The organism is Collinsella sp. CLA-JM-H32B (assembly GCF_040098065.1).
Taxonomy (GTDB): Bacteria; Actinomycetota; Coriobacteriia; order Coriobacteriales; family Coriobacteriaceae; genus Collinsella.
Genome location: NZ_JBBNNA010000001.1, coordinates 403,700 through 461,370, shown reverse-complemented (window position 1 = coordinate 461,370; position 57,671 = coordinate 403,700). Strand labels below are relative to the sequence as shown.

Sequence of the window (57,671 nt, the reverse complement as noted above, 5' to 3'; positions counted from 1 at the left end):
CCTACGGCGAGGACTACCGCCCCGACGCCCAGCAGCTGCTCGCCGCGTTTGACGCCGTCGAGGCGCTCACCGCTACCGGCGACGCCCTGGCTGTCTCCACGCCCGGCTACGGCTGCGGCGCCGAGAGCCTCTTTAAGATGTGTGTCGGCAACCAGATCGGTATCGAGCTTGCCGAGGATGTGGACGTGGAGAGCCTCTTCACCCCGCTCTACGGCAGCTTTATCGTTGAGCTCGCCGAGGACGCCGAGCTGCCCGAGGTCGCCGATGGCGTTGTCGTCGAGCCCCTGGGCACCACCGTCGAGGGCTATGTCATCGACACCGGCTCCGAGGTCATCGAGCTCGCTGAGCTCCAAGAGGCCTGGGAGGGCGGCATCGAGGGCGTCTTCGCCTACCGCAGCGCCGGCGAGACCCCCGAGGTCGAGACCATCGACTTCCGCGCCAAGGACATCCACGTGTACGGCGGCGCCAAGATCGCCCGCCCGCGTGTGATCATCCCCGTGTTCCCCGGCAACAACTGCGAGTACGACAGCGCCCGCGCCTTCCGTGCCGCCGGTGCCGAGGCCGACACCTTCGTGATCAACAACCTCACGCCCGAGGCCGTCGCCGAGAGCACCCACGAGCTTGCCCGCCGCATCCGTGCAAGCCAGATCGTCATGATCCCCGGCGGCTTCTCGGGCGGCGACGAGCCCGACGGCTCCGCCAAGTTCATCACGGCGTTCTTCCGCGCTCCCGAGGTCACCGAGGCAGTCCGCGACCTGCTCCAGGCCCGCGACGGCCTGATGCTGGGCATCTGCAACGGCTTCCAGGCCCTGGTCAAGCTCGGCCTGGTGCCCTACGGCGACATCGTCGACGCCACGCCCGATGCGCCCACGCTGACGTTCAACACCATCGGTCGCCATCAGAGCCGCCTGGTGCGCACCCGCATCTCGTCCAACCTGTCCCCGTGGCTGTCGCAGTGCAGTCTGGACGACCCTTACACCGTCGCCATCAGCCACGGCGAGGGCCGCTTTGTCGCCAACGACGAGGTACTCGCCCAGCTGATTGCCAACGGCCAGGTCGCCACGCAGTACGTGGGCGAGGACGGCAAGCCGAGCATGGACCTTTCCGTCAACCCCAACGGCTCCGCACTCGCCATCGAGGGCATCACGAGCCCCGACGGCCGCGTCCTGGGCAAGATGGGCCATGCCGAGCGTCGCGGCGACAACCTGTACCGCAACGTGCCCGAGCATGTCCCCGGCGACAAGTTCATGCCGATCTTTGAGAGCGGCGTAGCCTACTTCGCTTAATACGTTCCCATCGGGTACAATCCCCTCGGGTAACAACACCCGCCACCGGCACGCCCGGTGGCGGGTTCTTTTTTGCTTCGCGCGTATAGGAGAAGAACATCATGGAAAGCCGCAAGCCGTATCTCGCCACCCTGCCCGGACTCATCCTGGGCTGCCTCGTTTGCTGCGCGCTCTGGGGCTCCGCCTTCCCCTGCATCAAGATCGGCTACGGCCTCTTTGGCATTCCCGCGCACGACAGCGCCTCGCAGCTGCTCTTCGCGGGTTTGCGCTTTACGCTTGCCGGCATGCTGGTCATTGTTGGCATGAGCGTGGCCCAGCGCCGACCGCTCGTTCCGCAAGCGCGTGATATCAAGCCCATCTGCATCTTGTCGCTCTTCCAGACCATCGGCCAGTACTTCTTTTTCTACCTTGGTCTCTCCCGTGCAAGCGCTATGTCGAGCTCCATCATCGAGGCCAGCGCTAACTTCCTAGCCATCCTCTTTGCCGCCCTGGCGTTTCGCACCGAAAAGCTCGATGCGGCCAAGGTGCTCGGCTGCGTACTGGGCTTTGCCGGCGTCGCACTCGTCAACCTTTCGAGCGCGGACGGCACCTTTGGCTTTACGCTCGACGGCGAGGGCTTTATCCTGGCCTCCACCGTCGCGGGTGCCCTTTCGACCTGCCTGATCGGCATCTTCTCGCGCGAGCACGACGGCGTCTTGCTTGCCGGGTGGCAGTTCTTGGTCGGCGGCCTGGTCCTCACCGCCATCGGCTTTATGATGGGCGGCGCGCTCTCCCCCACGGCGATTGCCCCCGCCATCGCGCTCATCATCTACATGGCGCTTATCTCCGCGGTCGCCTACTCGCTGTGGTCGCGCCTGCTTGCCGTCAACCCCGTCAGCCGCGTCTCGGTCTTTGGGTTTATGAACCCCGTCTTTGGTGTGCTGCTGAGCGCGCTGCTGCTCGGCGAGGGCGCTGGCACGAGCCCCGTTACCGTCATCGTTGCCCTGCTGTTGGTCTGCAGCGGCATCATCATCGTCAACAAACCCAAAAAAGCCTAGCGAGCTCACCTTTTTAGAGAGGGCGTTCGCACACTTCAGCTTAATGGAGTGCACTGGTTCTCGTTGATTTCGTACCGAGCCGCGGCGGCAGACGCTCGTCTTGCCGCACCGCGCCTGGGCGTTATGGCCGGTGGCCCCCGCAAACGCAAAAAAAGCGCACGACCATCGCAACGGTCGTGCGCTTTTTTCTAGCGTATCTGGACGCCGGCTTTCTTTTTCTCGGCCTTGACGCGGTAGAGCTCCGCATCGGCAGCGCGAAGTAAGTCTTGCCAGGTATCAACACTATCGCCGACCCGCGCGTAACCGATGGACATCCGCAATGCATACGGCACCTCGGCACGAGCGAGCTCGTCGTTAATCGCCGAACACAGGTCTATGATGTCCTGTTCCGCCGCTGCCTTCTGGAGCACCACGAACTCATCGCCGCCATAACGTGCGATAAAACCACCAGACACCGAGCAGACCTCTTTGAGCGTAGCAGATATGACCTGGAGAGCATGGTCGCCCTCCACATGTCCATACCGGTCGTTAATCTGCTTAAAGCCGTCGGCGTCCATCATAAGCAGATACACATCTTCGGCCTGATCCACATTTGAGAAGAGCGACAGCATATAGGTCTCAAAACGGTTGCGATTGTTAAGTCCAGTCAACGGGTCGGTCGAGATCAGCTGCTCCTGGTAGATGATGTAGAGCAGCAGGATGCTCAGCGTTATACCGACACAAAGGCCCGGTACCGAAAACAAAACCTGGAAGGTACCGCCCACCAGAGCGGGAACCACAAAAAAGGCGAGGGTGCGATAAATGGCCTTCGTTTGCAGGCTTTCGACTTTTCGAGCCTGAATAAAGGCATGCAAGGACGTATATATGATGTAGCAGTAGCTAACGATAGGTTGAATCATATAAAGCGCTCCGCGACGATATACGCCCTGCGCATCGATATAGAACATAGTGTGCGTCCAGTAGCTGGTAAATGCCAGCACGACCACCAATACGGTTGGCAACGTCACGATCGCAACCCTATAGCGCGCGGTCAAAAGACGAGAGCCCTGCACTGTCTCGGAATAGAAAAACCAAATGAGGCACGCGATGGCGAACAGCGAAAACGAGACCGCGTTGGAAATCCAGTTGGCCGTGATGCCTACAGGAGTGCTCACGCCGTCCGAGAGCGTCCAAATCATATCGAAGAAAATGTAGGCAGCAGACGTGTAGCCCAGCATGCTAAACAAAAGCTGCTGGGTGCTCGAGAACAGGGAGCGGCGGCTTCGTGCGGCAAGCCCGATAAGAACAATCATGCATAGCAGGAATATCTCAATCTTGAGTGCCTTAACCACTAGACGCCCTCCCTTCAATATCCAAGTGGTCAGAATCGCCCGATTCGTGTCTGGGCAATAAACGCCCCTTACTCCGCAGGGGTAAAGGGAATAATAGCAGAGCACCCGAACGTCACCGCAAGACAGCTTTCGTTCGGGCGCTCAAACGGCGCGAATTGCACGCCGGAATCTATTATCGGTAACGGTCGTTACTCACCGTCGATATCGGTCGCGACGGCCTCCTCGATAGCCTCGATGCCTTCGACCGACAGATCCTCTTTGCCCTGGCAAAACTTCTTGTCGACCCAGCCGGTCAGAATCGGAGCCATGATTGCCGTGATGATGACGGCGGTGGCGATCTGGGCGTACGCGGTGGGCGCAAGTTCGGCATAGCGCGGAGCGACCTCGGCGAGGGCGACCGGCGTGGTCATGGCAGTGCCGGCGATAGTGGAGCAGGCAACGGCCGCCTTGCCGTTACCACCGCACAGGCGCTCGAAGGCAAAGGTAATGGGACCGACGACAAACAGCGTGACAAGGCCCAGCAAGATACCGGAAATACCGCCGGTGATAAAGCTCGAAAGACTCATGGACGCACCGAGCTGAAAACCGATGACAGCGATCGCGGGATTGGCGCCGGGGACCAGCAGGTTCTTGATAAACGGGAAGAGGTTGCCCAGAACCATGCCGATAACAAGCGGCAGGATGGATCCGATAATGGTACCGACGGGAATGTTGGCAAGACCCGAAACACCGAGGATGATCATCGTGACGGCGGGGCCGGCCGTAAAGAACAGGATACCGACGGCGCCTTGCTCGGACTCATCGCCGAACTCGCCCATGATGCCCGTGTAGAGCGCCATGTTGCAAAACGTAATGCCGCCGATGATGGAGACCGAGCTCAGACCCAAAAAGTTATCGTTAAAGAAGTACGCGACGCCCAGGCCCAACGCGGCTGCCACCACAAGCTTAGGGATCAGCACGACGATACCGGTCTTGATGGCGCCCGGCGTGGACTTAAAGCTGATGCCGGCACCCACGAAGAGCAGAATCGCAGCGACGATGGTATTGGAGCCGCCGCGGCAGGCGGCGGTAAAGAAGCCGCCGATCTCAAAGACCTGTGGGCAGAAAGTGTTGAGCAAAAGGCCAACGATCATGGGATAGATCATGATGTCACCCGGGATACGCGGGACTTTGAATTTCTTTTGCTCGTTGGCGGTCGCTTCCTGTGCCATGAAACCCCCATTTCCGCTGACGCGGAACAAAAGCCCACGTCACACTTTGCTACAGTAAAGTTTGACCATAGTACCAGAAGAAGCAGACCGGCTCGGTGAGAAATTCGATTCGTTGGGTCAGGCAACGACATGGCAGAATCATCGCCCGGCAGCAACCGAGTTCACCTACAATTGCCACCGGATCGAAAGACACAGAAAGACACAACTTTTTTTAGGAAGTCATTATGACAGCTATCGATCGGGGCCGGGCGACCGCGGCCTTCAAACGCTATACCGATGCTTACGATGCCGCCAATCCGCGCATCGCACTCAAAATCGAGCATACGTACCACGTTGCCGAGGCATGCGATGCCGCGGCACGCGAACAGGGCTGGTCACCGCAGGACATTGACCTGGCATGGCTTTGCGGCCTGCTGCACGATATGGGCCGCTTTGAGCAGCTGCGACGCTGGGACACGTTTAAGGATGCCGAGAGCATGAGCCATGCGGCGTTGGGCGTCGAGGTTCTCTTTGGCGAAAACCCTGCAGACGCGCCCGCGACAACAAGCATCCGAGATTTTATCGAGGCCGACGAGCACGACGAGCTCATCCGCGCGAGCATCGCCTATCACAGCGACTTTCGTCTGCCGGCACAACTCGACGAGCGCACACGGTGCTTCTGCGACATCGTACGCGATGGCGACAAGATCGACATTATGCGCACCATCGCCGATAGCACCGTCGATACCATCCTCAAAGTGAATGAGGATACGTTTCTTGCCAGCCACTTCTCGGCGACGACACTTGCCGCCTTTGACGAGCATCGCTGCGTCGCACGCGATGAACGCGACGAGCCCGCAGACTACCTGGTGGGACTCATCTGCTTTATGTTTGAGCTCGTCTATCCAGCGAGCCGCGCGCTGGCGCGCGAACAGGGCGATATCTACCGTCTGCTCGACGCGCCCTTTGGCATTACGCGCCCCTTTGCCGATCCCGCCACGCAAGCGACCTGGGAGCGCCTAAAGGACGAGATGCGCGACTGGCTGGCGCGCGCCTAGCGCTCAAGCTGGGCCAGCAGCTCCTCGACGACCTCGACGGCATCACCGACAACCTTGTACTGGGCAGCACCAAAGATGGGGGCATCCGGGTCCTCGTTGATGGCGATAATGCACTCCGCCCCACCGATGCCGGCAAGATGCTGAATGGCGCCCGAAACACCGATACTCACGAGAAGCTTGGGCGAAACCGATACGCCCGTCTGGCCAATCTGATGGCGATACTCCAGCCAGCCGGCCTCCACGACAGGTCGCGTGCAGCCAAGCTCGGCTCCCAGAGCCTCGGCGAGCCTTCGCATCAGCGGCAGGTTTTTCTTAGAACCAATGCCGCGACCCACCACGACCAGGCGCTCGGCATCGGCAATTGATGCCTGCTGCCCCCACTCCTCGGCGGGAATCGAGATCTCGACACGAGCCTTAGCATCATCCGCAAGCGATATCTGGGTGATCGTGCCGGAGCGGCCGTAGTCAAAGTCGGGCGCCTTAAAGATGCCGGGACGCACCGTTGCCATCTGAGGACGATGATTGGGGCAGACGATGGTGGCCATCAGGTTGCCGCCAAACGCCGGACGCGTCTGTTGCAGCAGCCCCGTCTCCGCATCCATCGAAAGCACCGTGCAGTCAGCCGTAAGGCCCGTCTGCAAACGCACGGCAACGCCGGGTGCCAGTTCGCGGCCAAAGGCGGTCGCACCGTACAGAATGGCCTCGGGCTTGCGCTCTGCCACCAAATCGCAGATCAGCCGGGCGTAAACCTCCGCATCGTTCTGGCGCAGACGCTCGTCGCGACAGACCAGGACCTCGTCCGCGCCGGCACAAACCAGGAGTTCGAGGTCCCCAAGCGAGCCCTCGGGGCTCATGCCGACCAGTGCCACCAGACGGCAGCCGCGAGCATGGGCAAGCTCGCGGCCCTTGCCCATGAGCTCATAGGCAACGGGAGTCACCGTATCGTGCTCGTCGGTCTGCACGAATACCCAAATGTCTCGATATGCATCAAGGTCCACCGCGCCAGCGGCCTCGTCACGCTCGATCGAGATGGCGTTGACGGGGCAGGCGTCGACGCACCCACCGCATAGGATGCAGCCGTCGGTTACGCGGGCGCCACGGTTGGGCCGCTCGCCTTCCACTACAATGCCGCCCGAGGCACAGGCGCGAACGCAGCGACCGCAGCCGATACAGGCTTCGCTATCGATAATCAGTCCGCTCATCTATGCCATCCCCTCGATGATCTTGGCAAGTTTCGCCGCCTGCTCGGACGCCGTTCCGTCAACGGCCTCGCACGTTTGGTCGCGGTCGGGCACAAACGATCGCACGACCTGTGTCGGCGAGCCGGCAAGGCCGCAGCGCGCGGGGTCGGCATGCACGTCGGCAGCGTTGACCACACGCACGTCCGCCTCCTCGGCCGCACGAATACCGGCAATGCTCGGCATGCGCAGTTGGCCAATCTCCTTGGCGGTCGTCATCGCGCACGGCATCTCAAGATAGACCGTCTCCTCGCCGGCATCGCAGCCGTGAACAAGAGCCAGCGAGCCGCAAGTCGTAAAGCCCGCGCTCTGCACGCAGCTCACGTCGGTCACGCAGGGAATCTCAAAGGCACCGGCAAGCTCGGGACCAATCTGGGCTGTATCGCCGTCCACCGCCATCTTGCCGCAAATGAGCAGGTCGAAGTCCTCGTCGAGCGCCTCGATGCCGCACTTGAGGGCATAGGTGGTTGCCAGGGTATCGGCACCTGCAAAGGCGCGGTCGGTCAGCAGCAGTGCGTCATCGGCGCCTCGGGCGATGCAGTCGCGCAATAGCGATTCGGTCGCGGGGATGCCCATCGACACCACCGTTACGCGCACGTCCATGCCAAAGCCGATAAAGTCATCCTTCAGCGCCAGCGCGCATTCCAAAGCGCTCGCATCGAACGGGTTAATGACCGCCTGCTTGCCATCGCGCACGATGGTATTGGTCTTGGGGTCCATCTTGACCTCGGTGCTGCCCGGCACTGCCTTGACGCACACCACCATATGGAAATCGCTCATCTTCACGCGCCCCCTTTCTGGACGAGCTCATCCAAGAGCTTCTCCGAAAACAGGTTACCGCGACCCAGCTGCCCGGCAGGATCGAGCTGGAGCTTGAGCCGCGCCGACTCGACCATGGCCTCGTGACCGTACATCGTCTCCAAGAAGCCCGCCTTGATCTTGCCGACACCGTGTTCGGCGGAGACGGCGCCGCCCATGGCCGTGACCTCGGAAGCCCACTGGGCAAAGAGTTCTCCGCCGCGGCGGTAATCCTGCGCATCGCGCGGCAGAATGTTCACATGCAGATGGTTGTTACCGATGTGCCCCCAGGCGGCAGATTCAAGCCCGCTTTCGGCCAACGTGCGGCGATAAAGGGCGATGACATCGGCCAAGCGTGCGTTGGGCACCGACATGTCCGAGCCCAGTTTGGTGATGGTGGGATCCGTGCGGCGACGCTCGTCGATGAGCATGTTGACGCTCTCGGGCACCGCATGGCGGAAGAATCGCTGACACTCGCGATCGACCTCGGTGCGCGCGACCCATGTCGCATCGTCGCTTCCGCCCGCAAGCTCCAGTACCCACCCCAAGTGATACAGCTCCTCAGTCGCCTGGGCTTCGTCGTCGCAGTCGAGCTCCACGTAGACACAGACCTTGGCGTCTTTGTCGAGCGCCGGCAGCGAGGCGAACGCGGTCGACTGCTCACGCTGACGACGCAGGATATCCAGAGCGCCCGCATCGAAATATTCGATGGCAGCCGCGTGGGACAGGACGGGACGCACAGAATCGGTGAAGGACACGGCCTTGTCTTCGCTATCAAAGAAGCAGCTCACGCCCCAAACGACCGCAGGCGCCGCCTGCAGGGCAATCTCGAGCTCGGTGATGACGCCGAGTGTGCCGCACGCACCGATAAACAGATCGATGGCATCCATATCGTCAGCAACGAAATAGCCCGAAGCATTTTTGGTCTTGGGCATGGTGTAGTCGGGAAGGTCGAGCTCGAGCGTGCGACCCTGCACCGTGACGAGCGAAAGGCGACGACCCTGTGCAAAAACCTCGCCACGGTGAAGCTCGAGCAGGTCGCCATCGATCAGCGCGACATGAAGGCCCGTGACGTGAGGGCGCATGGGGCCGTAAGCGTAGCTACGGGCGCCGGAAGCGTTGCATGCCGCCATACCGCCCAGGCAGGCAGATGCCTCGGTGGGATCGGTAGGAAAGAATTGTTCGGGGGCTTCCTGGAACTCCTCGTAGGCCTCAAGCGATGCCTGGTCCCAGCCGGCAGTCGGCAGCACTTTCTTGCCCAGTTGCTTGCGCAGCTCAGACAACACGACGCCGGGCGCCACACGCAAAAGAAAGCGGCGCTGCTCATCGCGGCGAAGGCCTAGGTAGCGATTCATGCGGGAAGTATTGAGAATGTGACCGCCATGGGGCACGGCTCCGGCGGCAAGACCGGTCCGGGCGCCCTGAACCGTTACCGGGACACGCTCGGCATGGAGCTTTTTCAAAATGGCGCGGACCTCGTCCTCCGTTGTCGGAAACGAGATGCTCGAGGCCTCGCCCGATGTGCGAGACTCATCGCGACCATACTCTTCGAACTCGTCGGTGAAGGGTTTGATGGTTGCAGACACGCGAACTCCCCCTTTAGCTAACTACAGTGTTTGCAGGGAGATGTTACCGCATCGTTTCGTCGACGTGTTCGAAACCGTCTCCATAATTGGCGATTTTTACGTTCGTGCAATTCGGCGAGCGGCAAGGTTTCCTCGGCAGACGATGCTTTTGACACATGTCGCTTTACCGCCAGCGACCACGCAATTGTCGCTCGAAAAAAGTTGAAGTTATTTTTGCCATCTTTTACCTGCGGAGATGTCAATCCGTCAAGCATTTGGTCAGAAATTGGTCAAGTAGCGACTGATACGGTCGGCATCGACAGCCAAAACCAATGGTAGTTTTGGCCCCAGAAGCAGGGAGGTTCCCATGGCATATTACTGGCCCCAGTACGGCGTCGCCATCGAGGTCGACGACGATCCCTATCTCCTGCCTTTCGACGAAGAGGCGTTCCCCGATACGGCGGTCTACCACGTCACCACCGATGTTATCTGCGACCCCGAGTCGTTCTCGGCGCTCGCCCACCACATCGCGCGTATCCACAACATCGAGCTCCCTCATGACTTCGACGAGCTCATCTATTCGCGCCGCCTGATGCTTCACATGCTCTTTGGAGCGGACCCGTCCACGTTCGCACGCGTCTACACCACCAAGGACGCCGCATGAGCGCGAAGAAGCCGCCCCGCCTTGCAGGACTGGGGCGTCGCAAGAAACTCGTCGTTGTCTGCCTGGCTATCGTCTGCGCCCTCATCGCCGTAGGGCTATACGCCTGGCAGTCGCAGCCCGTGCCCGAAGCGGGCGCCTCAGTCACGACGGCAGAAGGTAAATCGCGCCAAGAAATCCAGGATGAGCTCGACGCCATCGTCCGCGACAACATGATGACGATCTCGGTCGCGCCGGTCGCACAGTTGCAGGAAGGCGGCAAGTTGCGCGTCAACGTGCAAAACGTCCAAGACAACAAGTTTCCCCAGCGCTTCCGCGTGATTCAAAACGACGAGACCATCTATGAGTCCGGTGTGGTCGAAGCCGGCAAGACGGTTGAGACCTGCCCCGCCGGCGATATCCAAGAAGGCGAGGCATATATCGAGATTCAGGCACTCGATGCCAAGACCTACGACACCCACGGCAATCCGACGCGCGTCAAAGTGCGGGTGGCCCAGGCAGACGGCTAGTGGCCGACGCGCTCGCAGGGGCAGCACCCTGTCCCCATTCGTCCAACCATCACGGAAACAATCCGTGACGAGCAGAAAGGATCGATTATGAACACACCCATGAACCTGAGCGGAGCCAGGGCACTCGCCGTGGGCGCAGGGCTTACGCTCGCACTTGCGATGGGCGCCGCGCCAACGGCGGCCATCGCAGAGGTGCGCGTTGGAACCACCGATGTGACGGTGAAGGCCGACATAAGCAATGTTTCGTTTAAGGCGCCAACGGTCATCCCCTTTGCCGCCAAAGCCGACGGAACGCTTGTAGGACCTTCCGACAAGACGATTACCATCGACAACCTCTCGGCATACGGCATCCACGTCACCAACATGAAGGTCACGGCCAAGAATGACTGGACAATCGTTGCAGACGCAAAGACGGGCTCGGCCCAGAACTCCATCGATTTTAAGGTTGGCCCCGATAAGGCAGAAAAGGCTGCCAGCTCGGCGACTCAGACTACGGGCCTCGATCTTTCCAAGGACGCAAACTTCGACATGAAGTACCAGGGCATTGCCGATGGAACGGACAAGATCAAGCTCAGTGTGAGTGGACACGTCGCGCGCGTTACGCGTGACATCTACCACGCCACCGGTACGGGAGATCAAGTGGCAAGCATCACCTGGACGGTCGAGCCCGGTGCGCACGCCACGTCCTAAGGCGATCGCACTGGCCGCCATCGTCGGCATCTTGGCGTCCGCGCCTGCCATGGCCTTTGCTCAACAAGAGCAAGCGCAGGCGGCCACAGAAGTGACCGTCGACCTTTCGGGCCTTAATCGCGGCGGCCGTCACGAGCCGCTCGCTCAGACGAGCGACACCCGGCAACTCATTGCGACAGGCGCCGCCACGGTGGGAGCAGGACTGACGTGCCTTGGCCTGCACATCAAACGCAACCAATAGCCAAGCACGACCGGAGTACGCGAAATAGATAGGAGAACCATGGCACCCAAAAACCTTTTGCCCGTCGCCGCGCTCTGCAGCGCACTGGTAGGCGGTACGCCTCTCGCCGCTTGGGCGACGCCCGCCACGGCAAACTCCTTACCGCAAGCTCTGAACCCCGTGGCGAATTCGTCGGGTATCGTCGCCTGCCAACGTTTTTCGCTCGCGCACGCCACGATCCGAACCTCGGGATGCCTTCGCCGCAATACGGTCGGCTCGATAGTCGTGGATATCAAGCGACCGGACAAGGAGAACGGCCCCCAGACAGGTTATGCCATCTGCACATGGAAATCGGCTGCAGTCGACGCCGATGGCGACCCATGCGACCTAGAGCTGCGCATCGATATTGACTCGGTCGATGACTCGGCGAACGGGGCGAAGGTCGTCTTCGACAGCGCGGCCTATGAAGAAGGAGGGGGTGTATGCCTGGGCTGCGTTCCCTCGAATGTCGATGGCGCGCAGCCCATCATCTCCTTTACGGCATCGCTGCGACTGACCAAGGCGAACACCGAAGCCATCGCAACGGGAGATGCGCCTTTGCTGTTCTACGCTGGCGACGCGGATGACCAAGAAGCTCAAAGCACCAGACAGAAGGGCTCGCTTAACCTCACGCGCGGATCAGAACCCGCCCCCATCAATATCGATACCCAGGAGCCGGGCGTGCATCGCATTCTCGCCGATCCGGCGCTGCTCCAAATGACATGGCACGGAGTGGGGTCCGTCGGGATTGCTGCTCCTATATCGAGCGATAATGACAAACCCCCCAAAGACGAGATCGCAGACGCACCGGTGCATGTTGACGATGCAGACGATGCATCATCAGAAGGCAACGCTGCGGCCCCTCTCGAGAAGCCAGGCGGCACCGCCACCGAACCAGGCAATCCCCAACCGAAAGACGGCCTGGAATTTGCCGCTCCCCCAGATGTCGACGAAGGCAACTGTTGCATGATGGTCGCGCTCGACCACACGGAAACCGTCGATGCCGCAAGCATTGAGCCAGTCGCTGCCAATGCGCCCCGCCGCAAAAATATCCTCATCGCGTTCCCCAATACCGTCGAGCTCGTCTTTTTGCCTTCGGGTGAAGTCGTCGCGCCTACGGCACTTACAGCAGTGGGAGCAAGGAGCGCATCGAACGACATCCAAGCTATCTCGGCACTTGATGCCACAACGACCGCCAAGTTGCACCTTTATTCCGTTGCAGCAGACGGAACGCGAACCGAAGAATTCGACGGAACCAAGCTTTTGGTTCCTCGTCGCATCGGTATCCAAGAAGACTTCCCCTATCAAATGGAACTCGAAGGGTTCGATCGCGCACGAGATGCCGACATCATTGCCGCGGCCATCGAGTCCCCACAGCACCTCATGACGCTGCGCTTCGACTTTAGCCCCGTCCTATCCTAGACCGCTAACCGCCGCTTGGCTCGGACACTGAGCGCTCCCCTCCCCGTTCTGTTACGATTGCCGCGTTGGCATCAATTACAGGAGGGTTCATGCCGGGTTTAGGAACGATCATCAACGTCGCGCTTTTGATCGCGGGCGGTCTGCTGGGCCTCATGGGCGGGCGCTTCATTACGCCCCGCATCCAAGACACGCTCATGAAGGCGTCGGGGCTGTGCGTTCTGTTTATCGGCCTGGGCGGCACCATGCAAAATATGCTCGTTATCGATGGAGAGGCGTTGGCGACCACCGGCACCACCATGCTTATCGTCTCATTTGCCCTCGGTTCGCTCATCGGCGAGGCCATCAACCTGGAGGCCGCCATCGAGAACCTCGGCGAATGGCTCAAGCGCAAAACCGGCAGTGAGGGCGACAACGAGTTCACCAACGCCTTTGTCTCGGCATCACTCACCGTGTGTATCGGCGCCATGGCCATCGTAGGATCGATTCAGGACGGTCTGCTCGGCGACTGGTCCACGCTTGCCCTGAAGGGCGCGCTGGACTGCATCATCGTCTGCACCATGACGGCCTCGCTTGGCCGCGGCTGCATCTTCTCGGCCCTGCCCGTTGCCGTATTCCAGGGCACGATTACGCTTTTTGCCGGCGCACTCTCCCCTATCATGACCACCGCAGCCCTCAACAGCCTTTCGCTTGTGGGCTCCATGCTCATCTTCTGTGTTGGCGTTAACCTTATTCGGCCTCAGACCTTCCGCACGGCCAACATGCTCCCCTCCGTCGTCGTGGCGGTCATCTACGCCCTCCTGTTCTAAACTATCTGCATAGTGCTATCTCGAACACCTGTTTGATGCTGTGCTATGATATGAGGTCACCGACACCATATAGGGAGAGGAGAGGGCGGTGGCCGACCAGGACGTCAAGATGCTCATCGAGCGCATTATGGCCGAGGCCCGGACCCATCAGTCCGCCCGCTTCTCAAACGAAATCTATGCTGACGAGCCGATTCTCAAGACCGGTCGTCAGATGCAGAACTTCCTCCCCGACCAGTACCGCAAGATGCGCGAGATATCACGCTGGCAAGATGACCCCAAGGGCGGCGCGGGCCGCTGGCTATCGGAGGCGGAGCTCTTTTACCGCCAAGGCCTGCTGATGGCCGACTTCGAGGATGATTACCCCTATAGCGGCACCTTTAAGTCGTACTTTCCCACCTACAATGCCATGAGCGATCGACAGTTGCGCGGCTACTTTACCTGGCGTGCCCAAGTGCGCCGCGGAACCGTCGAGGAAACGTCTACGTCCTTTGCCTTTCTGTATCTCTATGAGCTGATTTGCGGCATTGGCGTAGATAATCCGCTCGATGGCTTTAGCAAGATCAAGGCATTTTGGGATGCCTATCGCGCCTTTGAACCCGGCATCGACCGGTTCGCACGCGTGTGGCTGCAGGACTACGCCGTGTTCCATGAGCTCGACCCCAAGCTGCTTCGCGACTCTAAAACCGTCGCATTCGACAACGCCCTCATCGAGCTGCGCCGTGCGGCGCGAGACCTTGTACCCGCGCCGGCGCCGTCGGACCTGCCGCCTGCGCGTCGTAAGACTTCCGAGCCCACGCTTCCCCTTCCGCCCGATGAGGCGCATGAGGAGCGGCTCATGGCTGCCATCGACGCACTCTCGACGTACAACCTGAATAACTCACGGCTCGACCGTTCCCACCATCGCGACCTGCGCCACGTGGCATGCGCCGTGTATGTCCGTATGGCGCGCTACTATGACACGCACCGAAAGACTGGCATCGTAGCGAGCTTGTTTGGGGAGGAGACGGCCATGCCCTACACCATGTTTGCCTCGGCCGTGTTCTTTGCGCCCGAGCGCCACGAGGACTGCGAATATCGCCTAGACCCCATTCACATCTACCGCTGCCAGAATGGCTTTTGGGAATGCATGCGGATTCACGGCAGCAGGCAAAAGAGCAGCAAGCTCGGCGAGATGATGCGCGCTTGTGATCAGCGCCTGCGCTTGGCACTGGATCCCGGCCATCCCCTTAAGGAAGAGAAGGTTCCCAAATATCTGGCTAAGATTATCGACGACGAGATCACGGCATGGCTTTCATGGGATGCCGCGCATCAGCCCGTCAAGATCGATATCGACCTGAGCCAGCTGGGGCACATTCGGAGCGCCGCCGCACAAACGCGCGAGGCGCTTTTGATCGACGAGGAGCGCGAGGACGGCACGCTTGCGGATGTCGAGGCGGCAGTTGCCGAACGACGGGAAGCCGAGCCCGTGGCCGACACGATCGCCGAGCCAGTCGCGACGACCATGCAGCAGGACGAGGCTAGCGAGCCGACCATCTCCACCGAGCAGTTTGGCGTCGTAGCCCCGCTCCTCGCACCAGCGCCCACGCCCGCCGACACTGCGTCCGCACTCAATCCTGCAGCAAACGCCTATCTTCGAGCACTACTCGAGCAAAACGCAGCGCAGACGGCATCGGCGGTGGCAAAGTCGGGCAAGAGTGAAGACATGCTCGTCGACAGCATCAACGAAGCGCTCTTTGACCTGGTGGGTGACACCGTAATTGAATTTGGCGCGGCAGGACCGCGCATTATCGAGGACTACGAAGCAGACGTGAGAGGATACTTAGACCATGAGTGATACCGCATCCGCAGCACCCCGCGTGCCCAAGCGCGTCGCCGCCGTCATTCTCAACTCGCTCAAGGGCGGCGTTGTCCCGCGCATCGGCCTTCCCTATATCACCGTGGGGCGAGAGGTCGAGATTCGCGCTCTGCTCACCGACCTGAGCCTCATCGCCGATGGCGGCGCAAGCTTCCGTTTCCTAGTCGGTCGCTACGGCGCCGGCAAGAGCTTTTTGCTCCAGACGATCCGCACGCACGCCATGGGCGAGGGATTCGTCGTGGCCGATGCCGACCTATCCCCTGAGCGCCGTCTGCAGGGCGGCCAGGGACAGGGCCTTGCCACCTACCGTGAGCTCATCCGCAACATATCGACCAAGACGCGCCCTGAGGGCGGTGCGCTCAACCTTATTCTGGATCGCTGGGTCGCCTCGTGTGCCGACGTCGACGAGTCGGCCGTCAATGCCCAACTGGCCCCGCTCGAGGAAATGGTCCACGGCTTCGACTTCACCCGCATGCTCCGCCGCTACCGCGCGGCCGTATCCGAGGACGACGAAGAAGCTATGAGCCGCGTGACCAAATGGATCCGCGGCGAATACCGCACCAAGAGCGAGGCTCGCGCCGAGCTGGGCTCCTCGACCATCATCAGCGATGACGACTGGTACGACTACGTTAAGCTCATTGCGCGCTTTTTGGTCTGCAGCGGCTACAAGGGCATGCTGGTGCTCATCGACGAGCTCGTGAATCTGTATAAGATTCCCAACGCCATCACACGCCAATACAACTACGAGAAGATCCTGACCATGTACAACGACACGCTCCAGGGCAAGGCGCAGTACCTGGGCATGATCATGGGCGGCACGCCAACCTCCATCGAAGACCGCCGCCGTGGCGTGTTCTCCTACGAGGCCCTGCGCAGCCGACTCGCTCAAGGCCGCTTTGCACGCGAGGATCTTAAGGACATGCTCGCGCCCATCATCCGCCTGCAGCCACTCACCTACGAGGAGTTGCTGGTGCTGATCGAAAAACTCATGCAGATCCATGCCGGCTACTTTGGCTGGACGCCCACGCTTACCGAGAACGACTTGGTGGACTTCCTCAAGATCGAGTTCGGCCGCGTGGGAGCTGACACGCATCTGACGCCGCGTGAGGTCATTCGCGACTTTATCGAGCTGCTCGACATCCTATGCCAAAACCCCGACGCCAACGTGGCCGAGTTGCTGCAAAGCGTCGGTGGCGACGCGCTGGCGCCGACAGCCGCAACAGACGACACCGGCACCGCAGGCGACGACCGCAACTTCGCCGAGTTCACCATCTAACCTGCCAAAAAGGTCAGGTTTATTTTGGCAGGTTTTATCTTGGCAAACGCCGATGTTGCAAAATATCGAGCCGTTGCCCGTTGCGTTGATCAGCCCGTTGATGAGAGGAGGTCCCATGAACGCTTTTGACCGATATGCCCCGTTTATCCAGGATTTCATTTACTCCCACGATTGGGAGAGTCTGCGCTCCATCCAGGTTGCGGCGGCAGATGCCATCTTCAACACGCAAGACAATGTGCTCCTGACGGCATCCACGGCATCTGGCAAAACCGAGGCAGCCTTCTTTCCCATCCTGACCGAGTTTTGGGAGAACCCGCCCGCGAGCGTGGGCGCCCTTTACATTGGCCCCCTCAAGGCGCTCATCAACGACCAGTTCGTTCGCCTCAACGATCTGTGCGAAGAGGCCGACATCCCCGTCTGGCACTGGCACGGCGATGTCTCGCAGTCGCACAAGGCAAAGCTCATCAAAAAGCCGAGCGGCATCCTACAGATTACGCCCGAATCACTCGAGGCGCTCCTGATCCACAAGCACATGGCAATTCCGCGTATGTTCTGCGACCTGCGCTATGTGGTCATCGACGAGGTCCACTCGCTCATGCGCGGTGACCGCGGCGGGCAGACGCTCTGCCTTATCGAGCGTCTTTCGCGCATGGCGGGCGTGCGGCCCAGGCGCATCGGCCTTTCCGCTACCATCGGCGACCCCGAGCGCACGGGCGCTTTTCTCTCACAGGGAACGGGACGCGACTGCGTTATCCCCCGTTTTGAGGAGCCGCGCCGCGTGTGGCGTATCTCCATGGAGCACTTCTACAACTCGGGTCCCCAGGCTCAGCAGCGAGGATTCACGAGCACAGGTCCGCAGGAAGCTGAGGTGCTCGCATGCGAGCGCATTGAGGCGGCACCAACCGCGGCACTGCCCGTCAGCACCCAAGACATGCGCCACAGCGGACAGCTCACACAGGAGGAGCGCCGTCAACGTCGCGAGCAGGCACGGGGCAAGGCTGCCCCCAAGGACCGTCGCACTTCCTCAGCCCCCGAGGGCGATGTCGACATCCCGCAGGCAGCCGAACAGGCACTGCTCAGCCCCACCGACACCGCACCCGACAACGCCGACCCCGGCATGGGCTACATCTTTGAACATACCCGCGGCCGCAAGTGCCTGGTCTTTGCCAACTCGCGCGAGGAGGCAGAGGCCGTGTGCTCCATGTTGCGCAGCTACTGTGAAAGCCGGCACGAGCCCGACCGTTTCCTCATCCATCACGGTAATCTTTCGGCATCGTTGCGCGAGACGGCAGAAGAGCTTATGCGCGACGAGGAACAGGCACAGACGACCGTCACCACCTCCACGTTGGAGCTCGGCATTGATATCGGCCGTCTGGAGCGCGCGTTCCAGATCGATGCACCGTTTACCGTCAGCTCCTTTTTGCAGCGCATGGGGCGCACAGGCCGCCGCGATCTTCCGCCCGAGATGTGGTTTGTCATGCGCGAAGAGGAGCCCGAGCCGCGCACGATGATGCCCGAGACCATTCCGTGGAAGCTCCTGCAAGGCATCGCGCTTGTACAACTCTATCGCGAGGAAAAATGGGTTGAGCCGCCCGAGCTCGATCGGCTCCCCTACAGCCTGCTCTATCACCAGACCATGTCGACGCTTGCCAGCACCGGCGAGCTCACACCGGCCGAACTTGCCCAGCGCGTGCTCACGCTCAGTTATTTCCATCGCGTCTCGACCGATGACTATCGCGTGTTGCTGCGCCACCTCATCAAGATCGACCATATCCAGGCCACCGAAGGCGGTGGGCTCATCGTGGGCCTCGCGGGCGAGCGCATCATCAACAACTTTAAGTTCTACGCTGTATTCCAGGAAAACGAGGAGTTCACCGTTCGTAGCGAATCGGCCGAACTGGGCACGATTGTCAACCCGCCACCACCTGGCGAGCGCATCGCCATCGCGGGCCATTGCTGGATCGTCGAGGAAGTGGACTGGAAGCGTCATACCGTCTTTGCCACGCAGGTCAAGGGCCGCGTGCCGGCCTACTTTGGCGACTGCCCCGGTGACATCAATACACACGTACTCGAGCGCATGCGAAAGGCGCTCAACGAGCACGCGGCATATCCGTACCTCATGGGCAACGCACGGGCACGCCTTGCACAGGCTCGTCATACCGCCGAGATTTCGGGCGCGGGAACTAAACCGCTTATCAACCTGGGCGGCGACACCTGGGTACTCTTCCCCTGGCTGGGCAGCTACGCCTTTCTGGCGCTCGAACGTATGCTCAAGATTAAATGCGCCACGGAGCTTGGCCTTCGCGGACTCGACCCATCACGCCCGTACTTTATGCAGTTTAAGATGAAGGCCGACGAGGAGACGTTCTTTGAGGTGCTCGCCGCCGAGGCCGAGAAGGACTTCGATCCCATCGAGCTCGTCTATCCCGGCGAGGTGCCTTACTTTGATCGTTACGATGAGTTCGTTCCCGAAGAGCTCGTGCGCAAAGGCTTCGCCGAAGGCGTGCTCGACATCGAGGGTATGAAGCAGCGTGTCCGCAGCTGGCACGACCACGCCTAAGACCAGTCTTTCTGGGACGGGGGGACTTACTTGTCGTGAAGGGCGGTGCCGAGGAAGTTGGCGTCGAAGGGCACAGCTTCGGCAAAGGCGTAGTCGCCGTCGCTGGCGATGAGCAGGTAGTTCTCCTCGCCGCCGAACTCCGCATCGCCACATGGGACCACCCAGGCGTGGGCGAATACCTCGACTGCCGTGGCAGCGCAGTCGCGCAGGAACGTCACGTCGCTCCCCTCGTTTGCGCTCACGATATTGGCAATGTAGATGCCGCCGACATTTAGGCTGCCCCGCACCAAACGCAACGCCTCAACCGTCACCAGCTCGCGTACGGGCTCGGCACCGCCAAAGCAATCGCTCACGACCACGTCGTAGCGACGATGGCCCACGCTCGTCACGCCCAGATACGAACGCGCCTCGGCGGTAATCACCCTCAGGCGATCGCCCGCCGCGCGCTCCAGCTCGTCTAGGTAGAACCAGCGGCGCGCCAGACGCGTAATCTCTCCGTCATACTCGATAACGTCCATGCGCAAGCCCTCGTGCGACATCAGCGCAAATTTGGGATAGGCAAACCCACCGCCGCCCAGCATAAGCATACGGTCGATGCCGTGGCCATAAGCGTCGCGCATCGCATCCTCGGACTCAAACACGTCGTCAAACGCACGATAGTACGCAAAGACGGGCTCCGCCCAACGATCGCCGACATAGCTCGCGCTTTGGTAGACGCCGCCCTGCGCGAGCACACGGACCTCGTCGCCGCTCTCATCGTGCACGCGTTTCACACGCGCCAACCCATTGCGGGTTCGCGCAACCTGCAGACAGGCAGCACGAACAGCGACGGCGGCCGCACCAAGCGCCGCGGCTCCCAGGGCAACGCCGGCAACGACGCCAGCAGAAACACTCGGCTTGTTCATCTAGAGCTCCTTTTGCAGATAGAGTCCATGATCGTAAAAACCCAAATGGCGATAGTACTCGCGCGTACCAATCGCGCTGATCACGTTGATGCGCGTATAACCCGCATCCCGGGCAATCTCGCACGCACGCTCTACGAGCAGACGCCCCAACCCATGGTGCTGGGCCGCCTGGCCTTGATACCCCACGCGCGCCGCCATGCCATAGACGTGCACCTCGCGAATCATCGCCTCGTCCGGCGTCGTCGGCAACTCGTCCGCATGCGTGGTGACAAAGGCGCGATCGGGAAGCGACAGGCGCAAAAAGCCCGCGATCTTGCCCTGCGGCGTCACCCACTGCAAAAAGCGCTCGCGCGTCACCGGCGTCTCGTACGCCACTTCCTCGTCAAGGGTCAACTCGTCCAGATCGGCACCCGCCGTGCTGATCTCGCGATAGCGAATCTCACGCACCATCGCACCATCACCCCGAGCAGCCAGGCGGTTCTCAACGAGCTGGCGCAGGTTGGGCTTCTTGTTGCCCACCATAATGTCGTCGGAACTAAAGTCGCGGATCATGCGACTAATGCGGCAGAACGCCGGCGTCACCACGATGTCGTCGGCCAGCACGTCGAGCAGCTCCTCCTCGGTATAGGGGCGCCACTCGCCACGCTCGTAGCAGCCCACCAGACGCGAGCCATCGATGAGCGCACACGGATAGACCTTGACCTCGTCGGGCATAAAGGCCCCCTCGGTCATAAAGCGCACGTAGTCGCGCTTGTCCCCCTCCGGCGTGGCGCCCAGCAGGTTGAGCATAAAGTGCGCGTGGATCTTAAAGCCAAACAGGCGCGCAAGCGAAAACGCCCGCTCGATCTGAGCCACCGAAATGCGACGCTCGTTGATATCGAGCAGGTGCTGGTCGAGACTCTGGATACCCATCTGAATCTTGGTGCAACCCAGGCAGCGAATGAGCGTGAGGGCCTGCGGCGTCACGGCATCGGGGCGCGTCTCGATAACGAGCCCCACCACGCGATGCTTCGCCGTCTCGTTGATGCGCTGCTGACGCTCAAGCTCCTCCATCGTTGCCGTTTGCCACTCGGCAACCTCGCCCCACGGCGTACCGGGGCCGTACAGACGACGCACCGCGCGGTTATAGCCGCCCACGGCAGCATCCACACGCTCCTGCTCGTCGGCAACACCGCTCGCAAGCTCGGCCTCGTCTGTCGCAATGCCGGCTGCCCGATAGCGCTCGCGGCGCTCTGTTACCACCGGCGGCAGGGCATCGGCGGGAGCGTCATCGAGCAGGCGCCCTGCCTCGGCACGGCTGATGCCCGGACGCGCCAACATGGGGTTGGCCGCTACGCCGGCGACGGCATCGTCATTGAGCGCGCGGAAGAGCTCCGACATAAACCATGCCTGATACCCTTGCGGATAGTCGCTCCAGGTGCCACCGAGCACGATGAGCTCTATCTTGTCGGTCGCATGCCCCATCTGCGAAAGCGCCGTCAAACGGGCACTCACCTGCAGATACGGATCGAAGCAATTTTGCTCCGCACGGGCACACGCCGGCTCAGCGTGCAGATAGCTCTTGGGCATGCGCAGGTCGTTGGGGCAAAACAGGCAATCGCCCGAGCACGGCCACGGCTTGGTGATGACGGTAATGGTCGCCACGCCCGAAGCCGTGCGACGAGGCTTCATCCTCAGCACTTGCAGCAACCGACGTTCCAGATCGGCGTCGACATTCCACCCAGCCCACCGCGCCGGCTCCTCACGTTTAACCCGCTGGTAGAACGGCAGCAGACGGCGCTTGGCCAAATCGCGTTTGTCGGCGCCCTCACGGCGCGCCTCGGCATGTATCAGTTTGACGAGCGCTTTGTCGTCCACGGTCTCGCCGCGACGCAGAGCCTCGAGTATGTTCAAGATAATCTGTTCCATGCCCCCATTGTAAAGGCAAAGGCGCCGGAGCCGATCTCGGCTTCGGCGCCTTCATCAAACAGCGCAGCTATGGTGTATAAGTCTTCGATAACCGCCCGTCACTCTGAATCAAATGACATGTCGCCCGAACCAACCTCAAAACGATACGTGGCGGACTTATCGCCATTATCGAATTCAAGATTCAAAATGGTCTCGCCGTCGTAGTCAAGCGGAAGGAAATCGCTCTCGAAGTCGCCGCTGCCCAAGGTGAGGCTCGCCTTAAAGCCCGTCGAGTTCGGAACCGTCATCTCCACATCGCCCGAGCCCACACTCACGTCCATCGACTTCGCGGGGGCCTGGTAGAGCTCGAACGTTACATCGCCCGACCCGACCTCTGCACTAAGCGCATCAGTCACGCTGCCCGCAAACCCTACATCTCCCGCACCCAGGAAAAGGTCGAAACCATCACAGGTGACACCGGCAATCTGCAGATCACCCGAGCCCACGTGCGCGTTGATTCCCTTCAGATGTTCGGCAACACGGCGCGGCAGCTCAACCGTAACCGAGCGGTCAATTGCCTTACCGTCATCACTTCCAAACTGAGAAACCTTGAGCGTCGAGTCCTCGACGGATGCGATGTTCTGCGTCGCGGCCTTGGAGGCATCCATACCATTGGCAACGCGTCCCCGCTCGATAACGCGAGCCTTGTTGCCATCAACAACCTTGACGTCCACCGAAGCCGCATTGATATCGAAATCGAGGTAGCGGAACTCATCGGCATCAAAGGTCGTACACGAAAGCTGCTGAGGCTGAGCGGAATATTTACCGCCATCGTTCATAAAATCGTCGTCATCAACCACATCGTCCATACCGGACAAGCCGGGTATAACATCGTCGAGATCCCACGGGCCATCAAAATGAATCAAAGTCCGCGAAACGCCAAAAACAAGCCCGATAATCAGTACAAACGCTCCGATGCCAACGCCCAAGCGTACCTTGGATTCATGCGAAAGCTTCATCATTCATCACCCTCTTTGGCGATCGGGTCAGCGGTAGTCGCGGTAGCCACGCCAGTATCAACCGTAGCGGAAACATTCTGAGCCCTAGCTGTCACCGGTGCCGGACCAACCTGAATATCCCCGCGCGCCCAATCACCATCGAGCGCACGCGCCACCCAGTGATAGATGGGAATCGTAAAGAAGATCAGCGCGGCAAAGGGGCCGGCACCAAACGGGAACATCAGCAAAAAGAACAGTAGCCAGCACACGGCCCAATACGGGAACGACTGGAACGGGCCCTTCACCGGAGTCGAGCCAATCGCGGTGCCACTCGTCGCCTGCGCCGTAGCGGCATTGGCGGCCTGTGCACTCCAGCTTGCCGCCTGCGCCGCCTTGGCGGCGGCGTCACTCGCCTGTGTTGCCGCCTCGGTAGCTCGTGCCGCCGCCTCATGGGTGCGTGCGCGCTCTGCCGCCTCGGCCTCGCGCTGGCGGGCGCGGTCCTCGTTCTCAAACTCGATATCGTCCTCGATCTCATCGCTCGGATTGAGCAGCTCGTCCAGGCTCACGCCATAGAGCTTGGCGAGCGAGATCAGGTTCTCGGTATCGGGCGAGCTCTCCGCGCGCTCCCATTTACTGACCGCCTGGCGCGACAGCCCCAGCTTTCGCGCCAGCCCTTCTTGGCTAAAGCCCTTGCTGCGGCGAAGGTCGGCGAGCCGCTGCGCAGTTTCTACATTCATGGTTCCTCCTATGTGATGCCAGCCGTGCCGCCGGACCGTTTTTGTTCTTAAGGCGCCTTGCACAGTTAAAAATCTATCCGCCACCGCCAAAAGCATGCCACCTATTCTAGTGAGATTTTTGACAACCGGCGGTTGCGGGTGCATATGAGCTGCGGAAATGTGTCCAAACAAAGCAATGACCCGTAGCTTGGTTGTCCCTGTTGCGGCGTTAACGGTAGTATGGTCGTACTGTTTATTCCGCACCGCCAACGGAGGGAGTTCCGCGCCGTGAACCGCGATTTCGCCTCATCGCTCATCCAGCTCAACAACACGTTCTATCGCGAGCACTCCGCCTCCTTCTCCGATACGCGCCAGGCCCCGTGGCCCGGCTGGGTGCGCACCATGGATATCGCGCTCGGGCAGCTCGACGTCGCCACGATCGAGCATCCCGTCCGCGTCTTCGACCTCGCCTGCGGCAACATGCGATTCGAGAACTTTGCCGCCGGCGGCGCACTTGCCGCCAAGGGCGTCGACGGCGCAAACCCCTCGGCAGATGCCAGCTGCCCGTTTGAGTTCTATGGCGTCGACTCGTGCCAAGACCTGGCCATCGATGCACGCGGTCACGCCCTGCGCATTCCCAACCTGCACTTCCAGGAACTCGATGTGCTCGACGCCCTTATGAAGCTCAACCCCGCCGAGACGCCCGACGTGCTTTTCGACGCCCCGCTCGCCGACATCTCGGTCTGCTTTGGCTTTATGCACCACGTGCCGTCGTGCGAGTACCGCGTACGCGTGCTCGACGCCCTGGTGCGTCAGACGCGCCCAGGTGGCATCATCGCCATCAGCTTTTGGGAGTTTATGAACGACGAGCGCATGGCGCGCAAGGCCGTTCGTGCCGAGGCCCGCGCCGAGCTCACCCCGCCGTTTGAGGGTTACGATTCGGCGCAGTTTGAAGCCGGCGACCACCTCATCGGCTGGCAAAACGACCGCCACGCCTACCGCTATTGCCATCACTTTGACGATCAGCAGATCACCGACCTGGTGCGCGGCGTCCGCACGTTCTACAAGAGCGGCGAGGTCCCCGTGCGCGAGCTTGAGCGTTTCCATGCTGACGGTCGCAGCGGCGAGCTCAACCGCTATGTGATTCTCAAGCGCCTGTAGGTATCGGCGACTCGCCGCCGAACCGCACCGCATCTTTCGGGCAAACTATGCCCACCCTTTTTCAACCCATTGACGAAACGCGCAGCTACGCGTTCCATATTTATGACCAAGGAGCCTCATGGGAGCCGTCCACGTTCGCGCGCCTAAGAACTTTGTGCTCGAGGAGCGCCTGGAGCGCTACGCCGATGCGATTGAGACGAACCCCGAGGCTTATGCCGGAGATTGGCGCAAGGCCTGTGCGCCCGCAGACGGCAAGCCCTTCGAACACCTTCACCTGGATCTTGGCTGTGGCAAGGGAACGTACCTTGTAGAGCGCGCGGCCCACGAGCCAAACACGCTCTTTATCGGCATGGACCAGGAGCCCATCTGCATCGCCTATGCCGCGCAGAAAATCTGTGAGCAGGAACTGACCAACGCACTCGTCCTGCCCCGAGGCGCCGCATCGCTGCCGCAGCTGTTTGCCGCAGGCGAGCTCGATGCCATCACCATTAACTTTCCCACGCCGCAGCCCAAGGCCAAGTACGCCAAAAAACGACTCGTCCATGTCGACCATCTGATGCTCTACCGCCCGCTCCTTGCAGCCGGCGCCACCGTCACGCTGCGCACCGACAGCAAGCCATTGCGCGATTACGCCCTGGGACAGTTTGCCGCGGCCGGCTACGACACACTTTGGGTAAGCGAGGACGTTCGCCGCGACCATCCCGAGCATCCCGAGACCGAATATGAATGCCGCACGCGCGAGATGGGTGCCGTCGTCTATGGCATTTGTGCCACACCCGGCGCGCAGCCCAGCGATGAACAGCTTACGACGGGCCTCATGCAGGAGCAAAGCCTTGCCTGCTACCTGCCCGAAAACCTCGATGAGCTCACCTATGTACCTCTGGGCATGGAAGAGGCCGTCGAGAACTTTAAAAACCGCGCCCGCAAGGGCAAGAAGCGCTTACCGCAAGAGTCCTAGGGGCTTCTTATGGTCGCGGCGTCGGCAAACAAGCGCAAATAGGCGCCAGCGAACGACCCTCAAGCCTAAGTGAGTAGACTTTTTTGCAATAGCCAAGCACAACCCGCATAGCGAAACATAAAACCGCAGGTAGAGCCCTTGTGCAAAAGCCATGTGCTCGAGATATCGCAAAAAGTCTACTCACTTAGCTAACGACTACACCAAACGGCCGGGCAGAACGCCCATTTCCTGCATTTTCTCGCGCGCTGGCACCCCGCGCCGCCGCTACGCCATAATAGTTGGCGGACAAACGCGAGAGAAAGCAACCACATGGCACAGACCACGACAGATACTTCCGCCAGCACCGTTTCCGGCGCCGGCGCCGCCAGCTCGTTCTCGGGCGGCACGGGAACCGAAGCCGAATTCGGCTCACTCGGTGCGCTCTCCCCCACCTGGTGGGAGCCCGAGGACGGCAGCGAGCCCGAACCGTGGCTCACGCCCGACCAGGCCTTCGAACGCTTCTTTGAATGGACGAGCAATCGCGGTATTGAGCTGTGGGACCACCAGGAAGAGGCCCTCATGGATCTAGCCGCCGGTGACCATGTCATTTTGGGAACACCGACCGGATCGGGCAAGTCGCTTGTCGCGCTGGGTATGCTCTTTATGGGCATGGCTCAGGGCAAGCGCTGCTACTACACGGCTCCCATCAAGGCTCTGGTCAGCGAGAAGTTTTTCGACCTTGTGCAGGTGCTCGGCCGCGATAACGTAGGCATGATCACCGGCGACACGCATATCAACACCAAGGCACCCGTCATCTGCTGCACGGCAGAGATCCTTGCCAACGACGCACTGCGCGAGGGCGAAGATGCCGACGTGGGCTGCGTGGCCATGGACGAGTTCCACTACTTTGCCGACCCCAACCGCGGTTGGGCCTGGCAGGTGCCGCTGCTCACCCTGCCCCACACGCAATTCATGCTCATGAGCGCCACGCTCGGCGATGTCACTGCCATCGCCGCCTCACTCGAGGAACACACCGGTGCTACCTGCGACTTGGTCGTCGATGCCCCGCGCCCCGTGCCGCTGAGCTACGACTACGTGACGACCTCGCTCGAGGGCACGGTCGAGCTCGCCATGCGCCGTGGAGAGGCCCCGCTCTATATCGTGCACTTTAGCCAGGACGCCGCCCTTGCGACGGCGCAATCCCTCGCCAACTTTGGCATTGCCAGCAAGGAGCAGCGCGAGGCTATTAAGGAAGCCGCCAAAGGCACGAGCTTCTCCACGGCTTTTGGCAAGATCCTCAAACGTCTGCTCGGATGTGGCGTCGGTGTGCACCACGCCGGTATGCTGCCGCGCTATCGCCTCCTGGTCGAGCGCCTGGCGCAGCAGGGCCTACTGCCCGTCATTTGCGGCACCGACACACTCGGCGTCGGCATCAACGTACCCATCCACACCGTGGTGCTCACCGCGCTCACCAAGTTCGATGGCTACAAGATGCGTCGCCTGCGCGCCCGCGAGTTCCATCAGATCGCTGGTCGCGCCGGGCGTTCGGGCTTTGACACCGAGGGCATGGTGATCGCCGAGGCCCCGGAGCACGAGATCGAGAACGCAAAGCTCATGGCCAAGGCGGGCGACGACCCCAAGAAGCTCCGTAAAATTAAAAAGAAAAAGGCCCCCGAGGGCTTTGTCACATGGAACAAGCAGACCTTTGAGCGCCTGATCGAAACGCAGCCCGAGACACTCAAGCCACGCCTGCGTATCACGCACTCCATGGTGATTAGCGTGGTCGAGCAGGGCGGCGATGCTCGCGCCCGTGTGCACGACCTCATCGAGACAAGCCTGCAAACGCCCGAGGAAAAGGCCAAGCTCGAGGTTCGTGCCGACGAAATCTTCGCCACGCTCATCGATTCCGGCGTCGTCGTTCGCACCGAGGTGCCGCCCGCGCCTGACGCTCCGGCTGACGCCGCACCAGACATCGACTATGCGCTGACGGTCGATCTGCCCGAGGACTTTGCGCTCGACCAGCCGCTCTCGCCGTTTTTGCTTGCCGCGCTGGAGCTGCTCGACCCCGAGAGCGAGACCTATACCATGGATCTGATCTCGATGGTCGAGGCAACGCTCGAGGATCCCAAGCAGGTGCTGCGTGCACAGGATCGCGCCGCGCGCGACCGCGCGATGGCCGAAATGAAGGCTGACGGCGTCGAATATGAGGAACGCCTGGAGCGCATCCAGGACGTCACCTACGAAAAGCCGCTCGAGGACTTGCTCGATGCCGCCTTCGACAAGTACTGCCAGGAAGTACCTTGGGCCAACGACTACCAGCTCTCGCCCAAGAGCGTCCTGCGCGACATGTTGGAGAGCGCGAGCGACTTTAAGGGCTATATCCAAAAGCTCGGCATCGCCCGCTCCGAGGGCATTCTGCTGCGCTACCTAGCCGAGGCCTACCGTTCCCTCGATCGCACCGTTCCCATTGAGAAGCGCGATGAGCGCTTGCGTGACATCATTTCGTGGCTCGGCTTTGTGGTGCGCTCGGTCGACTCGAGCCTGGTGGACGAGTGGGAGAACGCCGGCAACCCCGCTGCACTCGACGCCACACCGCCGCAGGGCATCGACGAGGTCGTGGCCGACCGCCGCGGCTGCACGCTACTGGTGCGCAACGCGCTCTTCCGCCGCGTGACCCTTGCGGCCCGTGGACACGTGCGCGATCTGGGCGAGCTCGACGAGGACTGGGGCATGAGCGAGGTCCGCTGGCAAAAGGCCCTCGACGCCTATCACGAGCAGCACGAGGAAATCCTCACCGACGGAGACGCCCGCAGTGCCGCGATGTTTACCATCGACGAGAGCGACGAGAAGACCGATCACGTGTGGCACGTGCACCAGATTTTTGCCGACGAGGATGGCGACCACGACTTTGGCATCATGGGCGATGTCGACCTGGATGCCACGCAAGATGGCGGCGAGGTCATCTTCAAAAACTACCGCGTCGGCTTTATTGAGGACCTGCTCGAAGACTAGCCGGGCGCAATGGAACGAAGCGGGGCCGCTGGCAACATCGCCAGCGGCCCCGCTTTTGTGCGATACGCTATCCCCTACTCGGCATCCTCGATCTCATACGAATCGGCATCGGTGGGCTCATCAACCGTGTCCGCCGCCACCTCACGCGCCTCGTCGAAGGCCGCCTTCATGGTTTTGTTCCCCCAGGTGAGTTTGCGGATCGTGAGGTCGTCGGCCTTCTTGTTTGCCAAGCGTAGGTTGTTCTCGGACGACAGGAGCGCCTCCTTGGTCTTTTGCAGATGGCTAATCGTCTTGTCGATCTCATCGATCGCCGTTTGGAACTTGCGGCTCGCGATCTCGTAGTTGCGACCGAAATCATTCTTGAACTTTTCCATCTTGGCTTCGAAGTTTGTGACGTCGATATTCTGCTGTTTGTACTCCGCCAGCTCCTGCTTATAGCGCAGCGAACCCATGGCAGCGTTGCGAAGAAGCGTAATCATGGGAATAAAGAACTGCGGGCGGATCACGTACATCTTCTCGTAGCGATAGCTCACGTCCACGATGCCGGCATTGTAAAGCTCGCTCTCGGGCTCGAGCAGCGTGCAGAGCACTGCATACTCACAGCCCTTCTGGCGACGATCGTGGTCGAGCTTCTTAAAGAAGTCCTCGTTCTTGTGCTTGGTCGCAGTCTCGTCGTTCTCGTTTTTCATCTCGAACATAATCGAAATGACCTCGTTGCCGCTCGCGTCGCACTCACGGAAGATAAAGTCGCCCTTGGTACCCTCGGACGCATCGTTATCCTTCTCGAAGTACGCGTTAGGAAACGCCGTCATGCGCAGACGGTTAAACTCGGTCTCGCAGTGCTGCTCGAGTGACTCGCCCACCATCTTGGTGGACAGGCGGACCTTCATATCCTTAAGGCGCTCAATCTCTTCGTCCTTGTAGCGAATCAGGTCATCGCTCGCGCGCTTGGCCTGCGCGAGCTCGAGCTCGTGTGCCACCTTGACCTGTTCCTCGCGAGAATCGCGCACCGCCAGCTCGCTCGCGAGCTTGGCACGTGCCTCATCGCGCTCACGCTCCGCCGCGGCGACCGCCTCCGATAGGTTCATTTTGGCCGTCAGCTCCTGTTCGCGCAGCTGGGCACGCAGGCCCTCGGCCTCTTGCTCGGACTGAGCCTTTGCGGCGGAAAACTTCTCTTGTACCTTCGCGCGATAGTCAGCAAGCGCGCGCTCGGCCTCGCTGCGAGCGGCATCGAGCTCACGCTGCGACTCTGCCGTGGCAGCGGCAAGCGCCATCTCTTGGGCCTTGTCCGCCGCGGCAAGCCTGGCCTGCAGCTCGGCAATCTGGGCATCACGTGCAGCTAAATCGTTTTGAGCAGCATTGCGCGCCGAAGCCTCGGCAAGCTTGGCTTCGTCATCCTTGCGTCCCAGCTGCGCACGTAAATTGTCAATCTCGCGCTGAAGCTCGGCATTCTCCTTCTGCGCATCCGCACGGGCCTCAACAGCTGCACGCTGGCTTGCACTCTCGCGCTCCGCGGCAGCGCCCTCGAGCTTGACACGCAACTCGGCAAGCTCGGCATCGCGCTTGGCAACCTCTTGTGCCAGCTTCTGCTCCGCAGTGTTCTTCTGCTCGGCAAGCTGAGCGTTGCGCTGAGACTCTACCTTTTGCAAGGCAGCCGACAAACGCGAGCGCTCAAGCTCCAGCGCCTGCTCACCCTCGCGCTGGACTGCCTTCACACGCTCATCCAGGTCGCGCGAGAACTCGGCATCGCGCACCTGTTTGACGATATCCGCATAGCCGGACGCATCGACCTTAAAGACTTCGCCGCAATGCGGGCACTTGATCTCGTTCATAGCAGCTCCTCGATGGACGCAAATTTCAACCGCCTACACTCTACCGCGCCGCACGGACAAAAAAGACGCCGCCGCCATAAAGGCAACGGCGCCAGAACCGCCACAAAGGTGCCTGTCCCCTTTGTGGCGGTTTGGGTCCTTACAGATCGCGGTAGTCGATAAGGCGAAGATCAGGTTGAGATTCAAGCCAAGCGCGAAGCTCGGGGTCGATCAGCGCATCGACCTCCTTGGTGCGGTCAGTCGTAAGCGAGCTGTTCTCCAGGATAAAACGATCGAGATAGCCTGGATGGCACACAAAGACGACCGTCTCGCCGTCCTCCATCTCGCGAACCGTCTGCATAATCGAGTCCTTGGGTTCGTAGCCCGGCTCCATCGAATGCATCACCATGCGCAGGTCGGTGGCACCGCAACGCACAACCGCCGTGGGGTCGAAGCTTGCCTTTTGCTCCTTAAGGCCCAGCTCCTGAGCAACCGCCGAGATCGCTCGGTTAAGGTTTTTGCTCATGACGGCATGGGCCTCAAAGTAATCGGGTTCGCGGCCCACGATCTCGACAAAGCGGTCATGCTGCGCGCGGATCTCGATGCAGGCCTCGTCGAAGTCTATCAACTCCTCGCCGCGCTTAAAATGCTCGCGGAAGGTACGGCTGCTATGGAACTCGCCGTTCTCGTTGAGCATGCTCGGGATGAGCGCCGGGTCGGCACACGGCTTGCCCAGGCACACGTTGGTATGCTGGCCCACTGCAATATCGGCATCCGCCACGAGCGACCACCCACGCTCGGCCTCGGGCATATTTGGCATAAGGCCCGCTGAGCGCACCAAGCCCTCGTTGACGCTACGGGCGATCCCCAAGTCAACGGCGTACGAATAACCAAGATCATCGGCACGAATAAGCAATTGCTTCACAACGACTCCAATCTATGGAAACGGGCACTTGGAGTGTAGCCAAGTGCCCCAGGTAATTATCCTACCTAAACAGATGTCTTAAGCCTTAGCGGCATCAACATCTTCCTCGAGCTGATCCTTGCTAAAGCCAAAGAGGTAGGCGATGGCAGCGGCGGCAACAAATGCAGCGCCCGATGCAACGCAACCCCAGACGAGATTAGCCGTTCCGCCGGCAACAAAGCCGGTGACGCCCAGAATATTGGTCGCGCCCAGAACATACGTTGTCACATTGGTGAGGGCTGCGATCAAACCGCCGATAGCACCGCCGGCAACCATGGCGCCCAGGCAGCGAGTGTACTTAAAGCCACAGCCATACAATGCGGGCTCCGTCACGCCGCCCACGATACCGGAGAGCGAGAAGCCGAGCATGGCGCCCTTCTCGTCGGTCTCCTTAAGGCGCAGGAAGGCACCGAAGGCCATGCCCCACGTAGCGAACTGAGAGATACCGGCCGCGACCATAACGCAGGAGTCGGAGCCCAGGGTGAGCAGCTGCACAATACCAAGGGCAAGCAGGACCTGGTGCATACCGGTCATAACCAGGAACTCCCAAAGTGCGGCAATGACGACGAGGGAGAGGATGGTGACGATGCCGCCGGCGTTACCGAGACCGAACATAAAGTTGCCGACCATGCTGCCCAGGATGGAGCCGATCGGAGCCAGCACGCACAACGAAACGGGGATCATAACGGCCATGGTGCCCACGGGTACAAACACCGTAGAGAGCATGTCGGGAACGACCTTCTTCATGAACTTCTCGACGACCATAAGCACCGGCATGGACAGAACCATGGGGAGCACGGTGGAGGAATAGTTGTTCAGCTGGGCCGGCAGCACGCCGTAGACCATGGTGGTCGTTACGCCCGAATCCGCCGCAGCGTTGACCAACGTCATGAACTCAGGAGCAATGAGCACACCGCCGAGCATCATGCCGAGTGGCTGGCTGCAGCCAAGCTGCTTCGCAGCAGCCCAACCCAAATAAACGGGAAGGAAATAATAGCCAGCGTTATAAATCCAGCTGTAGAAGAAGTTGTAGATGTCGGAGTCGGCAGACCAAATACCGAGCATGCCGTCACCGCAAACCACAGCGATGGTACGGAACATGGCAGCACCCATGATGATGGGGATCGTCATGACCATGGTCTTGGAGAGATAGTTGAGGATCTTGTTGCCCGCAGTCTTGAGCGTCAGCGGCTCCTTGGTGCCGCCATCGAGGTTCTCGTCAATGGAGCCTTCGCCCTTAACTCCCAGCGCAATGGCGGCGTCGTAGACCTTCGGTACGTTCTGACCGATGATGACCTGATACTGGCCGCCAGACCACTGGGCACCCAGAACACCCTTGATCTTCTTAACTTCATCGTCATTGGGGATGGACTGATCCTTAAGGTTCAGACGCAGACGGGTCATGCAGTGCGTCGCGTTCGTCACATTGGAGGCGCCGCCGACGGCAGCAAGCACGTCCTCGGCAATCTTCTTGTTATCGACAGCCATGTCGAATCCCTTCTCTTCCAACTAAAGGTCTGTGGGCCTTCACAGCATCAAGACGCACGATTCCGCTCGCGCCTGCGCAGCACGCGATATCCGTTGGCAAGAGATTTCATTGCATGTGATTCCCGGGTGGATCGACATGAAAAAAGCCCCGCGCACAACCGACAGAGACCCAATAATGGCCTCGGCAGAATCGGTAGTGCCTCTCGGAGCTGCGCCGTGAGTAACACCCAACACACGGCGAGTATATGCGGCAGATGCGTTCGCTGCGGCTCAGATTACCGATGAACGGTAGCAAACGGCCCGCAAACGGTCGCCATAACGGAAAGGGGGCGCCAGAGACCCCCTATCTATCCAGGCTGGTGGGAGCCACGCGATTCACGTGCATGATCAGATAGACGAGCTCTTCTTGGGCCAATGGCTCGCCAAAGGCCTCTTGAATCAGATCGTCGATACGATGAGCACAGCGCGATGCCGCCGGATACTGCTCCACGAGCACGTCGTAGAGACCTGAGTTCTCGGTATCAATCGGCTCTTTCTCTGCCACGCGGTCGAGCAGATAGCGCACATGGGTGGCAAAGCGAGTAAAGGCAAACGACGAGCGGTCGACCGTCACACCCAACTCTTCTTGAATAATTGCAACCGTCATGTCGAGCAGATGCTCCTCGTGCTGTTCGGCAAGCACGCGCCGCTCACTCGGCTTAATCGCCGCATTGATAATCGACATGGCAATGCCCGCGGCCTCACTCTGGGGCATGCGAATGGCAAAAGTTTTCTTAATGCCGCGAACGGCTAGCTCGCCCAATCGATACTCAATAGGATGCAGCTGCTCCAGATCGCGCTTGAGCGGCAACGACACCACCATATGTTCGCGGGCGCGCTTAATGGCAAACTGGATATGATCTGCCAGCGTAATGGGCAGATTAGGACTCAATTCGTACGAAAGTTGCCCAGTTGCGATATCGGCCAGCTGGGCGGAAAACTCCAGCACCTCGGGATCAACTTCGTCGATAAACGCCAGGTACTTGGAATCGATACCGTAAAAGGTGCGGGTAACGACATCCAAATCGACATCGTGCGGCATATCGCCAAAGCCGATACCGCGACCCAACGCGATGAGCTGGCGCCCCGCGCCGTCTTCGCAGATGGCAGCGTTGTGGTTAATGCGCTGGACAGCCCTCATGGAATCATCGCTCCTACTAAAACACGCCGTGCAGACCATCCACACGGCGCGTTCATTCTACCTGCACTTGCAGCTACAGTCCAAAGAAGCTCAAGATCTGGTCTCGGCTTACGGGCTTGTAGTCGTTGGCATCGAGACCGACATCGTAGCGAAAGATAGGGCGCTCGCGATCGCGGTTGCGTGCGTTGGCGCGGTCACCCCTGCTGTGGATATGCCCATGCAGCATAATGGCGCCACGTGCCTTGCCGTTCCAGCTGAGCATGGGGTAGTGGCTCATAACCAGACGATGGCCCTTGGCATAGCCGGGAGCAATCTCCAGGTAATCGCGCACGTCTTCCCAAATCTGCGGTACGTCGGAATCTTCCCAGTCGCCGTCATGGTTACCGCGGATGAGCGTCACGTTCTGGCATTCGATGCGCTCGCGCAGGCGCACCGCCTCCGCCAGGGGCAAACGATAAGTAAAGTCACCCAGAATATAGAGACGGTCGTCCGCCGCCACGCACTCATTGATGGCATTGATAACCTTGCGGTTCATCTCCTCGACCGAGCCAAACGGCCGGTCCATGTCGTGCAAAATATTCGTATCGCCCAGGTGCAGGTCGGCGGTAAACCACATCATCGTCTATGCCCTCATTTCGCAACGTGTTCAACTCGTGCTAAGTATACAGACGCAGCGATGCGGCGGTTATCCAAAGAGCCCGCCGAACAGTCCGCGGCGGCGCTTGTCTTGCTTTTTCGAAGCGTCACCCTGAGTTTTCTTGTCCTGCCGTTTCCTACGGCCCTGCTCCAACTCATCGTCATCGAGTAACATATCCCACTCAAACGGATCATCTGTCAGATCGAACAGTTCATCGTCATCAAACATGGCAGCCTCCATTGCCGACTAGCGAGCATCCACCACATAGAGCCCAACGCGCACCTGATGCCACGGGCTGCACTCGGGGGCAACCTGTTGCACGCGGGCCTCAAACACGTCCTTGTGGCCGTAATACATCATCAAGGACAGTGGGCCGACCTCGTTTCCCGGAACGTAGCCAAGTTTGGTCTTGCCATAGTAGATCGCAACTGCCTCGGGGTCATGGGGATTATCGCGCTCGGCGCACAACGTCAGTTTATCGCCCGCTTTAAGATCGCCTAGGACCAAAGCGCCGTCGGCATATTGAAATCCTGCAATATGAAACGACAGAAGAACACGTGAAGGCTCGTACATGGCAACTCCTCTAACGGCCGGATAAACCGGCGCTTAACCTTAGTGAGAAGTCTACGGGTCCGTGCGGACACAAATTCGCCCCACCCGCGCCTTTTCGACCGTTTGTCGCTACACCATCTGATTCTAATGCACAAACATGCGCACGAATTTGTGCTTCCAGCTTGCGTAGGGCGCATACCGAAACGGCACGTCCAGCCACGTTGCCTTGTTCACGATGCTCTTCTTGTGGCTAAACGTATCGAAGCTCTCGCGTCCATGGTACTGCCCCATACCGCTCGCACCCATGCCGCCAAAGCCCATATGACTCGTAGCCAGATGCATGATGGTGTCGTTAACGCAGCCGCCACCAAAGGGCACGTAGCGCACAAAGCGCTGCCGAACCGCACGGTCCTGGCTAAAGATATACAGGGCCAGCGGCGTCGGACGATCCGTAATAAACGTCTCGGCCTCGTCTAGGCTCTCAAACGTCAGCACCGGCAAAATGGGGCCGAAAATCTCCTCCTGCATTACGGCGTCCTCAGGCGCCACGCCGTCTAGGATCGTCGGCTCAATCTTGAGCGACGACTCGCGCACCGTTCCTCCCAGCACAACCTTATCGGGGTCGATCAGCCCGCGTACGCGCGCGAAATGCTTGGCGTTGACAATATGACCGTAGTCCTCGTTATCGAGCGGGTGCTCGCCAAACATGCGACGGACCTCCTCCTTGATGAGGCCCAACAGCTCATCGTGCACGCGCGTATCGACCAGCAGGTAGTCGGGCGCCACGCAGGTCTGCCCCACGTTGAGCCATTTACCAAAGGCGATACGTCGTGCCGCGACCTTCAAGTTTGCCGTCGCATCCACGATGCAGGGACTCTTTCCGCCCAGCTCAAGCGTCACGGGCGTGAGGTTTTTGCTCGCGCGCTCCATGACGAGCTTGCCGACCGGAACACTACCGGTAAAGAAGATCTTGTCCCAGCATTCATCGAGCAACGCTTCGTTCTCGGCACGCCCGCCTTCGACGACCGTCACCAGGCGCGGATCAAATGCTTCCTCGCAAATCTGCCTGAGCACCGCACTCGAAGCCGGCGCATAGGCACTCGGCTTGATGACCACGGTGTTACCCGCGGCAAGGGCGCCGGCGAGCGGCTCGAGTGTTAGCAAAAACGGGTAGTTCCACGGAGCCATAATGAGCGTGACGCCATAGGGCACGGCTTGCGTTTTGCACACACTAATGGCATTGGCGAGGTCGCAGGGGCGCAGGCGCGGGCGGCTCCATCGGGCCATATGCGCAATCTGATGGCGAATCTCGGAAAGCGACGTGCCGATCTCGCACATATATGCCTCGTCATGCGACTTACCCAAATCGGTCTTGAGCGCATGGGCAATATCGCCCTCGTGCGCACGAACCGCATCGCGCAGGCGCACCAGTGCGCGGCGGCGAGCATCGACATCAAACGTAGCGTGCGTCTTAAAGTAGGTGCGCTGATCGCCGACGATGCGCGCAATTTCCTCGGTGTTCATGGACCCTCCTAGTTCTCGTCCTCAAACATACCACCTGCAACAACTTCGTACATATGCTCGAGCTCCAGGCGGTCCATCAAAAGCGGAACGGGATACAGCGGATTGGCCTCGGCATCGGCATGCGCCGCCATTTGCGGAATATCGGAGCGGCGAATACCTGAGACATATTTGGGGATTCCCAGGGCCTCGTTCATGCGGTCGACCCAATCGATAAAGGCCTCGGCCGCAAGACTGTCCTGCGCGGTAGCCGGCGCAATGCCCGCCATGCGAGCAAGATCGGCAAGCTTGGGGGCGGCGGCGTCACCATAAGCGCGAAGCATGTGCGGCAGGATGATCGCGTTGGCTAAACCGTGCGGAATTCCGTATCGGCCGCCCAGACTGTGCGCGATGGCATGCACATATCCGACATAGGAGCGGGTAAACGCAACGCCTGCCTTATACGCCGCCGAAAGCATATTGCGGCGCGCACGCATGTCGTCGCCATGCTCATAGGCCTCGAGCAAATTGTCGCGGATGAGCTGGACCGCCTGACGCGCCATCTTGCGCGTGTAGGGCGTGGTGCTACGGCCGATAAAGGCCTCGACAGCATGCGTCAGGGCATCCATACCCGTCTGCCCCGTGGTGGACGCCGGCAACCCGCGCGTAAACTCGGGGTCGTGCACCGCAAAACGCGGGATGAGCACAAAGTCGTTAATGGGGTATTTATAGTGCGTCTCGTTATCGGTAATTACCGCCGCGAGCGTGACTTCGCTTCCCGTACCGGCGGTAGTGGGAACCGCAATAAGTAGCGGCAGGAGACGGTGGACGCGCAACAGGCCACGCATCTTGTTGATGGGCTTGTTCGGCTGTGCAATGCGCGCCCCCACACCCTTGGCGCAGTCCATGGCCGAACCGCCACCAAAGCCGATAATGGCCCGGCAGTCGTTCTCGCGATACAGCGCCGCCGCTTCCTCCACGTTTGAGACCGTGGGGTTCGCACGCGTTTCGGCATAGACCGTAGCGCCAATCCCCTGAGCCGTAAGCGCACGCTCGAGTGATGCCGTGAGCCCCAAACGTGCAATACCAGGGTCTGTCACGATAAGAACCTTCTGGATCGAGCGTTTTTGAAGCACCGCGGGCACATCCTCGGCATGCTCCAAAATGCGCGGCTCGGTATAGGGCAGGATCGGCAATGCAATGCGAAAAACCGTCTGATATGTTCGGCACCAGGCACGACGGGCTAGATGCATAAAGGAAACTCCTTTATTTGTTGATAGGTCAACATTTGCTCGACCGATTGTACTCAGCAGAGATCACAGACGGCCTACCAATCGTTAATCAATCAACATCTTCATATCTCAAAATTGTTTTATTAAAAATCATTCCTAATAGGCTTCACATTTGGTTGCATTTATGGATAATAGAACTCGTCAAGACGCACGTCCGGAGAGGGCCCTTACGGGACCGGACGAGCGCGCAATCGCCATCGATCGAAAGGATCGAATCATGAAGTTTGTTTGCCCCGTTTGCGGTTATGTGGAAGAGTTCGACGGCGACCAGCTGCCCGAGGATTTTAAGTGCCCCCAGTGCGGCGTTCCCGGTTCTCGTTTCCTGAAGCAGGAGGAGGGCCAGCTCGAGTGGGCTGCCGAGCACGTCGTGGGCGTCGCCAAGATGGAGGGCGTCTCCGAGGACATCGTTGCCGACCTGCGTGCCAACTTTGAGGGCGAGTGCTCCGAGGTCGGTATGTACCTGGCCATGGCTCGCGTCGCTCATCGCGAGGGCTATCCCGAGATCGGCCTGTACTGGGAGAAGGCTGCCCACGAGGAGGCCGAGCACGCCGCCAAGTTCGCCGAGCTCCTGGGCGAGGTCGTGACCGACTCCACCAAGAAGAACCTCGAGATGCGCGTTGAGGCCGAGAACGGCGCCACCGCCGGCAAGACTGATCTTGCCAAGCGCGCCAAGGCCGCTGGTCTCGATGCCATCCACGACACCGTCCACGAGATGGCTCGCGACGAGGCTCGTCACGGCAAGGCTTTCGCCGGCCTGCTCAAGCGCTACTTTGGCTAAGCCAGCCGTCTGAGAGACAATCTCTAGCTCGATAAGGCCCGGACCGCACGGTTCGGGCCTTTTTGTGTCTCGAGGACTCGTTAACGCCCTGAAATAGGACCGCCTTCGGCATCGGTTGCTCGTCAAAAACTAAGTGAGTAGACTTTTTGGAACTTGCCGAGCACACCATCCATATTGCTTTATAAAGCCGCAGGTAAATGACTTGTTACCAAACGGCCTGGTCGCCAAAGTGCCAAAAGTCTACTCACTTAGAACCGCAGCCGTCCACGATCGAGCTGTTTTGCGTCTAACGGGCATCTTTCCGTCGATTACCCCCAATTTTGTCCAGTCAACGAATAGTTCAGACCGGAGTAATGCCTCAGCCCTTTGCTCATCCGGGCTTTTATCACGATATTCAGCATCGAGCATCCTGCATACGGCCTTAACGATCGCGCGGAATCTATCCTCATCGGATATCTGTCTGTGTGTCAGGAGAAGTACATCGTAGCCCATGGCCTGAAGGGCCGTCATGCGATCGGCGTCACGCAAGCCATCCCCTGCGCGTCCGTGCGAGGCCTTTCCCTGACATTCAATGGCCACCTGTCGCCTGCCGTCCAGCGAAGAAAGTAGTAGGTCGATATATACACGGGACTTTCCCACAATCGCTCGAGCACTTGTGCTTAGCGTCACTTCGACATTGAGCTCTATGCCGCAAAACCCTTCGCCTCCCAGGGCTCGCGGCAGTCCAAGCAACAAATACGCCTCGACCTCAAAAGGCGACGCGGCACCCAATGGAACGAGTTGCGATACCGCCATAAATCTATTGCCGTAACGCATCCCGCAAACATCTGAACAAAAACGGTCAAGGTCTCTGCCCAAAACCAAAGCGTCTCGACGCCATAAATTTGAAGCGGCGCCGTCCTCGGACGGGCAGCGCACCCAACCGAACGTTGTCGAAATCGCGCCCGAATCAATTGCACGCGAAAGCTCCGCCTCGAGTGCCGCTGGCAGAGCACACACCGCAAACAGGCCGCACATCTCCGCCAACACAAAAAGAAGCTGAAGATCCGTCAGATGCCGCGACATGATGAATGCCGTCAGTAGAGGAGACGTAATCAAAAATCCATGCTCCGTTTCCAGCACGGATTCCCTGGGAAGCTCGCCCAGGAACAGCCGCTGCCTAATGCCGGCAGAGCATGTCCGTTTGCTTCTCGTCCGAACCAATGTATACAACGGAAAGCCGAGTGCAACCGCAGCCGTCGGGTTACGGGCGAGGTCATATCGCTGCCGATCTTCTTCCGGCCGTGGAAGCGGCGGACACAAAGCGCGGACCTGAGGAGGCAAACTCAAATACCTAAAAGCCGATATGTCACAAAGTAAATCCTTCATAGGCACAGGAAAACACGCATTTCAACCCAGCTTGTCTCGCATTGGCGCGAACGCACCAAAAATGGCACCGAACGGACTGTCAAGTTTTCAACAGCCCTCCCCAACTGACCAAAAGCTTGCCGAGAGCTGGACAAAGTTTTGTTGAAAACCCCATTTTTTTCGCATGCAGAAGCTTTGCGCGGCAAGTGAGTAGACTTTTTTGAACATCCCGAGCAGGCCGGTCATCCTGCTTTTCAAAACCACAGGTAGATAGCTTGTTACAAAACTGCCTGGTCGCCAAAGTGCCAAAAGTCTACTCACTTAGGTTGCAGAGTGCTCCCATTAGCTGCAATTCCAAGGTATTAAGCACTTTTGGACTCAAATCGTCATACTGAACAAGAATTTGACTTGAGTTTTCAGGGACAGATGCGCCATCGGCACACCAATAGCAGTCACTGACATCGACGAACGGGATACCCGAGCGCGTGAGGGCCCGCACAAAAGAGCTTCCACCCGCTCCGCGCTCTGCAGCCACGGTGCAGTAAAGGCCGGCGTCTGCATGCTCGATTGAAACCTCCCCTGCCGGAAACGCTTTCCGCACAAGCGCCATCAGGCCATCGCGTGCCTCGCGAGCGCGCACACGCACGCGGTTCACATGCCGCTCGTAATCACCCGATTCCAGCAAACGCGCCAAAGCGACCTGGTCAACAGAGCTCACCGACGAAGCGTAAAAACCAAGGTCGCGCCCAAACCGTTCCATCAGCTCATCGGGCAACACCATGTACGCCAAACGCAACGCCGATGAAAGGCTCTTCGAAAACGTGTTGGTGTAGATAACCGACTGAGCGGCATCGATCGACGTGAGCGCGGGAATCGGCTTGCCGGCAAGGCGAAACTCACAATCAAAGTCGTCTTCGATGAGATACCGGCCCGGCTGCTCGGCTGCCCAGCTGAGCAGCGCGTAGCGACGCGCAATGCTCGTCACAAGGCCGGTCGGATACTGATGGGACGGCATCAGGTGAAGGACATCGGTCCCGCTTTTCTGCAGAGTGCTCAAGTCCACGCCCTCATCATCCAACGGGATATGTCGAACTTTGCAGCCCATAGCCTGATAGATGCGCGTCAGGCGCAAATAGCCCGGGTCCTCAACGGCATACACCCTGTCGGCTCCAAGCAGCTGAACCAACATGGTATCGAGCAGCTGGGCGCCCGCACCGATAACAATGTTGTTGGGGTCGACATTCATGCCCCTCGTCCCACGCAGGTGGTGAGCGATTGCGCATCGTAGCCGAGCGGTGCCCTGTGCCGGTGCGGGCGAAAAGATCTCGCGCTCGTCTTCGGATGCCAGCGTCGCCCGCAGTGCGCTTTGCCAAAGCCGCGCCGCCTCCAAAGTGGAAGGAGAAAGTGCGTCGAATTGCTCGACCCGTCCATCAACATCATGTGCGTTAAGACCCGCAGGAGCGGAATCTCGATCAAGCTCTGTCTCAGCCAAGGGCAAAACGGGTGCATCCGGAAGCTCACAAGCGTAGTAGCCACGACGCGGCATTGAGCAAATATAGCCCTCGGCAAGTAGCTGGCTATATGCATTCTCGATGGTAATGACACTGATTCCCAGATGACTGGCAAAGGTACGCTTAGACGGAAGATGCTCCCCCGCCGCAATGCGTCCAGCAACGATATCATCTCGTATTTGCTGGTAAACATACTCATAGAGCGATGCTCCGCCGCGTTTTTCCAAATTGTAGTCAAGCATGAGCCTATCACCTGACCTTATTAAGTCATTCAATCTGGTATTAGTCTGACCTTGTCATTATCTCGAAAACTGAGTATTTCGCCATACCCAGCTCCCAGATAGGATGTTCCGTCAAGCAATGCACATGCCAACCAAGGGAGCAACCATGGCAGAACAGACCAGCAAGGCCGATCGCGTCAAACTCAACCGCGAGCTCGCGCAGATGCTCAAGGGCGGCGTCATCATGGACGTCACCACGCCCGAGCAGGCACGCATCGCCGAGGAGGCGGGCGCCTGCGCCGTCATGGCACTCGAGCGCATCCCGGCCGACATCCGTGCCGCAGGCGGCGTCTCGCGCATGAGCGACCCCAAGATGATCAAGGGCATCCAAGAGGCCGTCTCCATCCCCGTCATGGCCAAGTGCCGCATCGGTCACATCGTCGAGGCGCAGGTCCTTCAGGCCATCGATATCGACTACATCGATGAGTCCGAGGTTCTCTCCCCCGCCGACGATGTCTACCACATCGACAAAACCCAGTTTGACGTCCCGTTTGTCTGCGGTGCCCGCGACCTGGGCGAGGCGCTGCGCCGTGTTGCCGAGGGCGCCACGATGATTCGCACCAAGGGCGAGCCGGGCACGGGCGACGTCGTTCAGGCTGTGCGTCACATGCGCAAGATCCAAAATCAGATCCGCGACGTTATTGCCCTTCGCGATGACGAGCTCTTTGAGGCAGCCAAGCAACTGCAGGTTCCGGTCGAGCTGGTGCGCGAGGTCCATGCCACGGGAAAGCTTCCCGTCGTGAACTTTGCCGCCGGCGGCGTAGCGACCCCCGCCGACGCTGCGCTGATGATGCAGCTGGGCGCCGAGGGCGTCTTTGTCGGCTCGGGCATCTTTAAGAGCGGCGACCCGGCCAAGCGCGCCGCCGCCATCGTCAAGGCCGTGGCAAACTTCACCGATGCCAAGCTCATTGCCGAGCTTTCGGAGGACCTGGGCGAGGCCATGGTCGGCATCAACGCCGACGAGATCGAGATCATCATGGAGGAGCGCGGACGCTAGTCCGGCAGAAAGGATCGCACATGAGCGATTATGCAGACCAAACGGTCGCCGTGCTGGCGGTCCAAGGTGCTTTTGCCGAGCACGAGGCGAGGCTGTCCGAGCTGGGCGCACACTGTATTGAGCTGAGGCAGGCGGCTGATTTGAAGCAGGACTTTGACCGTCTGGTACTTCCCGGCGGCGAGTCTACCGTTCAAGGGAAGCTGCTTGATGAGTTGGGCATGCTCGAGGAGCTTCGTGCCCGTATCGCTGAAGGCATGCCCGTCCTGGGCACCTGCGCCGGCCTGATTCTGCTGGCTCACGACCTTGCCGCCCATGACGATAAGGGCACGCCCCGTTTGGCAACCATGGATGTGCTTGTCGAGCGCAATGCCTACGGCAGGCAGCTCGGCAGCTTTCGAACCAAGGGGCAGGTAGCCGGCATCGACGGTGAAGTGCCGCTGACGTTTATCCGCGCGCCCCGCATCGTCGAGGTCCACGGCGACGCCAAGGCCTTAGCGAAAGTCGACGAGCGCATCGTCGCCGCCCGCCAGGGCAACCAGCTCGGCGTAACCTTCCACCCCGAACTCGACGAAGACACCCGCCTCCACGAACTGTTCCTACAAATGTAGGCAGAAAACAAACGAGCGTGGATTTTCGGACGCATAGCAAATGAGAGTGGATAATCTCCCACTTTGAGCTTGAATGCAGACTCAAACCGGGAGATTATCCACTCTCATGCTATGTAGTCGTTGGGGACGTTCTTAAACGACTAGTCAAACAAGAACGTCCCCAACGACTAGTATTTATCCCCAACGACTAGTCATTTAAGAACGTCCCCAACGACTACCTTTCGCCAGAGCGAGGGAGGCCCTTTTGGGGCGAGATGACGCCATAGGTTGAGCATAAGTCAGCGAGCGGGCCGCATTTGAGGCAAGGTGACGTGAAACGAAAGGGCGCAGACCTTCTGGTCGCGCCCTTGAAGTTGAACGTCAGATTGTCCAAATGCGGCCCGCGCAGCGTCGAGCCGTTACGCGGTTTGGTAAAACCGCGTAACCCAACTAAAAACGGTTGCCGCGGAAGCCGCCGCCGTTGCGGCCGCCACGATCGCCACCGCGACCGCCGCGGTCGTTACCACGGTTGCCGCCGAAGCCGCCACGGTTGCCGCCGCGGTCGCCATAGCCACCACGGTTGCCGCCAAAGCCGCCGCGACCGCCACGGTCGCCGCCACGGTCACCAAAGCCGCCGCGGCCGCCACGATCGCCACCGCGACCGCCACGATCGCCGCCACGGCCACCGCGGTCGCCAAAGCCGCCGCGACCGCCACGGTCGCCGCCGCGGCCACCGCGATCGTCACGGCCGCCGCGAGGACCGCGGTCCTCGTCCAGGCCCATGGCGACGAGCGGAGCGATAACCTTATCGAGAGCGGCCATCAGCTCGGTGGCCTCCTCATAAGAAAGCTCGGGCAGGAGCTTCTCCTTCTTGTTGGCAAGCTCGACCAGGCCCTCAGCGGCATCCTCGGCAGCAAAGACGACGATCTTGCGCATATCGCCCTCGGCGTCGTCGATGCGGCCGACCAGATCGGCAGCCTCGGCCTCGGCCATCAGGCCATCGAGCTCACGAAGGCGCATGCCCAGCAGGTCGGACATTTCCTTCTGCTCCATCTTGGGCTTGAGGTCAAGAAGCTTGATGGCGCGCTCGATGTTCGCCATGCGCTCGGCCTTGGCCTCCTCCTCCTTGGAAATAGCAAAGCGACGGCTACGCAGCAGGCGGGCGGCCTTCTGCATCTTGTCCATCAGCTCTTCGTCATCGTAATCAACGGCGGCCTCGACAACCTCGGCCTCCTCCTCGGCGGAAACCTCGTCAGCAGCCTCAACCTCGGCAGCTTCGGTCTCCACGGTCTCGACTGCCTCAACCTCGGCAGCCATGGTCTCGTTCTCGGTCTCGTTCATGATCTCTTCGTTCTCAGACATGAGACTCCTTCTTGGCCCTCTCGGGCATCATCGCCCCATTCGCGGGGCCCGTCGCGCACTCTTTGCGCTTTAAACATTCATGCCTCTCGGCAAAACGTCCATTAGTTTATGGTGTCGCCCGCTAATCTAGCTGCAGAATCTATGTGCACACATTAATGCGACATGTGCGACTCGCGGCGAGCGTACACAACCGATACCACAAATCCGACCACGGCAATTACAGCCGCCACACGCACGGCTGCCGCAAATCCAATCGCCTGGGCAACGTCGGTCGCAACGCCAGCGGCGCCGGCAGTCGCCGCAGAACTCGAGAGCAGGCCGATAAACAGCGACGGGCCAAACGATGCGGCAATCATGTTCCACGTGTTGAGCAATGCCGTTCCGTGAGGATGCTCGGCGACAGGCAGCGTCTCCAAGCCGGCCGTTTGCGAGGGGCTCAGCACCAAACCGACTCCGGCATACACAACAACGGTCAGCGCCACGACGACGCCGATGTTCATGCTTGCGGCCGTCATCGAGATGACAGTCTGCCCCACGGCGATCAGGGCAAAGCCGACCGGCAGCAGCGGCCATGCGCCACGGGCGTCCATCACGCGTCCGCCCACAATCGAGGTCACAGCATTGCAGGCAATCGCCGGCAAAATGAGCAAGCCCGCAACAAGTGCGGTCATGCCGTATGCGCCCTCAAAATAGAGCGGCAACAAAACGCTCATCGAGAACGTCGTCATCATCGATACCACCACAAGCAAGCACGCAGGCCAAAAACGAACGCTCGCCATGGGACGCACGTTAAGCACCGGATGCTCGAGCTTGAGCTGGCGGGCCGCAAACAGGCCGAGCAGCACAATGGCGGCGAAGAGCGTCGCGATGCCGGCAATCAGATTGGTCGAGAACTCACCTACGGAATACACAAATGCCGTAATACCGGCAGCGAGCAAAACCACCGACAGAATATCAAGCGTGGTGTTCGAACGCTCTCCGACATTCTGGACATGCTTTACGCCCGCCGCAGCGACCGCAATGCCGCCCACCAGCGGCACTACGAATACCGCCCTCCAGCCAAATAACGTGCACATAAGACCGCTGATCACGGGTCCAAACGCCGGTCCTAGCGTAATGCAGGCGCCGCCCAGGCTCAGATACAGACCGAGCTTCTCGCGCGGGGCACAAGACAGCACCACATTCATCATGAGCGGAAACAAGATGCCCGATCCCGCAGCCTGCAAAATACGGCTTGGCAGCAAAACGCTAAACGACGGAGCGACCAGGCACAGGACTTCGCCGGCGACCATGCATCCGCATGCGAAAAACAGCAGCTTGCGCGTCGAGAAACGACCGGACAGGAAGGCCATGATAGCCGTAAAGATCGACGTCACGATCATGTAGCCCGAAACGAGCCACTGCGCCGTGGTGGCACTCACCGAAAAGGCCGCCATAATGTCGTGCAGCGCCACGTTAATGATGTTCTCGTTAAACGCGGCAACAAAGGCTGCGATATACATTACGGCGAGAAGCGCCGCAGTGGCCGATGGCGTTACTTGAACTTGTTGCTGAGATTTGCTCCCCATGCATTTCCTTCCTCTTGGAACGAGAGTCGCATCGCCCCAGAGGAACAGTCCAGGGCGAAAAATGAGCCCTAGACTTACGCCAGACGCCGTACACGACGAGTCTGGCAACATGGTCCAACGTCGAAAGATTGTAACGCGGACGCACAGCTTTCCTTCCGCGCTATTATTAAAAGTCCACGAAAGCATGAGACATGAGGAGCCCGCCATGATTAAGCCCATCATGAAATCCGAGTTCTTTTTGCGCCTGCCTTCCGAAGACGCGGGGCCCGACGATGCCGCGACCGGGCAGGATCTCCTGGATACGCTCCACGAGCATGAGCACGAGTGCGTGGGCCTCGCCGCCAACATGATCGGCGTGCGCAAACGCATCATCTGCGTAAAAGACGGCAACAAGACGCTCCTGATGTACAACCCTCAAATTCTTGAGCAGGTCAATGCCTATCAGACAAGCGAAGGATGCCTCTCGCTAATCGGCGAGCGTCCCTGTACCCGCTATCGCCGCATTAAGGTTGAGTATTTGGACGAGAACTTTATCCACCGCATCAAAAACTTCTCGGGCTACACCGCCGAGATCATCCAACACGAAATCGACCACTGCAACGGCGTCGTGATCTAGTTCCGCCGATTCAAGAAAGCTCCCTGCAGCCAAGCAACTGCAAGGAGCTTTCGATTGTATGGGGCCTCTATCCCTTAGCTCTGGCGGTAGTGATCGAAGAAGTCGGCGAGGTCTTCGAGCGACTCTTTAAGCACTTCCATGCGCGGCAGGTACACGATGCGGAAGTGATCAGGCTCGGCCCAGTTAAAGCCGCCGCCGCGCGTGATCAGGATCTTCTTCTCGTGCAGCAGGTCGAGAGCAAACTGCTCGTCATCGGTGATGTTGAATTTCTTCACATCCATCTTGGGGAAGATGTAGAACGCCGCACGCGGCTTAACCACCGAGATGCCGTCAATCTTGTTGAGCGCCTCATACACAAAGTTGCGCTGCTCGTAGACACGGCCGCCGGGACGGATGTAGTCGTTAACGGACTGATGGCCGCCGAGTGCCGTCTGGACGATCGACTGAGCCGGCACGTTGGAGCACAGGCGCATGTTAGAGAGCATGTTGATGCCCATGATGAAATCGCTCATACAGCGCTGGTTGCCCGAAAGCACCATCCAGCCAATACGATAGCCCGCAATCATGTGCGACTTGGAAAGGCCGCTAAAGGTGACGCAGGGCAGATCGGGAGCGAGCGAGGCAATCGAGACGTGCTCGTAGCCGTCCATGCACAGACGGTCGTAGATCTCATCGGCAAAGATCATGAGCTGGTGCCTGCGCGCAACCTCGACGATGCCCTCGAGCACCTCGCGCGGGTAGACCGAGCCCGTGGGGTTGTTGGGGTTGATGATGACGAGGGCTTTGGTCGCGCTCGTGATCTTGGACTCCATATCCTCCAAGTCGGGATACCAATCCGCCTGCTCATCACACAGATAATGTACGGGATGACCGCCGGCAAGGGTTGCGCACGCCGTCCAGAGCGGATAGTCGGGGCTGGGGATCAGAATCTCGTCGCCATTGTCGAGCAGCGCGTTCATCGAAAGCTGAATGAGCTCGGACACGCCGTTGCCCGTGTAGATGTGCTCCATCTGAACGTTGGGCAGGCCCTTGATCTGCGAGTACTGCATAATCGCCTTGCGCGCAGAGAACAGACCGCGCGAGTTGGAATAGCCTTCGCAGTCGGGCAGCTGCTGGCGCATGTCCTTGATGACCTCGTCGGGCGTGCGGAAACCGAAGGGCGCCGGGTTGCCGATATTGAGCTTGAGAATGCGCTCGCCCTCGTCCTCCATACGGGCGGCCTCGTCGACGACGGGACCGCGCACATCATACAGGACGTTATCAAGCTTGGTGGATTTAGAAAAAGTACGCATGGTGGTGCTCCTTGGAATTTGAGCTGAGGGATGGGGTTCGGGCTTGGAAACGTTACGGGGCGATGATGCCTCGCCTTGATCGGCGTCACCGGCAAGCAGCCAGGTAACATCGACCTCCAAAATGCGGGCGAGCAGCTCTGCCACATCGCGCCGCGGAATCGTCTTGCCGCTCACATATTGGCTCATCTGACTCTTGCCGAGTTTTTTGCCGAGCATCTCCGATGCGCGGATTACGTCCGACTGGCGAACGTCGCGATCGGACATAGCCTGTCGCAGGCGATCGCTAAACGTCTCTTGGGCCACTAGAACCTCCTTGCTGGCAAAGTTCAATTTATAGAACACGAATTGAACCAGAGTTCAATTTAGGCAGCAGTATAGCGCGGCGCATTATCCGGAAGTTCAATTTCACAAGAAAATGTACCGAACCCCGAGAATTGTCCCAAAGTGGGCAACGGGTACGCGCCTTTAGAGATATTCAAGGAGACGAGCCGCCGCAAGCGAAACGTCAGCGGTGCGGTATATTGCGTTGATCTGCCGATGAGGATGTCCCTCGAGCGGGCGCACGGCAACATCGAACTGGCAGCGGCGCAAGATGAGCGCCGGAAGAATGCTCACGCCCAGGCCGTCCTCGACCATAGCCATAATCGCATAATCATCCCAGGTCGACAGCTTAGAGCGCACCGCCAGACCCGCGCGACGAAACAGCGGCGTAATCTCGTCGTCGCTACCGCGTTCCAGCAGAATAAATTGCTCGTCAGCCAAATCGGCAAGGGAAACGACCTCCGCGGTGGCAAGCGAGGAGTCCGCTGGCACCACGGCCATCAGCTCGTCTTGCACCAACGGCCGCGACGCCATGCCGGCGCCGCGTGGCTCGCGCGGAATAAAGCCCAGGTCGCAGCGGCCTTCCGCCACCCATTGCTCAATCTCGGAGTAATCACCCATCAACAGCTCGTAATCGACATCCGGATGATCGGCGCGAAAGCGCGCAATCACCGGCGGCAGCACGTGGGTCGCCACGCTCGAAAACGTACCGATGCAGATTTTGCCGCGCATGAGCCCACGCATCTCATCCACCCGTCGCTGCAAGCGAGTGAATTCCTCGCAGAGCGCCTCGACTGCCGGCATGACCTGCCGCCCGTCGGCAGAAAGCACTACGCCCTCGCGGCTTCTATCGAGAACTTTAAAGCCCCAGTCAGCCTCAAGATCGGCCACCATACGGCTCACGCCCGACTGCGAATAGCTCAGCCGCTCGGCGGCGCGCGTAAAGCTTCCGGCGCGCACGGTCTCCAGCAGCACCTGCATCTTTTGAATATTCGTTTCCACGGCACCCCTCCACCTTTGCATGAGTTTTTCTCATGCTATCCATGCATTATATTCGCTTTTCTTCTAAAGCCAGTTCACCCATAGTGAACATGCTCGGATATAGAGGGGATGTCAGCGTATGAACAACGGACTGTTTACGTACTTAGCAGCATTGCTGTTGTTTGGCTCCAACGGCATCATCGCCGCCGTCATCGCGCTCCCGAGCTCCGATATCGTGCTCCTGCGCACGTTTTTGGGCGCGCTCTCGCTTGTCACCATCCTCGCCATCACCCAACGCCATAAGTTGCAGGCGCCATCTCGCCCCCGCGAAGCCGCAGCCCTCCTCCTCTCGGGAGCCGCGCTGGGCGCCAGCTGGATTTTTCTGTTCCGAGCCTACCAGACGATCGGCGTCGGCGTTTCCTCGCTGCTGTACTACTGCGGCCCCATCATCGTCATGGCCCTCTCCCCGCTCATCTTTGGCGAAAAACTGACCGGCGGCAAAATCGCCGGGTTTATCGCCGTCGCCTGCGGCGCTTTTCTCATTGCAGCGCAAGGTCTAGGCGGCAATATGCCCATTGCGGGTATCGCCTGCGGCATCGCCTCGGCATTTTGCTATGCGCTGATGGTCATCGCCAGCAAGGGTGCGCCACACATCGAAGGCCTCGAAAACTCCACGCTCCAGGTGAGCGCCGCCTTTGTGACCGCGCTGGTCCTCACGCTCATCACGCAGGGCGCCCCCTCATTCCTGTCCGTCGGCGTCGCCGCCAGTATTGATTGGCGCGCCGTTGCCATGCTCGGCATTGTCAACACCGGCATCGGTTGCCTGCTCTACTTTAGCGCCGTCGCCAAACTGCCCGTGCAGACCGTCGCCGTCGTCGGCTACCTTGAGCCGCTTTCGGCCGTCGTGTTCTCGGCCGTCCTTTTGGGCGAAGCCATAACACCGGTCCGCCTGATGGGCGCCGCGCTTATCATCGGCGGCGCGATTTTTTGCGAACTCGCCGGCAAACGCGCAAACGCCAAGGCTAGCATCGCCCAGACAGCACGTGCTTAATAGCCCCTGCTCTGAAATACTACCTGCGTATATGAATAATCCCCAGATGGGGATTATTGTCTAAAACACCCCGATGTGCCAAACTGCTCTTATATGTATAAAGATGGCATAAAGGTCTACTGCTCGTGGCAGAGGCCAGATGTCCAAGGGAGTCCACGTGGCACACAACAAGCTGGAGGCAAGCCTCCAAGACCAGCGTAGTCAAGGCGGACATGGCGCCATCCCCCTCTCCGCTGGCATGCTGCTCGTAACGCTCGGCGTCGTCTATGGCGACATCGGCACGAGCCCCATGTATACCATGAAATCAATTGTCGCCAACAACGGCGGCATCGGTACCGTTAGCGAGGACATGATCTTGGGCGCGCTCTCGCTCGTTATCTGGACCATGACGCTCGTGACCACGGTCAAGTACGTGGTAATCGCCATGAAGGCCGATAACCACAACGAAGGCGGCATCTTCGCCCTGTTCAGCCTCGTGCGCAAGGTGGCACCATGGCTGATTCTGCCCGCCATGATCGGCGGTGCGGCACTGCTTGCCGACGGCATCCTCACCCCCGCGGTCACGGTCACCACAGCCATTGAGGGCCTGCGCACCATCGAATGGGGCCATGCGCTTTTGGGCGACGGCCAGACCAATGTGATCATCATCACTATCATCATTATCTGCGGCCTGTTTGCCATGCAGCGCGCCGGCACCTCGTCGATCGGCAAGCTGTTCGGCCCGCTCATGACGCTGTGGTTCCTGTTCCTGGCAGGCGCCGGCCTGTTCAACATGCTCGGCAACCTGTCCATCCTACGCGCGCTCAACCCCATCCGCGGCATCATGTTCCTGTTCTCGCCCATCAACCACTCGGGCATCATGGTGCTCGGCTTCGTATTCCTGTCGACGACCGGCGCCGAGGCGCTCTACTCGGACATGGGCCACGTTGGCAAGGCAAACATCTATGCATCCTGGCCGTTTGTTAAGGCGGCGCTTATCCTCAACTACCTGGGCCAGGGGGCTTGGCTGCTCGCCAATAATTCCAACCCCCAGATGCTCGCGATGGATATCGTCAACCCGTTCTATATGATGCTCCCCGAGCCCCTGCGCCCCTTTGCCATCGTGCTTTCGGCCGTGGCGGCCATCATCGCCTCGCAGGCGCTCATCACCGGCTCGTTCTCGCTGGTATCCGAGGCCACGCGTCTCAACCTTATGCCGCACCTGCGCATCCACTACCCCAGCGACACCAAGGGCCAGCTCTATATTCCGCTCGTCAACAACATCATGTGGGTCGGCTGCATCTTCATCGTGCTGCTATTCCAAAACTCTGAGCGCATGGAAAGCGCCTATGGCCTCGCCATCACCGTGACCATGCTCATGACCACCACACTGCTGACGAGCTATATCGCCGGCATCCTCAAGCACAAGCTGGGTGCCTGCGTCTTCGCCCTGCTCTTTGGTGCCATTGAGCTGTGCTTCTTCGCTTCGTGCCTCACTATGTTCTTTGACGGCGGCTACGTCATGATCTTCCTGGCCGCGCTGCTGTTCGGCCTTATGTATGTGTGGCGCCGCGGCACCGCCATCGAGCGCACGCAGACGATCCTGCTGCCCGTCTCCAAGTACATCGATCAGCTCAACCGCCTGCGCAACGACGAGACCTATCCCGTGCTCGCCGACAATCTGGTATTTCTCACCAACAGCCCCGACCCGCTCACGCTCGACCGCGACGTGCTTTATTCCATCCTGGACAAGCACCCCAAGCGCGCCAAGGCATATTGGTTCATCAACGTGCACGTTACCGACGAGCCCTATACGCACGAATATTCCGTTGAGACCTTTGGCACAGACTTCCTGTTCCGGGTGCGCTTGGACCTGGGCTTTAAGGTCAATCAGCGCATCAACGCCTACCTGCGCCAGATCGTTGGCGACCTGATGGCATCGGGTGAGTTGCCGCCGCAGCATCACACCTACTCTATCTACGAGACACGCGGCAACGTAGGCGACTTCCGTTTTTGCATGCTGCGCAAGATGCTTGCCCCCGAAACGGACATCAACCGCAACGACCATCGCGTCATGGCCATCAAGTACGCCGTCCGCCGCGCCTGCGGAAGCCCGGCACGTTGGTATGGTCTCGAGAACTCGGCCATCATCATTGAGTACGTACCGCTCTTTGCCCGCATGCGTCCGGCCGTTAAGCTCGTGCGCACCCAGGTGCCGCTCGAGGTTCAGATCGAAGAGGCCGAGGAAATGGAAGTCGACATCTTCTCGGACGACTTGGTCAACGGCAACGAGGCCGGCAAGAGCATGAACGTCGATCCCACCGAGCTGCTCGAGAGCGTCGCCGATACGCCCGAGCAACAGCAACTCGACGGCCTCGAGAGCACCCAGCTCAACGACGCCAACTTCTAGCGACGTTACAAATCAACGACAGCGGCCCTGCACCTCACGAGAGACGCAGGGCCGCTTTGCATTGCAGTAAAGCTAACGGCTACGAACGGCGCGGCTCGGGAACCACGAGCCTATCGGGGCTCGCGCCCTCGGCATCCATCAGGCTCACGTAGCGAATCGACGGATCATCATACATCGCGTAGTAATAATTGCCCGTGCGCGCGCTAAAGCATCCGGTGTAGATAGTCTTCTCGAACTTGCCATCGCCCATCCTGGACGCTCCCTCGATCATCACCACGCCCTCGAGCGAGCGGAACATGCGAACGACGTTTTCGGTCTCGCTCTCCTTTTGCGGGTAATTGGCATTGAGGTACGCCGCCTTTACAAAACGGCTCGGCGAATAGCAGTCACCCGGAATACCGCGCATGCCGGCGCCCGCGCCATAGGGCTTGAGCTCGGCGCCACGCCATGTCGCCGTCTGCGGAAAATCACTTGTGGCGGTGATATAGGTGCGCAGGTTTTCCATGTGCCACGGGAAGGTCGGCTGGTTGGCAAGGGTGTCGACCGGATCGTCGTATACATGCAGGCCGTCAGCCATCATCTCGACCACGATGCTGCGCTGGCTGTCGCCGATAATCCAATGGAGCAGCGACACGCCCAGCCCCTCTCCGGCAGATTTGGCGACAATCACCGTGTCGCGCAGCGCGGCCTCGACCTCATCGACCGTCGAGAACGTCGCTGCCACCCACAGGGGAAACTCATAGGCCGCGATATTGGTCTTTCCATCAACCGGCCCCTCGGCATACTCGGCATAACCCGGGAAATTGAGGCCCGCCACGGCGAGGCCCGCATCGTTGCCGCAATCGAAGAACATAGGGTAGTTCTTGTAATCGATGCACATACCGATCACCGCGTGTGCCGCTGTCGCGTCGTCGATAAACGAATACGGAATCTGAAACCCGCGCGGCATCACGCGAACCTGTTGGCCGTAGTCAAAGCTCCAGTCGAGGTTGCGGCCTAGATACATGTGGCCAGAATTATCGGTAAATCGAATACTCGTGCACATAGCGCCTCCTAGCTTTACGTTCTTGCTAATTTCATTGTCTCCAAACAAAAAGGCGCTAAACACAAAAGCCCGGACATGACAACAATGTCACGCCCGGACTATTCAAGCTGGATAAACTCAACCAAGTTAACCCCGCAGGTCGTCTAAGGGGTCAAAGTGCCGCAGATTGCCACGAAAGAGGAGCGCCGCGTACTAACGGTACGCAAGCGACGATTGAGCGGCAAGGTGCGGTGCTTTGGTCCCCTTAGACCAACTTGCCGAGACAGTGGTCGATCATATGCTGGATCATTTGTGCCTCAAAGCCCGCGTAGTCGTGGCGGCACTCCTTCATCTTGCCGTCGACGATCTGGTCAAAGGCAACCTTGCACTTGATGTAGCGCGTGGACTTGGTGATCTCCTCGTGCGTCAGGCAGCTCTCCTCCATCTTGCTGGCACCCAGACCAAACACCAGACGGGGGTTGTAGAGCACGTGGGGCTCGCCGGCATCGTCCAGGTAGACGCAGACCTTCTTGGTGACGCCAATCTGGTTGGCGGCAAGGCAGCCGGCATCGTCGAGCGACTTGATGGTATCGATCAGGTCCTGTGCCACCGACTCGTCCTCGACGGTCGCGACCTCGCAACGCTGGGACAGAATAGCCTCGTCGTGGCAGAGCTCTTTAATCATACGTTCCTCCATAGGGGTCGTTGTAACTGCTTAAGTATACGGTACCCACACATTTTCATACGGAAAATACCGCCCGTCCGCTACAAAGCGCCGAACATCAACATGTGAGGAACAGCAAGGTTGTAAAGGCGATATAGTGAATGAGTTCGTGTCAATCGGCCTAAACTCGGGGCCGAACAAGGAAAGGGTATGCATGGACGAACTTTTTCACATCAGTGAGCGCAAGTCCACAATCGGGACCGAACTTCGCGCTGGACTGACAACATTCCTGGCGATGGCCTACATCATCGCCGTCAACCCCGCAGTGCTCTCGGGCGCTGGCATCGATGCGGGAGCGCTCGCCTGCGCCACCTGCCTGGGCGCCGGCATCATGACCATCTGCATGGGCATCTTCGCCAACCGCCCGCTCGCCTGCGCTTCGGGCCTGGGCATCAACGCCATGATCGCGGGCATCGCCACCACCATGTGCGGCGGTGACTGGCACGTGGCCATGAGCGTTATCTTCCTCGAGGGTATCGTCATCTTGCTGCTCGTCCTGTGCGGCCTGCGCGAGGCCATTATGGACGCCATCCCCGTGGTCCTGCGCCACGCCATCTCGGTTGGCTTGGGCCTGTTCATCGCCATGATCGGCCTGTGCGACGCCGGCATCATCACCGCTGGCGCCGGTACGCTCGTCGGCCTGGGCAACATCGCCTCCCCCACCTTTATCGTCGGTATCATCTCCATCATCGTGACGGTTGCCTTGGCTTCCCGCAACGTGCCGGGCTCGCTGCTCATCGGCATCATCGTCGCCGTTATCGCCGGCATCCCGCTGGGCGTCACCCACGCCCCCGAGGGCCTCATCGCACCGCTCGACTTCTCGACCTTTGGTGCCCCGTTTGCCAGCACCGCCGACGGCAACATGGCCATCGTGAAGGTTCTGACCGACCCGATGCTGCTCGTCGTTGCCTTCTCGCTGCTCATGAGTGACTTCTTCGACACCATGGGCACCGCGATGGCCGTCGCCAAGCAGGGCGAGTTCTTGACCGAGGACGGCAATGTCGAGGACATCCGTCCCATCCTGGTCGTCGACTCCGTGGCCGCTGCTGCCGGTGGCTTTATGGGCGTCTCCTCCATCACCACCTTCGTCGAGTCCACCTCTGGCGCTGCCGACGGTGGCCGCACGGGTCTCACCTCCGTCACCACCGGCGTGCTGTTCATTCTCGCCGCGTTCTTCTCCCCCATCGTCACCATCGTTTCCAGCGCCGCTACCTGCGGTGCTCTGGTCTACGTCGGCTACCTCATGATGAGCGAGGCCTTCGAGATCGACTGGTCCGACGTGTCGCAGGGTTTCCCGGCGTTTATGATTGTCGCCGGCGTGCCCTTTACCTACTCCATCTCTGCCGGCATTGGTCTGGGCTTTATCGCCTACGTGATCGTCGCGCTCTTTAAGGGCGAGGCCTCCAAGATCAAGCCGCTCATGTGGATCGCAGCCCTCGCCTTCCTCGTCTACTTCTTTGTAGCGTAGCGGCAAAGCTGCCAAAGCAGAACACCAAAGCGCGGAGTCGCATCGAGCGGCTCCGCGCTTTTCTTTTAAAGCCAGGCAACGCACGGACGCGCGATGTTTTGTTTCCCAAGTTTTGGACATTTTGCCCTCCAAACGGCACTACCGCCGGCTACATCCTGCAGATATGCTGAACTTAATCGCATAGGCCCTATGAGGATGGGAGTAACCATGGCCGCCTTGTTCACGACCCCCAAGCGCAATGACAAAACCTCTGGAGCCCATTTTGTCGAGCCCGACGTGCGCCGTCGCACGCTGCTCGCACACGGCAGTTGGCGCCGCGGTAGGCGACGAGGCGGGCACCTGGGCCTGGGACGGCGCCGACGACATGAAGCTCAACGGCTATAACGGCGGTGCGATCCAGGCTGCAGGCAAGCTCAACATTGCGTACGAGGGCAAGAACACCGTGAAAACCGAGCCCGATTACACCGGAGCCGCCATCAAGGCGCAGGATGGCACTAACCAGAAAGCAGAGCTGAACATAACGAGCTCGAAGAGCTCGGATGAGCTCAATGTGACAGCCGAGGCCGATGCGATTAAATCCACAGGCGACCTCTCCATTTCTGGCCCAGGCGCTGTGAACACCACGAGCACTACTTCCGACGGAATTGAGGCAAAGGGCGACCTCTCTATCACGGGCTCGGGCACCGTGAATGCAACGGGCGGTACCGAAGGTATCCAATCCAAGGGCAAGACCACCATCGATTCCTCTGGCACCGTGATCGCTAAAGGAGGCGAAGGTTACGGCGTCGCCGCG

The 57,671-nt window shown here is 59.9% G+C and carries 49 protein-coding genes (2 of these 49 running past the window's edge); 23 read left to right on the top strand and 26 right to left on the bottom strand.

Annotated elements, in window-relative coordinates; genetic code table 11:
• On the top strand, positions 1-1,286 hold the 3' end of the coding sequence (locus AAA138_RS01915; RefSeq protein ID WP_349089351.1) for a phosphoribosylformylglycinamidine synthase. The gene continues 2,461 nt to the left of window position 1, outside the view; the window shows 1,286 of its 3,747 coding nt (coding positions 2,462-3,747); its start codon lies beyond the left edge, outside the window; its stop codon occupies positions 1,284-1,286.
• Between the two features lie 101 nt (positions 1,287-1,387).
• Positions 1,388-2,323 carry a DMT family transporter gene (locus AAA138_RS01910; RefSeq protein WP_349089350.1) on the top strand — a complete coding sequence of 312 codons (936 nt, stop codon included), beginning with the start codon at positions 1,388-1,390 and terminating at the stop codon, positions 2,321-2,323.
• A gap of 188 nt (positions 2,324-2,511) precedes the next feature.
• Here the strand turns inward: AAA138_RS01910 and AAA138_RS01905 are convergent, their stop codons facing one another.
• Together AAA138_RS01905 and AAA138_RS01900 are read right to left on the bottom strand one after the other, a co-directional pair.
• A complete protein-coding gene (locus AAA138_RS01905) occupies positions 2,512-3,654 on the bottom strand; it encodes a GGDEF domain-containing protein (RefSeq protein ID WP_349089349.1) in 1,143 nt (380 codons plus the stop codon).
• A 188-nt stretch (positions 3,655-3,842) separates the two neighbouring features.
• The gene (locus AAA138_RS01900) at positions 3,843-4,865 is read right to left on the bottom strand and encodes a 2-keto-3-deoxygluconate permease (RefSeq protein ID WP_349089348.1); all 1,023 of its coding nucleotides are present in this window, start codon (positions 4,863-4,865) and stop codon (positions 3,843-3,845) included.
• 224 nt (positions 4,866-5,089) lie between these two features.
• Here AAA138_RS01900 and AAA138_RS01895 point away from each other — a divergent pair, with 224 nt between their 5' ends.
• Entirely contained in the window at positions 5,090-5,902 is an 813-nt protein-coding gene (locus tag AAA138_RS01895; protein WP_195192939.1) for an HD domain-containing protein, read from the top strand.
• Here the strand turns inward: AAA138_RS01895 and AAA138_RS01890 are convergent.
• The 3 genes from AAA138_RS01890 to AAA138_RS01880 are packed head-to-tail and all read right to left on the bottom strand — an operon-like array spanning position 5,899 to position 9,524.
• Positions 5,899-7,104 (bottom strand): electron transfer flavoprotein subunit alpha, encoded by a 1,206-nt coding sequence (locus AAA138_RS01890; protein ID WP_349089347.1) that lies wholly within the window; start codon positions 7,102-7,104, stop codon positions 5,899-5,901. The genes AAA138_RS01895 and AAA138_RS01890 overlap by 4 nt on opposite strands.
• A complete protein-coding gene (locus AAA138_RS01885; RefSeq protein ID WP_349089346.1) occupies positions 7,105-7,920 on the bottom strand; it encodes an electron transfer flavoprotein subunit beta/FixA family protein in 816 nt (271 codons plus the stop codon).
• A 2-nt stretch (positions 7,921-7,922) separates the two neighbouring features.
• On the bottom strand, positions 7,923-9,524 hold the full coding sequence (locus tag AAA138_RS01880; protein WP_349089345.1) for an FAD-binding oxidoreductase: 1,602 nt from the start codon (positions 9,522-9,524) through the stop codon (positions 7,923-7,925).
• 346 nt (positions 9,525-9,870) lie between these two features.
• Between AAA138_RS01880 and AAA138_RS01875 the strand changes: the two genes are divergently transcribed.
• The 9 genes from AAA138_RS01875 to AAA138_RS01835 all read left to right on the top strand — a co-directional run bounded on the left by AAA138_RS01875 (position 9,871) and on the right by AAA138_RS01835 (position 19,541).
• Positions 9,871-10,167 (top strand): hypothetical protein, encoded by a 297-nt coding sequence (locus AAA138_RS01875; protein WP_271748673.1) that lies wholly within the window; start codon positions 9,871-9,873, stop codon positions 10,165-10,167.
• Positions 10,164-10,673 carry a hypothetical protein gene (locus AAA138_RS01870; protein ID WP_349089344.1) on the top strand — a complete coding sequence of 170 codons (510 nt, stop codon included), beginning with the start codon at positions 10,164-10,166 and terminating at the stop codon, positions 10,671-10,673. The genes AAA138_RS01875 and AAA138_RS01870 overlap by 4 nt, the downstream gene beginning before the upstream one ends.
• An 87-nt stretch (positions 10,674-10,760) precedes the next feature.
• Positions 10,761-11,363, top strand: coding sequence for a hypothetical protein (locus AAA138_RS01865; protein WP_349089343.1), 603 nt, complete (start codon positions 10,761-10,763; stop codon positions 11,361-11,363).
• Positions 11,344-11,604, top strand: coding sequence for a hypothetical protein (locus AAA138_RS01860; protein WP_349089342.1), 261 nt, complete (start codon positions 11,344-11,346; stop codon positions 11,602-11,604). The genes AAA138_RS01865 and AAA138_RS01860 overlap by 20 nt, the downstream gene beginning before the upstream one ends.
• Before the next feature lie 39 nt (positions 11,605-11,643).
• Positions 11,644-13,044, top strand: a complete 1,401-nt coding sequence (locus AAA138_RS01855) for a hypothetical protein (RefSeq protein WP_349089341.1) — start codon at positions 11,644-11,646, stop codon at positions 13,042-13,044.
• A gap of 89 nt (positions 13,045-13,133) precedes the next feature.
• Positions 13,134-13,850: a DUF554 domain-containing protein gene (locus tag AAA138_RS01850; protein WP_349089340.1), complete on the top strand. Its 717-nt coding sequence runs from the start codon at positions 13,134-13,136 to the stop codon at positions 13,848-13,850.
• Between the two features lie 88 nt (positions 13,851-13,938).
• Positions 13,939-15,684 (top strand): TerB N-terminal domain-containing protein, encoded by a 1,746-nt coding sequence (locus AAA138_RS01845; RefSeq protein WP_349089339.1) that lies wholly within the window; start codon positions 13,939-13,941, stop codon positions 15,682-15,684.
• Positions 15,677-16,981 (top strand): ATP-binding protein, encoded by a 1,305-nt coding sequence (locus AAA138_RS01840; RefSeq protein WP_349089338.1) that lies wholly within the window; start codon positions 15,677-15,679, stop codon positions 16,979-16,981. The genes AAA138_RS01845 and AAA138_RS01840 overlap by 8 nt, the downstream gene beginning before the upstream one ends.
• A 115-nt stretch (positions 16,982-17,096) precedes the next feature.
• A complete protein-coding gene (locus tag AAA138_RS01835) occupies positions 17,097-19,541 on the top strand; it encodes a DEAD/DEAH box helicase (RefSeq protein ID WP_349089337.1) in 2,445 nt (814 codons plus the stop codon).
• Between the two features lie 26 nt (positions 19,542-19,567).
• Here AAA138_RS01835 and AAA138_RS01830 read toward each other — a convergent pair whose 3' ends face one another.
• The 4 genes from AAA138_RS01830 to AAA138_RS01815 all read right to left on the bottom strand — a co-directional run bounded on the left by AAA138_RS01830 (position 19,568) and on the right by AAA138_RS01815 (position 24,068).
• The gene (locus AAA138_RS01830) at positions 19,568-20,446 is read right to left on the bottom strand and encodes a fused MFS/spermidine synthase (RefSeq protein ID WP_349089336.1); all 879 of its coding nucleotides are present in this window, start codon (positions 20,444-20,446) and stop codon (positions 19,568-19,570) included.
• Positions 20,447-22,354 (bottom strand): tRNA uridine(34) 5-carboxymethylaminomethyl modification radical SAM/GNAT enzyme Elp3, encoded by a 1,908-nt coding sequence (locus AAA138_RS01825; protein WP_349089335.1) that lies wholly within the window; start codon positions 22,352-22,354, stop codon positions 20,447-20,449.
• A 98-nt stretch (positions 22,355-22,452) separates the two neighbouring features.
• On the bottom strand, positions 22,453-23,352 hold the full coding sequence (locus AAA138_RS01820; RefSeq protein ID WP_349089334.1) for a DUF4097 family beta strand repeat-containing protein: 900 nt from the start codon (positions 23,350-23,352) through the stop codon (positions 22,453-22,455).
• Entirely contained in the window at positions 23,352-24,068 is a 717-nt protein-coding gene (locus AAA138_RS01815; RefSeq protein WP_349089333.1) for a helix-turn-helix transcriptional regulator, read from the bottom strand. Before AAA138_RS01815 ends, AAA138_RS01820 begins: the two co-directional genes overlap by 1 nt.
• A 267-nt stretch (positions 24,069-24,335) precedes the next feature.
• Between AAA138_RS01815 and AAA138_RS01810 the strand changes: the two genes are divergently transcribed.
• From AAA138_RS01810 to AAA138_RS01800, 3 genes are all read left to right on the top strand, one after another.
• Positions 24,336-25,208, top strand: a complete 873-nt coding sequence (locus AAA138_RS01810) for a hypothetical protein (protein ID WP_117806642.1) — start codon at positions 24,336-24,338, stop codon at positions 25,206-25,208.
• A gap of 118 nt (positions 25,209-25,326) precedes the next feature.
• Positions 25,327-26,166, top strand: a complete 840-nt coding sequence (locus AAA138_RS01805; RefSeq protein WP_349089332.1) for a methyltransferase — start codon at positions 25,327-25,329, stop codon at positions 26,164-26,166.
• Positions 26,167-26,475: 309 nt separating this feature from the next.
• Positions 26,476-29,157: a DUF3516 domain-containing protein gene (locus AAA138_RS01800; protein WP_349089331.1), complete on the top strand. Its 2,682-nt coding sequence runs from the start codon at positions 26,476-26,478 to the stop codon at positions 29,155-29,157.
• A gap of 74 nt (positions 29,158-29,231) precedes the next feature.
• Here AAA138_RS01800 and AAA138_RS01795 read toward each other — a convergent pair whose 3' ends face one another.
• The 9 genes from AAA138_RS01795 to AAA138_RS01755 all read right to left on the bottom strand — a co-directional run bounded on the left by AAA138_RS01795 (position 29,232) and on the right by AAA138_RS01755 (position 38,542).
• The gene (locus AAA138_RS01795; RefSeq protein WP_349089330.1) at positions 29,232-30,989 is read right to left on the bottom strand and encodes a DUF2130 domain-containing protein; all 1,758 of its coding nucleotides are present in this window, start codon (positions 30,987-30,989) and stop codon (positions 29,232-29,234) included.
• Between the two features lie 139 nt (positions 30,990-31,128).
• A complete protein-coding gene (locus AAA138_RS01790) occupies positions 31,129-31,893 on the bottom strand; it encodes a ChbG/HpnK family deacetylase (protein ID WP_349089329.1) in 765 nt (254 codons plus the stop codon).
• 78 nt (positions 31,894-31,971) lie between these two features.
• The gene (locus AAA138_RS01785; RefSeq protein WP_329738722.1) at positions 31,972-33,420 is read right to left on the bottom strand and encodes a PTS transporter subunit EIIC; all 1,449 of its coding nucleotides are present in this window, start codon (positions 33,418-33,420) and stop codon (positions 31,972-31,974) included.
• A 343-nt stretch (positions 33,421-33,763) separates the two neighbouring features.
• Positions 33,764-34,600: a PRD domain-containing protein gene (locus AAA138_RS01780; protein ID WP_349089328.1), complete on the bottom strand. Its 837-nt coding sequence runs from the start codon at positions 34,598-34,600 to the stop codon at positions 33,764-33,766.
• Positions 34,601-34,673: 73 nt separating this feature from the next.
• Complete coding sequence (locus AAA138_RS01775) at positions 34,674-35,219, bottom strand: metallophosphoesterase (protein ID WP_349089327.1); 546 nt, start codon at positions 35,217-35,219, stop codon at positions 34,674-34,676.
• 66 nt (positions 35,220-35,285) lie between these two features.
• Complete coding sequence (locus tag AAA138_RS01770; RefSeq protein WP_349089326.1) at positions 35,286-35,465, bottom strand: hypothetical protein; 180 nt, start codon at positions 35,463-35,465, stop codon at positions 35,286-35,288.
• 18 nt (positions 35,466-35,483) lie between these two features.
• Complete coding sequence (locus AAA138_RS01765; RefSeq protein ID WP_349089325.1) at positions 35,484-35,810, bottom strand: HIRAN domain-containing protein; 327 nt, start codon at positions 35,808-35,810, stop codon at positions 35,484-35,486.
• A gap of 123 nt (positions 35,811-35,933) precedes the next feature.
• Complete coding sequence (locus AAA138_RS01760; protein ID WP_349089324.1) at positions 35,934-37,313, bottom strand: aldehyde dehydrogenase; 1,380 nt, start codon at positions 37,311-37,313, stop codon at positions 35,934-35,936.
• An 8-nt stretch (positions 37,314-37,321) separates the two neighbouring features.
• Complete coding sequence (locus tag AAA138_RS01755; RefSeq protein WP_349089323.1) at positions 37,322-38,542, bottom strand: iron-containing alcohol dehydrogenase; 1,221 nt, start codon at positions 38,540-38,542, stop codon at positions 37,322-37,324.
• A gap of 253 nt (positions 38,543-38,795) precedes the next feature.
• On the opposite strand from AAA138_RS01755, the gene AAA138_RS01750 reads away from it, so the two are divergent.
• Complete coding sequence (locus tag AAA138_RS01750; RefSeq protein WP_070097113.1) at positions 38,796-39,359, top strand: ferritin family protein; 564 nt, start codon at positions 38,796-38,798, stop codon at positions 39,357-39,359.
• Between the two features lie 240 nt (positions 39,360-39,599).
• On the opposite strand, the gene AAA138_RS01745 is transcribed toward AAA138_RS01750, so the two are convergent.
• Both AAA138_RS01745 and AAA138_RS01740 read right to left on the bottom strand, forming a co-directional pair.
• Positions 39,600-40,481 (bottom strand): hypothetical protein, encoded by an 882-nt coding sequence (locus AAA138_RS01745; protein ID WP_349089322.1) that lies wholly within the window; start codon positions 40,479-40,481, stop codon positions 39,600-39,602.
• Between the two features lie 538 nt (positions 40,482-41,019).
• Positions 41,020-42,459, bottom strand: a complete 1,440-nt coding sequence (locus tag AAA138_RS01740) for a PLP-dependent aminotransferase family protein (protein WP_349089321.1) — start codon at positions 42,457-42,459, stop codon at positions 41,020-41,022.
• Positions 42,460-42,604: 145 nt separating this feature from the next.
• On the opposite strand from AAA138_RS01740, the gene pdxS reads away from it, so the two are divergent.
• Positions 42,605-43,495 carry a pyridoxal 5'-phosphate synthase lyase subunit PdxS gene (gene pdxS / locus AAA138_RS01735; RefSeq protein ID WP_349089320.1) on the top strand — a complete coding sequence of 297 codons (891 nt, stop codon included), beginning with the start codon at positions 42,605-42,607 and terminating at the stop codon, positions 43,493-43,495.
• A 20-nt stretch (positions 43,496-43,515) separates the two neighbouring features.
• Positions 43,516-44,103 carry a pyridoxal 5'-phosphate synthase glutaminase subunit PdxT gene (gene pdxT, locus AAA138_RS01730; protein WP_225093316.1) on the top strand — a complete coding sequence of 196 codons (588 nt, stop codon included), beginning with the start codon at positions 43,516-43,518 and terminating at the stop codon, positions 44,101-44,103.
• 429 nt (positions 44,104-44,532) lie between these two features.
• Here the strand turns inward: pdxT and AAA138_RS01725 are convergent, their stop codons facing one another.
• A complete protein-coding gene (locus tag AAA138_RS01725; protein WP_035137032.1) occupies positions 44,533-45,444 on the bottom strand; it encodes a hypothetical protein in 912 nt (303 codons plus the stop codon).
• Between the two features lie 152 nt (positions 45,445-45,596).
• Positions 45,597-47,012: an MFS transporter gene (locus tag AAA138_RS01720; RefSeq protein ID WP_349089319.1), complete on the bottom strand. Its 1,416-nt coding sequence runs from the start codon at positions 47,010-47,012 to the stop codon at positions 45,597-45,599.
• A gap of 205 nt (positions 47,013-47,217) precedes the next feature.
• On the opposite strand from AAA138_RS01720, the gene AAA138_RS01715 reads away from it, so the two are divergent.
• Positions 47,218-47,628, top strand: coding sequence for a peptide deformylase (locus AAA138_RS01715; protein ID WP_349089318.1), 411 nt, complete (start codon positions 47,218-47,220; stop codon positions 47,626-47,628).
• Between the two features lie 74 nt (positions 47,629-47,702).
• Here AAA138_RS01715 and AAA138_RS01710 read toward each other — a convergent pair whose 3' ends face one another.
• Positions 47,703-49,184: an aminotransferase class I/II-fold pyridoxal phosphate-dependent enzyme gene (locus AAA138_RS01710; protein WP_349089369.1), complete on the bottom strand. Its 1,482-nt coding sequence runs from the start codon at positions 49,182-49,184 to the stop codon at positions 47,703-47,705.
• 201 nt (positions 49,185-49,385) lie between these two features.
• On the bottom strand, positions 49,386-50,243 hold the full coding sequence (locus tag AAA138_RS01705) for a LysR family transcriptional regulator (protein ID WP_349089317.1): 858 nt from the start codon (positions 50,241-50,243) through the stop codon (positions 49,386-49,388).
• 118 nt (positions 50,244-50,361) lie between these two features.
• Between AAA138_RS01705 and AAA138_RS01700 the strand changes: the two genes are divergently transcribed.
• Both AAA138_RS01700 and AAA138_RS01695 read left to right on the top strand, forming a co-directional pair.
• Positions 50,362-51,273, top strand: coding sequence for a DMT family transporter (locus AAA138_RS01700; protein WP_349089316.1), 912 nt, complete (start codon positions 50,362-50,364; stop codon positions 51,271-51,273).
• A 139-nt stretch (positions 51,274-51,412) separates the two neighbouring features.
• A complete protein-coding gene (locus AAA138_RS01695) occupies positions 51,413-53,662 on the top strand; it encodes a KUP/HAK/KT family potassium transporter (protein WP_349089315.1) in 2,250 nt (749 codons plus the stop codon).
• A gap of 79 nt (positions 53,663-53,741) precedes the next feature.
• Here the strand turns inward: AAA138_RS01695 and bsh are convergent, their stop codons facing one another.
• Both bsh and AAA138_RS01685 read right to left on the bottom strand, forming a co-directional pair.
• Positions 53,742-54,707, bottom strand: a complete 966-nt coding sequence (gene bsh, locus AAA138_RS01690) for a choloylglycine hydrolase (RefSeq protein WP_349088429.1) — start codon at positions 54,705-54,707, stop codon at positions 53,742-53,744.
• A 244-nt stretch (positions 54,708-54,951) separates the two neighbouring features.
• The gene (locus tag AAA138_RS01685) at positions 54,952-55,371 is read right to left on the bottom strand and encodes a peptide deformylase (protein WP_349089314.1); all 420 of its coding nucleotides are present in this window, start codon (positions 55,369-55,371) and stop codon (positions 54,952-54,954) included.
• Positions 55,372-55,564: 193 nt separating this feature from the next.
• Between AAA138_RS01685 and AAA138_RS01680 the strand changes: the two genes are divergently transcribed.
• Positions 55,565-56,878, top strand: coding sequence for an NCS2 family permease (locus AAA138_RS01680; protein WP_349089313.1), 1,314 nt, complete (start codon positions 55,565-55,567; stop codon positions 56,876-56,878).
• A gap of 262 nt (positions 56,879-57,140) precedes the next feature.
• Positions 57,141-57,671, top strand: the start of a protein-coding gene (locus AAA138_RS01675; protein ID WP_349089312.1) for a hypothetical protein. The gene runs 1,074 nt beyond the window's last position; the window shows 531 of its 1,605 coding nt (coding positions 1-531); it begins with the start codon at positions 57,141-57,143; its stop codon lies off the right edge, out of view.

Excerpts from the sequence above, each read along its gene's own strand:
- AAA138_RS01910 (WP_349089350.1), top strand. The coding sequence starts at position 1,388 with ATGGAAAGCCGCAAGCCGTATCTCGCCACCCTGCCCGGACTCATCCTG.
- AAA138_RS01900 (WP_349089348.1), bottom strand. The coding sequence starts at position 4,865 with ATGGCACAGGAAGCGACCGCCAACGAGCAAAAGAAATTCAAAGTCCCG.
- AAA138_RS01895 (WP_195192939.1), top strand. The coding sequence starts at position 5,090 with ATGACAGCTATCGATCGGGGCCGGGCGACCGCGGCCTTCAAACGCTAT.
- AAA138_RS01890 (WP_349089347.1), bottom strand. The coding sequence starts at position 7,104 with ATGAGCGGACTGATTATCGATAGCGAAGCCTGTATCGGCTGCGGTCGC.
- AAA138_RS01885 (WP_349089346.1), bottom strand. The coding sequence starts at position 7,920 with ATGAGCGATTTCCATATGGTGGTGTGCGTCAAGGCAGTGCCGGGCAGC.
- AAA138_RS01875 (WP_271748673.1), top strand. The coding sequence starts at position 9,871 with ATGGCATATTACTGGCCCCAGTACGGCGTCGCCATCGAGGTCGACGAC.
- AAA138_RS01870 (WP_349089344.1), top strand. The coding sequence starts at position 10,164 with ATGAGCGCGAAGAAGCCGCCCCGCCTTGCAGGACTGGGGCGTCGCAAG.
- AAA138_RS01865 (WP_349089343.1), top strand. The coding sequence starts at position 10,761 with ATGAACACACCCATGAACCTGAGCGGAGCCAGGGCACTCGCCGTGGGC.
- AAA138_RS01855 (WP_349089341.1), top strand. The coding sequence starts at position 11,644 with ATGGCACCCAAAAACCTTTTGCCCGTCGCCGCGCTCTGCAGCGCACTG.
- AAA138_RS01850 (WP_349089340.1), top strand. The coding sequence starts at position 13,134 with ATGCCGGGTTTAGGAACGATCATCAACGTCGCGCTTTTGATCGCGGGC.
- AAA138_RS01840 (WP_349089338.1), top strand. The coding sequence starts at position 15,677 with ATGAGTGATACCGCATCCGCAGCACCCCGCGTGCCCAAGCGCGTCGCC.
- AAA138_RS01835 (WP_349089337.1), top strand. The coding sequence starts at position 17,097 with ATGAACGCTTTTGACCGATATGCCCCGTTTATCCAGGATTTCATTTAC.
- AAA138_RS01830 (WP_349089336.1), bottom strand. The coding sequence starts at position 20,446 with ATGAACAAGCCGAGTGTTTCTGCTGGCGTCGTTGCCGGCGTTGCCCTG.
- AAA138_RS01825 (WP_349089335.1), bottom strand. The coding sequence starts at position 22,354 with ATGGAACAGATTATCTTGAACATACTCGAGGCTCTGCGTCGCGGCGAG.
- AAA138_RS01820 (WP_349089334.1), bottom strand. The coding sequence starts at position 23,352 with ATGAAGCTTTCGCATGAATCCAAGGTACGCTTGGGCGTTGGCATCGGA.
- AAA138_RS01815 (WP_349089333.1), bottom strand. The coding sequence starts at position 24,068 with ATGAATGTAGAAACTGCGCAGCGGCTCGCCGACCTTCGCCGCAGCAAG.
- AAA138_RS01805 (WP_349089332.1), top strand. The coding sequence starts at position 25,327 with ATGGGAGCCGTCCACGTTCGCGCGCCTAAGAACTTTGTGCTCGAGGAG.
- AAA138_RS01800 (WP_349089331.1), top strand. The coding sequence starts at position 26,476 with ATGGCACAGACCACGACAGATACTTCCGCCAGCACCGTTTCCGGCGCC.
- AAA138_RS01795 (WP_349089330.1), bottom strand. The coding sequence starts at position 30,989 with ATGAACGAGATCAAGTGCCCGCATTGCGGCGAAGTCTTTAAGGTCGAT.
- AAA138_RS01785 (WP_329738722.1), bottom strand. The coding sequence starts at position 33,420 with ATGGCTGTCGATAACAAGAAGATTGCCGAGGACGTGCTTGCTGCCGTC.
- AAA138_RS01780 (WP_349089328.1), bottom strand. The coding sequence starts at position 34,600 with ATGAGGGCTGTCCAGCGCATTAACCACAACGCTGCCATCTGCGAAGAC.
- AAA138_RS01775 (WP_349089327.1), bottom strand. The coding sequence starts at position 35,219 with ATGATGTGGTTTACCGCCGACCTGCACCTGGGCGATACGAATATTTTG.
- AAA138_RS01770 (WP_349089326.1), bottom strand. The coding sequence starts at position 35,465 with ATGTTTGATGACGATGAACTGTTCGATCTGACAGATGATCCGTTTGAG.
- AAA138_RS01765 (WP_349089325.1), bottom strand. The coding sequence starts at position 35,810 with ATGTACGAGCCTTCACGTGTTCTTCTGTCGTTTCATATTGCAGGATTT.
- AAA138_RS01760 (WP_349089324.1), bottom strand. The coding sequence starts at position 37,313 with ATGAACACCGAGGAAATTGCGCGCATCGTCGGCGATCAGCGCACCTAC.
- AAA138_RS01755 (WP_349089323.1), bottom strand. The coding sequence starts at position 38,542 with ATGCATCTAGCCCGTCGTGCCTGGTGCCGAACATATCAGACGGTTTTT.
- AAA138_RS01740 (WP_349089321.1), bottom strand. The coding sequence starts at position 42,459 with ATGCTTGACTACAATTTGGAAAAACGCGGCGGAGCATCGCTCTATGAG.
- pdxS (WP_349089320.1), top strand. The coding sequence starts at position 42,605 with ATGGCAGAACAGACCAGCAAGGCCGATCGCGTCAAACTCAACCGCGAG.
- pdxT (WP_225093316.1), top strand. The coding sequence starts at position 43,516 with ATGAGCGATTATGCAGACCAAACGGTCGCCGTGCTGGCGGTCCAAGGT.
- AAA138_RS01725 (WP_035137032.1), bottom strand. The coding sequence starts at position 45,444 with ATGTCTGAGAACGAAGAGATCATGAACGAGACCGAGAACGAGACCATG.
- AAA138_RS01720 (WP_349089319.1), bottom strand. The coding sequence starts at position 47,012 with ATGGGGAGCAAATCTCAGCAACAAGTTCAAGTAACGCCATCGGCCACT.
- AAA138_RS01715 (WP_349089318.1), top strand. The coding sequence starts at position 47,218 with ATGATTAAGCCCATCATGAAATCCGAGTTCTTTTTGCGCCTGCCTTCC.
- AAA138_RS01710 (WP_349089369.1), bottom strand. The coding sequence starts at position 49,184 with ATGTCCGATCGCGACGTTCGCCAGTCGGACGTAATCCGCGCATCGGAG.
- AAA138_RS01700 (WP_349089316.1), top strand. The coding sequence starts at position 50,362 with ATGAACAACGGACTGTTTACGTACTTAGCAGCATTGCTGTTGTTTGGC.
- AAA138_RS01695 (WP_349089315.1), top strand. The coding sequence starts at position 51,413 with ATGTCCAAGGGAGTCCACGTGGCACACAACAAGCTGGAGGCAAGCCTC.
- bsh (WP_349088429.1), bottom strand. The coding sequence starts at position 54,707 with ATGTGCACGAGTATTCGATTTACCGATAATTCTGGCCACATGTATCTA.
- AAA138_RS01685 (WP_349089314.1), bottom strand. The coding sequence starts at position 55,371 with ATGATTAAAGAGCTCTGCCACGACGAGGCTATTCTGTCCCAGCGTTGC.
- AAA138_RS01680 (WP_349089313.1), top strand. The coding sequence starts at position 55,565 with ATGGACGAACTTTTTCACATCAGTGAGCGCAAGTCCACAATCGGGACC.